Consider the following 57,291-nt stretch of genomic DNA (forward strand, 5'->3'; position numbering starts at 1 on the left):
GCATGACCACGACACACTTCGACTACCTCATCGTCGGCGGCGGGATGGTCGCCGACACCGCCGCGCGCGGCATCCGCGAGATCGACGCCGACGGATCGATCGGCATCCTGAGCGACGACATCGACGAGCCGTACACGCGCCCCGCCCTCAGCAAGAAGCTGTGGACCGACGACGAGTTCACGTGGGACAAGGTGCCGCTGGGCACCGCCGCCGACACCGGCGCCGACATCCGGCTGCGCACGCGCGCCACGGCGGTCCGCCCCGAGGAGCACGAGGTGGATGCCGACGGCGAGACCTTCTCGTACGGCAAGCTCCTTCTCGCGACGGGAGGGAAGCCCGTCGCCCTCCCCGTCGACGACGCATCGAACGGCGAGCGGGTGCTGTCGTTCCGCACCGCGGAGGACTACCGGCGCCTTCGCGCCCTGGCCGAGGACGTCGACCGCATCGCGGTCGTCGGCGGCGGGTACATCGGGTCCGAGCTCGCGGCGGCCCTCGTGCAGAACGGTGTCGACACCGTCCTCATCCACACCGGTGCGGTGCTGGGCGACGCGGTCTTCCCCGCGGCGCTCGCCGAGCGTTTCGAGACGCTGTTCCGCGATGCGGGCGTCGAGATCGTCGCGGGATCCAAGGTCGAGGGCGGATCGGCGGATGCCGACGGCGTCACGCTCGGGCTCGAGAACGGCGACGAGGTGCGCGCCGACGCCGTCGTGAGCGGTCTGGGCATCGAGGTGGCCACCGACCTCGCCGAGAAGGCCGGCCTCGCGGTCGACGACGGCGTGCACGTGGATGCGCAACTGCGCGCCTCGGTCGACGACGTCTACGCCGCCGGCGACGTGGCGAGCTACCCCGACCGCCTGCTCGGGCGTCGCCGGGTCGAGCACGTCGACAACGCCAACGAGCAGGGCAAGGCCGCAGGCCGCAACCTGGCGGGCGCCGCCGAGCCGTACACGCACACCCCCTACTACTACTCGGCGGTGTTCGGCATCCGGTACGAGGCGGTCGGAACCCTGGACTCGTCGCTCGAGACGGTGGAGGACTGGATCGACACCGACCACGGGGTCGTCTACTACCTCGACGACGACCGTGTCGTGGGCGTGCTCCTCTGGAACGTCGAAGAGGCCCGGGATGCCGCCCGCGCGGTGCTGGCGGAGGCCGACACCCTGACGCGCGACGACCTGGTGGGCCGCATCCGCTGACCCGTCTGAGCCGCGGCGGCGCCGACAGGCAGCGTCACACCGGTGCCGGCACGTGCGCGGCCACGGTGTACGTGTGCACTCCGGATCCGACCTCGAACGTCTCGCCCCCCGGCAGTGCGACGACTCCCGTCGTTCCGGTCGGGACCGCGACGTCCACGTGGAGCTCGCCCTCGTCGACGTGCCACGCGATCGAGGCCCGCCCGTAGGGCGTCTCGTGGGCTGCGCGCGCGAAGGTGAGACCGCCGCCCGGCTGGGGCCGGAAGGCGATCCGGCGGTAGCCGGGGTCGATCGGAGCCAGACCTCCGACGGTGCGGTGGATCCAGTCGGCCACCGCGCCCAGGGCGAAGTGATTGAACGACGTCATCCCGCCCGGGTTCACCGTCCCGTCGGGGAGCAGGCTGTCCCAGCGTTCCCAGGTCGTCGTTCCTCCGGAGAGGACCGTGTACATCCACGAGGGGCATTCGCGCTCGAACAGGAGGTCGTACGCGGCGTCGAGATGCCCCGAGTGCGTCAGCGCGTCGGTGATCAGCGGTGTTCCGGCGAAGCCGGTGGCGATCCGGTTCCCTCCCTGGCGCACCAACGTCGCCAACCGCTCTCCCCAACGGGCGACCTCCTCTTCGCCCTCGGCCAGGTCGAACTCGATCGCGAGCGCATAGGCGGTTTGGGCGTCGCTGGTCAGGAGGCCCGAGGCGGCCACGTACTCGCGACGGAACGCTGCCTTCACCTCGGCCGCCAGGCGCGCGTACGTGCGCGCGTCATCGACCTTGTCGAGCACCTCCGCCATCTTCGCGAGATGACGGCTCGACCACGCGAAGTAAGCGGTCGCCACGAGGTAGCGATCCGTGGTGGCGTCTGCGGGGTCGTGCGGCGGTGCCGCCGGGTCGAGCCAGTCGCCCAGCTGGAAACCGGTGTTCCACAACCGATCCGGCCCGGCGAGCCGAGCCACCAGATCCACCCACCTGCGGGCCGAGTCGTACTGCTCTCGAAGGATCTGCGCGTCGCCGAACTGGCGATAAAGGGTCCACGGCGTCAGCACCGCGACGTCGCCCCATGCCGCACCCGGGCGGATCGGCGTCCACTCGTCTCCTCCGGGGATGACGGGGACGTACCAGGGCACCGTCCCGTCGGGGAGCTGCTCGACCGCGACGTCGCGCAGCCACGACCGGAGCATTCCCGAGCAGTCGTAGAGGTATGACGCCGCGGGGGCGAACACCTGCAGGTCGCCGGTCCAGCCCAGCCGTTCGTCGCGCTGCGGACAATCCGTGGGGATGTCGACGAAGTTATCGCGCATCGACCATCGGACGTTCTCGTGCAGGCGGTTGAGGAGCGGGTCCGACGACTCGAACCAGCCCGTGCGCTCCATGTCGGTGTGGTAGACCCGCGCGACGACCGCGCCGGGCGCGATCTCGCCCGGCCACCCGTCGATCTCGGCGTAACGGAACCCGTGAATGGTGAAACGAGGTTCCCACTCGAGCGGCGAGCCGTCCGTGATCAGCACATCCGTCGCCGCCGCGCCCCGAAGGGGTCGCGTGTACAACTCGCCGTCCTGGAGGACCTCGGCATGGCGGAGTGTGATCTCCCGCCCGGACTCGGCGTGCACGCGCAGGCGCAGCCGACCGGAGATGTTCTGCCCGAAGTCGAGGATCCAGCCTCCGGACGCGCCCCGGACGACGGAGACGGGAGCGAGCTCCTCGGTGCACCGCACGGGTGCGCCCTCGGGCGCGACGAGCGTTCCATGATCGACCGGGAGCGCCCTCGCGGGCCTCCACGACGGGTCGGCGGCGCCCGCCCATTCGTCCTGCTGCAGACGGGCGTCGTACCGCTCGCCCTCGTAGAGACCGGTGGTGACGATCGGGCTCGCCGCGACCTCCCAGGCGTCATCCGTCGCGACGACGACGCGGCTGCCGTCGGCGTATTCGATCTCCAGCTGGGCGATGAGACCGATGTCGCTGCCGTAGAGGTTCGGGTATCCGCCATGGAAGCCCAGCCGGCCGCGGTACCACCCGTCGGCCAGCCACGACCCCACGGTGTTGCGCCCGGAGACGAGGTGCTCGGTCACGTCGTAGGTGTAGTACCTCAGCCGCTCGCCGTACACGGTCCACCCGGGGGACAACGCGTCGTCGCCGACGCGGACGCCGTTGATCTCGACCTCGTACAGGCCGTGCGCGCTCGCGTACAACCGCGCGCGTGCGATCGGACCGACGAGGTCGAAGGCGCGGCGGACGCGAGGCGGGCGCCGCAGGGCCTCCGCGTCCTCCGCCCAGTCGGGACCCACGACCGACGCGATCCAATCGCCTTCGCGCAGGAGCCCCGCCTCGACGGGGGCGGGTGTCGACCACTCCGACGTCGAACCGTCCTCACCGTGCACGCGCACGCTCACCTCGGCCCGCTCCCGCGACGTCAGTGGGGAGAACGGCCAGGTGACCAGCACGGAGTCGGTGTCGGCGATGAGAGCGGTGGTCTCGACTCGCCCGTCCGCGGACAGAGCGACCTCGTACGCGCGCTGGCGCCATCCGGCGGGAGCCGTGGTCTTCCACGACAGGCGGGGTGCGGCGACACCGATGCCGAGGGCGCGCGGCAGGTGCTCGAACGTGACGGGGGATACCTGGATCATGCGGGGGGATTCTCATCCTGCTGGGGGTGGACCATGGGTTTGAGGGCGGACGGATCGCGGCCCGGCAGCATGAGCGCGTTGTGCACATCGCTGAGCGGATGGACGCTGGTGACGAGCCGGCGCAGATCGATGCGTCCGCTCGCCGCCAGTGCGATCGCGTCCGGATATTGGTGCGCGTAGCGGAACGTCCCGGTGAGGGTGATCTCGCGGGACTGGATGACGTCGAGGGGAACGGACGTCTGCCCGTCGGGCGACATGCCCACGAGAACGGCGCGACCGGCGGGACCGAGGGCGGCCAGCCCCGTGCTGATCGCCGCACCGACGCCTGAGCACTCGATGAGCACCGTGAAGCCCGGGGGGAGCTCGTCGGCACTCACGTCGATGGTGTCGGTCGCGCCCGCCTGCATCGCGGCGACGAGGCGATCGCCGGCCACGTCGCTGACGCTCACGTCGGCACCCGCCGCCCGGGCGACCTGGAGGACGAGGAGTCCGATCGGGCCCGCGCCGCTGACCAGAACGCGGTCCCCCACGGTGACCGACGCCTTGCCGACCGCCCACATCGCCACGGCGAGTGGCTCGATCAGGGCCGCCTCGTCGTCGTCCAGGCTGTCGGGGACATCGTGGGCGAAGTCCGAGTGGGTCACCACATGGGTGGCGAAGGCGCCATCCACCGGTGGCGTCGCGAAGAACCGCACGTCGGGACACAGGTTGTAGCGTCCCGCTCTGCACAGGGCGCACCGCCCGCAGGGAACGCCCGGTTCGAGTGCCACGCGGCTACCGATCCGATTCCGTGGAACGCCCTCTCCCACCTCCACGATGACGCCCGACGCCTCGTGGCCGAGGATCAGGGGCGCCGATACGACGGTGCTGCCGATGCAGCCGTCGCGGTACCAGTGCACATCCGACCCGCAGACGCCGACCGATCGGACTTCGACGAGCACCTCGCTCGCCTCGAGCGGTGCGATCGTACGCGTCTCCACGACGGTCTTCTCGACCGCCGTCATGACGGCGGCGTGCACGGGCTGCGCCGCCCTCACCCCTTGACCGCCCCGCTCGCGAGGCCCGCCATGATGCGCTGGTTGAGAACGAGATAGATCGCCAGGATGCCGAAGACGTTGATGCAGATGGCGGCGAAGAGCGGACCGTACTGGGTGGCGCCGAACTGCCCCGTGAAGTTGAGCAGGCCCACCTGCACCGTTCGGAGTTGCGAGGAGTTGGTGAACGTCAGAGCGATGAGCAGGTCGTTCCAGAAGAAGAAGAACTGCACCAAGCCGACGGTCACGATCGAGTTACGCGCCATCGGCAGGGCGACCGCGCGGAACGAGCGGAAGATCGATGCGCCGTCCAGCGTCGATGCCTCGAAGACCTCGCGCGGGATGGCTCGGAAGTACGTCGCCATCATGAAGACCGTCAGGGGGAGCCCGGTGGCGGTGTAGGTGATGATGAGCGGCCACAGCGAGCCCGTGAGGCCTGCCTGGAAGTACACGGAGAACAGCGGGAGGAGGATCATCTGACCCGGGACCATGATCCCTGCGAGGAAGAGGAGCAGGATGCCGCCTCGCCCTCGGAACACCATGACCTCCAGCACGAATCCGGCGGCGACGCCCAGCACGAGCATGAGGAACAACGCGGGGAAGACCGCGAGCACGCTGTTGAGGAGGTAATGGCCGATGTTGCCGGTCACCCAGGCGTCGGCGTAATTCTGGAAGTTCAGTGCCCGAGGAAGGGCCCAGGTGGGCGCATTGAGGAACTCGTCCTGGCTCTTGAAGGAGTTCATGAGCAGCCAGAGCAGGGGCAGCACCTCGATCGCGACGAGAAGCGCGATGAGGAGCGTTCCGGGAAGACGTCGCAGTGACGCGCGGCGCACCGGCGGGCGGCGACGGTCGCGCTCGACGGAAGTCGGGGTCTTGGGCAAGGTGGCGGTGGACATGGAGATCAGCCCTTCGTGACGTCGCGTCGCGACGACCGGAAGATGAAGACGGTCACGATCAGGCAGAGCATCGTCAGCAGAAGCGCGATGGACGCGCCGTAGCCGTACTCGCCGTAGCTGAACGACGTCTGGAACATGTAGAGGGTCAGCGGCGTGGTGGCCGTGCCCGGCCCGCCGTTGGTCAGCGCGACGATCGAATCGAACACCTTGAGCGTGCCGTTGATGGAGAAGATGATCGACGACAGCAGCACGGGCAGCGACAGGGGCAAGACGATGCTGCGGACGAGACGGAATCCGGTGGCCCCGTCCAGACGGGCGGACTCCATGATGTCGTCGGGGATGTCGAGAAGGCCGGTGTACAGCAGCACCGCATAGAAGCCCATCGAGCGCCAGAGGTCCATGATCACGAGCACGACGATCGCGCTGACCGGGCTTCCGAACCAGTCGATCGACTCGACTCCGAACATGTTCAGGATGCCGTTGACGGGACCGGTCTGCGGTGCGACCTCGAACAGCTTCTGGAACATCAGCGCGACGGCCACGGTCGGGATGATCACGGGGAAGAAGACGAGCGTACGCACGACACTGCCGCGGTTGCGCAGGACGAACACGTAGAACAGCGCCAGGAGATAGCCGAGCAGCACCTGGCCGGCGGTGATGATCACGGCGTAGAGAAGGGTGAAGCGGAGCGCCTCGCCCACGCGCGGGTCGCTGAACAGGCGTGCGAGGTTCTCCACGCCCACGTACTCGAAGCCCGAGATCGCATTCCCCTCGAAGAGGGTGTAGCCCAACGACCACACCACGGGGATGAGCATGACGAGGGAGTAGACGACCAGCGCCGGGCCGAGCAGCAGCGCGATCGCCCTCTTATCGCCGAGGACCTTGTGCATAGCGGATGTTCCTTCGCATCGATGGCGGAGGCGAGGACCGTTCGCAACGGCCCTCGCCTCCCCGAGGGTCAGCCCAGGTCTGACTGGACCAGGCTCATGAAGTCCTGCGGCGAGATGGCGCCCGTGACCAGCTGAGCGGCGTTCTTCTGGCTCGTCTCCGTGGCCTTGGCGTTGAAGAGGGCCTCGAACCACAGAACCGACTCCTGCGTCGATGCGATGCGGTCCTGGACGAGCGCGGTGAGGTCGTCGACCTGCACGTCGCCATTGACCTTGAAGCCGGAGATCGTATCGGCCTCGGAGAGCGACTGCGCACCGTAGTTGTTCGCGATGCACGTCAGCCACTTGCCGGTGTCGTCGGTGTACGCCTTCGCCGACAGGGCCATCGGGAGTCCGACGTTCGCCGGGGTCTGGCTCGAGTCGCCCGCACCGCCTGCGACGTCGGGGAACGGCATGAAGCCGATGTTGTCGGAGCCGATCTGGTTCGCCGACTCGTCGGCGAAGTTCGCCAATGCCCAGCTGCCCATGTAGAAGAAGGCGGCCTTCCCGGTCAGGAAGGTGTTGAAGGCCGTGTCGTAGTCGATCGACCCCACGCCCTGACCGAAGTACCCGTTGGCGCCGAGGTCGGCGACGGCCTGAGCGGCCGCGACGTACTCGGGATCGGTGAGCTTGGCGTCACCGTCAGCGACCTTCTGCAGGGCGTCCGGGCCGAGGTCGCGGAAGATGTAGCCGCTGATCAGGCGGGTGATGGGCCACCCCTGCTCGCCGGAGGCGGAGAAAGGCTGGACGCCTGCCGCTTGCAGCTTCGCTGCGCCGGCGGAGAGCTCGTCCCAGGTGCTCGGCACATCGATGCCGTTATCGGCGAGCAGCTGCTTGTTGTACCAGACGCCCTCGATGTTGTACTGGTACGGCAGCACGTTGAATCCGCCGTAGAGCTGCTCGATGGTCGAGATGGCGGCCGGCTCGATCTGGTCGATGACCCCGAGGTCGGTCAAGGTCTTGTCGAGGTCGAGGACCTGACCGCCCTGGGCGAGCTCCTTGGTCAAGGCGGGGGCGTTGCCCGCCGCGTACTGCGCCGGAAGGGCGTTCTGGCCGGCGAGCAGCTGCAGCTTCTGGTCCAGCTGCGTCTGCGGCACCGTCTCGACCTGAAGCGGCTGGGCGTCGTTCTCGGCCTTGCACTGGTCGGTGCTCAAGCTGGTGAGCAGCTCGGGAATGGTCGTGTTCTCCTGGTTGACCAGGAACGAGAACGATGTCGCACCCGCCGACCCGCCGCCGGCGCACGCGGTGAGGGCGAGGAGCCCGGCGGCACCGAGCGAGGTGATCGCGACCATGCGGCGCGAGCGCGGGAATGCTGTGGACACTTTTCCTCCTTGAAAATGCGCCTCGATCATTGAAGCGCTTCAAGAGGATTATGCATGGGTGCAGAAGACGCGTCAACTCATTTTTGAAACGCTTCAGTCTCGGAGTGGCGTGGCCCGCTCGCGCCCGACGGTGCTTTCGCGCACGACCAACTCGGGGCGCAGCATCGTGGTGACATGTCGGTGCTCAGCAGGGTCCTCATCGATCTCGGCGAGGAGCAGGCGCAGTCCCTCGCGCCCCATGTCGAGACCCTTCATCTGAACGGATGTGAGCGGGATCATGCCGCCCCAGGCGGCGGAGTTGTGGTCGCACCCCATCACTGCCACGTCTCTCGGCACCTCGACGCCCCGGGCGCCGAAGACCTGGATGATCGCCATCGCCAACAGGTCCGTGACGGCGATGACGCCGTCGAGACTGCCGCGACGGACGTCCTCCACGAGTCCCTCGGCCGCCCGCAACCCTCCCGGCGGATCGAGGTTCTCCGTCGGGACCTCCTGCAGGGTGACGCGCCCGCCCTCCTCGGCGACGGCGCGCCTCACCCCGCGGCGCCGAAGCGCGACGGGCTGCAGATAGTCCCGACCGCCGACGAACGCCAAGCGGGTGCGTCCGTTGTCGATGAGATGTCGCGCCGCGAGGTAGCCGACCTCCTCGTTGTCGACGAGGACCTGGCAGCAGTCGTTGCGCCCCGTATCGAAGTTCAGGACCACGGTCGGCCGACCGTGGGTGCGGATGCGCGCGACGTCCTCTCCGGCGTCCTCCATCGGGGCGAGCAGGATCCCCCCCACTCGAGCTCCGTCGAAGAAGTCGAGATCCGCTCGCTGCTGGTCTGCCCTGTTGTCGCTGTTGGCCATCAGGACGTTCATGCCGAGCTCCGACGCGTACCGCTGTGCGCCGCGCGCGATGTCGACGAAGAGCGAGTTGCTGATGTCGATCACGACCAGTCCGATGCTGCGCGATCGCCCCGCGGCGAGTTGCTGGGCGTTCGTGTTGCGCACGAAACCCAGTTGCTCGATCGCCCCCTGCACCCTCTCCAATGTGGCGGGGGCGACCTTGTCGGGGTGGTTCAAGACGTTCGACACGGTGCCCAGCGCCACCCCGGCAGCGCGCGCGACATCCGACATGCTCGGCGTTCGCCTCGTGTGCTGCACCACGCCCCCTTCGACCGCCGTGACTCTGAGATGGATGCTAACCGATCGGCGCGATCGATTTGATGCGCTTCAACGCGGACCGGAGCGCTCGACGCCTCCGTGGCGATCCTCGAGGACAAGCCGCGATATCCGCGCAACCCGCTCGCGTCCCGATCCACGGAGGCCGGCCATCACGGGGCGGACGGTCCGCGGAGTATCCGCGTCGCCCCGCGACGCGCCCCGCGAGCGGCGCGCGCGGGTGATCCTCGCGAGCGATGCGGAGCCGCGGCGGTGACCGGCGCGCGGGCCGAGGTCGCACGGAGGGGCGACGCGTGCGGCGCGATGGTCCGTGAGCGGTGCATCCCGCACTCGCGCGGCCCGGCAGGGGTGTCACCCCGCACGACGGGTCTAACCTGGACGCGCGCTGTGAGTCTCGCGGCGCGTGACACCCGGGAGCACCCATGGCCACCGCCGAGCTTCGTCTCACCCTGCCCGTCGACCGTGCCCGCGACGCCGTCGCGGCGGCTCTCACCGAGCAGGGCTTCACGGTGCAGCCGACCCCGGGCGGATCGCTCGACGTCTCGCGCGGCAGCCTGGGCACGACGCTCGTCGCGGGCGCGTTCGCCGGGCAGGACATGCACGTCCGGTTCGACGTGCACCTCGCCGAGACAGCCGAGGGTGCGCTCGCGTCATTCGAGCACTCGACCGCCGGCGGGTTCCTCAAGGGTGGGGCGATCGGCGCCGCCAAGGCGGGCGACGTCGTTCGCGAAGCCGCGCATCTCGCGGGCCGGCGCCTCGCGTCTCAGGGGCTTCTCGTCGATGCTGCGGAGGCTGCCCCCACCGGATCGGGGGATGCCGCGGCTCCTTCGCCCGGTGACGCCCCGGCCGCGTGGCCCGCGCCGGTCGCTCCGGCGCCGCCGGCCGCCGAGGGAGAGCCTGCGGCCCCCGCCCCGCCCTACGTCGGAGCGCCCCCGGTACCGCCGAGCGGATATCCCGGTGCCTCCGGGTACCCCGGCTATCCGGGAGCGGCCGCGCCGTCGGATACGCCGTACGCGCCCGGAGCCTCGCCCTCCGGGGCCGGAACGTCGCCAAACGCCCCCGGCGCGGCATCCGGGACCTCCGAACGCACGAACGGCGTGGCGATCGCCGCGATCATCATGGGCTTCGTGCTGCCGATCGGCGGGATCATCGCCGGGGCCGTCGCCCTCGCCCAGATCAAGCGCACCGGCGAGAAGGGCCGTGGCCTCGCGATCGGCGGGATCATCGCGGGCGGCGTCATCACGGTGCTCTCGATCGTCGCGATCTTCGCGCTCGTGCTCCTCGCGATCTTCGGTGCCGGCGTCGCGTCCTCCTCGAGCGATCCCTTCGAGCTGCCCGCCGAACCGGGAGATGGAGGGGTGACGATCGGCCCGAGCGAGCAGGCGCCCGGTGGTGCGTACACGCTGCCCGTGGGGGCGTGCCTCGACGACATCCCCAGCGGCTTCATCTCGCCCTCCAACCTGGTCGACTGCGCCCAGCCGCACACCTACGAAGTCTTCGGCGGCTTCTTCCTCGCCGACGGCGCCTTCCCCGGTGACGACGCGATCGAGTCGTCGGCTTACGAGGGCTGCGACGCCGTCTACCCCGACTACGTCGGTGTTCCGTGGGAGCAGTCGACGCTCGCGTACACGTACGTCTCGCCGACCGCGGAGACCTGGGCCGAGGGCGACCGCGAGATCTCCTGCATGCTCTACGACCCCGAGGTGGATCAGACCACCGGATCGCTGCGGGGCTCCGCTCGCTGAACGCGTCGTCCGCGGCCCGGCCGCCGCGTCACCGAGACGGCGCGGCGGTCGAGCCGCGGTCGACCAGCTCGAACGGCAGCGTTCCGCGACCGCGGGCCGGTTCGGCGCCCTCGAGCTCGGCGAGCACGGCGTCCGCGGCGCGTTCGCCCTGGCCCCGCGCGAACTGGTCGACCGTGGTCAACCCAAACCAGCGGCCGAGCTCATGTCCGTCGACGCCGATGATCGAGACGTCCTCGGGCACGCGCAGCCCGCGTTCGCGCGCGGCGAGGATCGCGCCGATGGCCATCTCGTCGGATGCCGCGAACACCGCGGTCGGTGCATCGGCGGCCTTGAGGGCGCGCGCTGCTGCCGCCGACCCGCCCTCGATGGTGAAGTCGGCCGGCTCGACGCGGGCGTCGGTGATCCCGGCCTCGGCGAGCACCTCCTCGAAGCCGCGTCGACGCAACGACGGCACGGTGGATCCGGCGTCGATGACGGCATCCGCGCCGATGTGCGCGAGGCGGCGGTGCCCCAACTCGAGCAGGTGCGTGGTCGCGAGGCGACCGACGGCCAGGTCGTCGACGGTCAGGGTGGTCAGCAGGGGGTTGGGTCCGGCGATCGCGACGATCGGGACGCCGAGGCCGCGCAGCGACGCCGACTCCTCGGCATCCAGCTCGAGGGCGATCGTGATGACCGCGTCGATCCGGCGGCGGCGCAGGTGGTCGTCGAAGACGCGGCGGCGTTCGGCGGGGTCGGCGCTGACGCTGTAGAGCGTGATGTCGTAGCCCTGGCGCACGAGGGCGTCGGAGATGCCCGCCAGCACGGTGCTGAAGAACCACCGGTCGAGGAAGGGCACGACCACTCCGACCGCTCGCGTGCGCCCCGAGGCCAGGCTCGATGCGGCGGCCGACGCCACGTACCCGAGCCTCTCGGCCGCGGCGACCACGCGATCGCGCGCCGCGGCCGAAACGGGGCCGCGCCCGCTCAACGCGCGCGAGACCGTGGCCGTCGACACTCCCGCCGCGCGGGCGACGTCGTCGATGCCGACCACGGTCCCGTGCGTCGTCCGAAACGGTGGATGCCGCGGCTCAGGCCGCCGCGATCCAGACGGTCGTGTCGGCGGGCAGGCGGTCGCCGTCGAGGGGGCCGCTCGCGATCAGCACCTCTCCGGCGGGCAGCTCGACGGCGGCATCGCCCAGGTTCGCGACGACGAGCAGCGACCCGTTGCGGAACGCCACGACGTCGTCCCCGAGACCGTCGACCCACTCGAGGTCGCCGGCGCCGAGGTTGCGGGCGCGGCGCTCGGCGAGAAGCGAGCGGTAGAGCGTGAGCGTCGACGAGGGGTCGTCGACCTGCTGGTCGAACGCGAGGTCCGCCCACTCGGCCGGCTGGGGCAGCCACGACGCACCGGTGTCGTTGAACCCGTATGCCGGCGCATCGGCCGTCCAGGGCAGCGGCACGCGGCATCCGTCGCGGCCGTAGCGCTCGCCGTTCGTGCGGAACCAGGTGGGGTCCTGGCGGGCGTCGTCGGGCAGATCGATGACCTCGGGCAGGCCGAGCTCCTCGCCCTGGTAGAGGTAGGACGAGCCGGGCAGTGCGAGCATGAGCGACGTGGCGGCGCGGGCGCGACGCAGGCCCTTCACCGGGTCGGGCTGGCCGGGGGAGGCCGGGCCGATGCCGGCGCCCTGCGGGTTCTCGGCCGTCAGTGCCAGGCGCGAGGCGTGACGCACGACGTCGTGGTTCGACAGCACCCACGTGCTCGGGGCGCCGACGGCGCCGTACTCGTCGAGCGACTCCGTGATGACGTGGCGGAGGGCGGCGGCATCCCACTTCGTCTCGAGGTAGTGGAAGTTGAACGCCTGGTGCATCTCGTCGGGGCGCACCCACAGGGCGGTCTGCTTCACCGTCGGCAACCAGGCTTCGGCGCAGAGGGCACGGTCGCCGTCGTACTCGTCGAGCACCTCGTGCCACTCCCGCCAGACGTCGTGCACACCGGGCTGGCCCCAGTAGGGGACCTCCTCGGCGTCGCCGCCCATGGAACCCGCCTCGGGGTCGGGGCTGTAGTCGGGCAGGCCCTCGGCCTTGATGAGGCCGTGCGCCACGTCGACGCGGAAGCCGTCGACCCCGCGGTCGAGCCAGAACCGCAGCACGTCGCGGAACTCCGCGCGCACCTCCTCGTTGGTCCAGTCGAAGTCGGGCTGGCTCTCGTCGAAGATGTGCAGGTACCACTGGCCGGGCGTGCCGTCGGCCTCGGTCACGCGCTTCCACATGCCGCCGCCGAACACGCTCTCCCAGTTGTTGGGGGGCAGCTCGCCGTTCTCGCCCTTGCCGTCGCGGAAGATGTACCGCGCGCGCTCCGGGCTGCCGGGCGCAGCCTCGAGCGCCTGCTGGAACCACACGTGCTGATCGCTGGAGTGGTTGGGGACGAGGTCGACGATGACCCGGATGCCACGCTCGTGGGCCCCGGCGAGCATCGCGTCGAAGTCGGCCAGGGTGCCGAAGATCGGGTCGACATCGCGGTAGTCGGCGACGTCGTAGCCCGCGTCCTTCTGCGGTGAGGTCTGGAAGGGGCTGAGCCAGATGGCATCCACTCCCAGATCGCGCAGGTCGTCGAGGTGCGCGGTGACACCGGGCAGGTCGCCCAGGCCGTCGCCCGAGGCGTCGGCGAAGGAGCGGGGGTAGATCTGGTAGATGACGGCGGTGCGCCACCACTCGGAGCCCGGGGCCGAGACGAGATCGGCGCGCGCGCCCTCCTGCGTGAAAGTCATGCGCCCCACGTTACTGCAAGCGCTTACAGTCACGTCAACCGCTCCCTCATCGCTTCGTACGCCCGCCCCCCTCCGCCGCGTCGAGTGTCCAGAACACGCCGTGATCGCGCGGGCTGCCGCGGCGTGTTCTGGACTTTCGACGGGGGAGAGTGCGGGGGCGGCAGGGGAGAGCCGCGATTAGGCTGGGGCGGTGCCCGACGCCTCCGCCCTCTCCCGCGCTGAATCGCTGATCACCAGCATCCCCGACTACCCGAAGCCGGGCATCGTCTTCCGCGACATCACCCCGCTGCTGACGGATGCCGCCGCCCTGCGGACCGTCGTCGAGGCGCTCATCGAGCCCTTCTCGGGCCGCTTCGACGCTGTCGCGGGGGTCGAGGCGCGCGGGTTCCTGCTCGCCGGCGCCGCCGCGATCGCCGCGAACGTGGGTCTCATGCCTATCCGCAAGGCGGGCAAGCTGCCGCGCCCCGCGGCGACGATGTCGTACGACCTCGAGTACGGCTCGGCGCAGATCGAGATGCACGACGACAACGCCGCGGGCGCGCGCGTCCTGCTTCTCGACGACGTGCTGGCGACCGGCGGAACCCTGCGCGCCGGGCGCGACCTGCTCGAGGCGGTGGGCAGCGAGGTCGTCGGGATCGCGACGTTGCTCGAGATCGACGGCCTCGGTGGCCGCGACGTGCTCGGCGACGACGTGCACGCGGTCTTCCGCGTCTGAACGGCTGCGTTCTCCGCGTCTGAGACGCGGCACGGAGATCCGGCTCACCGCGGCGTCCGACGGTGCCCGCCGACGTGGCGAGGTCACCACGGGTCGACTCCTGGCGCGCCTGCCCGCGGCGCCACCGTCATTCGTGCGCGGCACTCCGCGTGAGAAGGTCGGGGAGCGGCTGCTCGGCATCGGCGACCTCCGTGAACGTCGCGGTCACGTGCGACAGGGGCGGCGCGGTCATGACCTTGGTGATCACGGCGCGCGCGGCCAGACCGAACCGGGTGCGCGGGTAGGCGAAGCGCAGCATCCCGCGGGGGATGCCCTGGATGCGGTCGACGAGCGGTCGCATCCAGGCGTCCATCTGCTCCAGCGCGTCGTCGAGGGCGTCGCGGCCCGGTCGCCCCTCGATCTGCGAGAGGAATGCCGCGAGCACGTAACCGCCGGTCAGCGCGAGCGACGCGCCCCCGCCGCCCATCGGTGTGACGCACCATGCCGCGTCGCCGATGACGCACACACGCCCGCGGTGCCATCCCGGCATGCGGATCTGCGTCAGCTCGTCGATGTAGACGTCGTCGGAGACGTCGAAGCCGTCGAGCACGCGCGGAGCCTGCCAGCCCGCGTCGGCGTACCGCTCGCGCAGTATGCGCAGGGCCTCCTCTCGGTCGCAGGAGGCGAGGTGATCGTCGCCGGCGTAGGCGAGGATCGCCCGGGTGGTGCCGTGGGGGTCGGGACGCAGGTGCACCTGCCGGCCCTCGACGGCGTTGTACCAGCGCCAGCGGTCGTCGTCGTCGGGCGTGCGGGGGATCGTGCCGAACGCCATCGTCACCCCGAGGGGGCGGGCGTCGATCTCGGTCGACGCGAAGAGGAGGTCGCGAGTGCTCGAGCGCACCCCCTCGGCGACCACGAGGAGGTCGGCCTCGAGCCGCCGCCCGTCGTCGATGGTCACGACCACCCGATGCTCGTCGGTCTCATCGACCTCGGCGATCGACGCTCCATAGACGACGGGCGTGCCGACGGGGAGGGCGTCGAGGATCGTGCGCGCGAAGTCGCCGCGCAGCACCTCGAGTTCGGCCGTCGCCCCGTCGGCTCCGTCCGAGGGGAGCTCACCGATGACCTCGCCTCTCGCGTCGACGATCACCGTCCCCGTCTCGGTCGTGTTCTTCGCGCGGATGGCGTCGGTGAGTCCCATGCGCTCGAGCACGTCTCTCGCGACCCCGCGGACGTCGACGTTCTGGCCTCCGTCGCGGAACGACGTCGACTTCTCGATCAGCGTCACCTTCCACCCGATGCGGCGCAGCCACCAGGTTGCGGACAGGCCGGCGATGCTCGCGCCGGAGACAAGGGCATGCGGGGCGGTCATGGGAACTCCTCGAGGTCAGTAAAGAAAGCTTTACGGCAAAGTCACTTGACTGTAAAGTCATTGCGTGACCGGATCCGATGCGCTCTCCACCTCGTGGTCGACAGACGAGGTCGCCGTCATGCACGGCCTGCGTGACTGGTCGCTGGCCTCCGAGGAGCTGCACCGCCACCTCTCGGCGTGGATGGCGCTGCCTGTGACGGATGCCGACGCACTCGGCCGCATCGTGTGGGCTGAGCAGTCGGGGCACCCGCTGTCGCCCGCTGAGCTGGCGCGGCAGATCGGGATGACCTCCGGGGCCGTGTCGGTGCTGATCGACCGCCTCGAACGGGCCGGGCACGTCGAGAGGCACCGTGGGGACGCCGACCGTCGGCGCGTGAACCTGCGTCCGACGTCGGCGGCGAGGGCGGGGACGGCGGATTTCCTGGACGCGGCCGGAACGGAGATCGCCGCCGCCGTGCGTGACACCCCTGCCGAGGAACTGCGTGTGGTGCGCGCGTTCCTGGGCCGCATGACCTCGGCGTCGGGGGCCGCGAACACACGATTGCGCGCGGGCTGAGCGCGGCCGTCTCTGCTGCGCCGACCCGCGAGGCTCCGGAGGTGGTTCCGCTCAGCGGCGCAGCACGCCCTCGACGGAGTCGCCGAGGCGCAGGCCGTCGCGATCGACCCAGTACCGGCGTTCGAGCCGCAGGCCCGCGACCGACTGCACCGATCTGACGCCGGCGAGGGTGCCGAGGTCGTCGCGCACGAAGCGGGCGAGATCGACGGGCCCGGCGAAGACGCCCGCGAGGCTGACCGGCGCCGAGCCGGTGACGGTCGACAGCAGGCGCACGCTGGGGTGCGCGGCGAGGGTGTCGAGCGCGCCGCGGATGTCGCGCGGCCGGACGTCGATGGTGACGACCGCGTTGAGGGGGAAGCCCATGAGGTCGGGCTGGATCTCGATGCGGGGGGAGATGGCCCCGGAGTGGATGAGGAGCCGCATCGCGCGGGCGGCGGTCGTGGGCGAGACGCCGAGCGTGCGCCCCACCTCGGCGGCGGTGACGCGGCCGTTCGCGCCGAGCATCCGCATGGTCTCGAACTCGAGGTCCGACAGCTGTTCGAGGTCGCGGAGCGGTTCGCCGTCGGCCACGGAGGAGTGCTTCTCGAGCTCCGCGGTGCGCGCGGCGTCGAGTCGGCGGTACCGCCACGATTGTCCGACCTTCGCGGGCTCCAGGATCATCCGGCTGTCGATGGCGCGCACCCCGGGGATGGAGGGGATCGTCGAGGTCAGCAGGTCGTGGGGGTCCGACCCGCGCAGCGGGAACAGGTTGGCGTAGATGTCGGCCGCGCCGCTGGTGCGGAGCACGAACTGCACGTCCGGAATGCGCAAGAGCTCGCTCACGACGGCCTCGGAGTGCCCGGGGGTGGAGGTGACCCACAGCTCGAACGGGTTGCTCGAGGTGATCAGCTCCCAGGCGAACCGACCGACGACCCGGAGAAGGCGTTCGTCCTGCAGGCGCGCGAGGCGCCGGGAGGCGGTACTGGTGGGGATGCCGAGGATGTCGGCCAGTGCGGCCGTGGGGACGCGGGGGGCGATGTGCAGGGCCGCCACGAGGTCGAGATCGGTCTCGTCGAGCTGGGGTCGGACCGCGCGCGGGTCTGATCGGTGCACGGTCTCAACCTATCTCAGCCGCCTCTCGCTGGCCGGAACGCGAATATCCCATTCGAGGAAACACGAACGACACATTTGCCCATCATGCTTGCCTCCAAGTTTGTTTATTCCTACAGTTGCCTGCATCGATGACGCAGGTGTCGTCGAAGGCCAGGAGGATCGCATGGACGAGCAGCAACCGTGGCAGTGGGACGAGAGCGTGTGGCGCGGCCACGTGGAGCACGTCCGGGCGGGGCGCCGGCTCGTGCACGACGACCCCGCACAGCGATGGCCGTCGGGCGCGCGGGTCGCCGTGCTGCTGTCGTTCGACTCCGACCACGAGTCGATCCCCCTCCGCGACGGGGAGACGTCACCGGGTCGGATGGCGCAGGGCGAGTTCGGCGCACGGTTCGCGGTGCCCCGGATCCTCGACCTGCTCGCCCGGTACGAGGCGCCCTCGTCGTTCTACATGCCCGCGGTCTGCGCTCTGCTGCGGCCGGACGAGGCGCCGTCCTACGTCGCGGGCGGTCACGAAGTCGCCGTGCACGGCTGGATCCACGAGCGCAACACCGCACTCGGCCACGACGACGAGCTCGAGCTCGTCAGCCGGTGCCTCGATGTCTTCGAGCGGCAGATCGGACATCGCCCGACCGGCATCCGGACCCCGTCGTGGGACTTCTCGGGGTCGACGCTCGCCGTCATCCGCGAGCTCGGGTTCGTGTACGACTCCTCGCTGATGGCGGATGCCGACCCCTACGAGCTGCTGGAGCACGGCGAGCGCACCGGGGTCGTCGAGATCCCGGTCGAGTGGATCCGTGACGACGCCCCGTACTTGATGATGGACCGCTTCGGCGGCCTCCGTCCCCACATGCCGCCCCGCAGCCTCCTGCAGATCTGGATCGACGAGTTCGACGCGGCGCGCGAGGAGGGCGGGGTCTTCCAGCTGACCATGCACCCGCACATCATCGGGCACCGCTCGCGCCTGCGGATCCTCGATGAGCTGCTCCGTCACATCCGCTCGTTCGACGACGTGTGGATCGGCACCCACGCCGACCTTGCCGCCCACGTGCGCCCCCTCCTCTGACCCGCACCGCCTCGAGAGAGAATGCAGATGACCTCCACCGCACCCGAGACCGTCCACGCGACGAAGCTCAGCAAGAAGGGCAAGAAGGCGATCGTCGCCGGCTCGATCGGCAACGCCGTCGAGTTCGTCGACTGGGCCGTCTACTCGACGTTCTCGTCGATCTTCGCCCACCACTTCTTCCCCGCGGGCAACGACGTCGCGGCCCTGCTGTCGACGCTCGCCATCTTCGCCGTCGGCTTCATCATGCGTCCCATCGGCGCCGCGGTCATGGGCACGTACGCCGACCGTTTCGGCCGCAAGAAGGGCCTGCTCTTCACCATCACCCTGATGGCGGTCGCCACCCTCGTGATCGGCCTCGCTCCGACCTACGAACAGGTCGGCATCTTCGCGCCGCTGCTGCTCGTGCTCGCCCGCCTCGCCCAGGGCTTCGCCGCGGGCGGGGAGTTCGGCTCGGCGTCGGCGTTCCTCGTCGAATCCGCTGCTCCCCAACGGCGTGGATTCGCCGGATCGTGGCAGCAGGTCTCGGTCGCCGCGGGCGTACTCATCGCGTCGGCGCTCGGTTTCACGATCACGACCGCGCTGCCGCCGGAAGCGGTCGACAGCTGGGGCTGGCGCGCCGCCTTCATCTTCGCCGCCTCGCTCGGATTCGTCGGTCTGTGGCTGCGGCGGGGCATCGAGGAGACGCAGTCGTTCGCGACCGGCCGGGAGCGCGTCGACGGCTCCGCGAAGCCCGCCCGCCACAACGCCTTCGTGCGCATGTTCCGCGACCACCCCAAGGCCACGCTGCGCGTCTTCGGCATCACCATCGCCGGCACCCTGCTCTACTACATGTGGGTCAACTTCATGCCCACCTACGCGGCGGTCACCACGGGCATCCCGCTGAACCAGGCACTGCTGGCGAACGTCATCGCGATGATCATCTTCATCGTGCTGCTGCCCTTCGGGGGTCTGCTCTCCGACAAGATCGGTCGCAAGCCCACCATGGCGGCCTTCGCGGGCGGCTTCCTCATCTTCGCGTGGCCCGCCTTCCAGCTGATCGGCGGCGGATTCTGGGCGCTGCTGGCCGTGGAGATCATCGGCATCGTGCTGCTGGTCGGCTACTCGGCGAACTGCGCGGTGATCATGGCGGAGCAGTTCCCGCCCGAGGTGCGCGCGACGGGCATCGGCCTCCCGTACGCCCTCGCGGTCGCCTGCTTCGGCGGCACCGCGCCGTACATCACCACGTGGATGAACACGAACGGCTACGGCGGATGGGTCTGGCTCTACGCGTCCATCGCCGCGGCCATCGGCCTCGCGGTGTACCTCACCATGCCCGAGACCAAGGGCAAGGAGCTGGACTGATGCGTCACGTCCTCGTGACCGGGGCGGGGTCGGGGATCGGCCGCGAGATCGCCCTCGCCTTCGCACGACGCGGCGAGGCGCTCACCGTCGCCGACCTGCACGCCGAGCCCCTCGCCGAAACGGCCGCCCTGGCCCTCGACGCGGGCGCGCCGAGCTGCGCCACGACGACGGTCGACCTCCGCGAGGCCGACGCCCCCGCCGACCTGATGCGCACGGCGTGGTCGACCGCGCCCGTCGACGTGCTCGTCTCCAGCGCGGGCGTGTACCCCGCGACGCCCTTCCTCGACCTCGACGCGCACACCTGGGACCGCGTGCTCGATGTGAACACGCGCGCGCCCGTGCTGCTCACCGTGGCTCTCGCGCGCCGCGCCATCGAGGCCGGGCGTCCGGCATCCGTCGTCAACATCTCTTCCGGAGCGGCGCTGCGCGCTCGACCGGGCGCGGCGCCGTACTCGACGTCGAAGGCGGCGCTGGAGGCCGCGACCCGGGCCTCGGCCCTCGAACTCGGGCCCCATGGCATCCGGGTCAACGCCGTCTCGCCGGGGTTCGTCACCGTCGATTCGCGCGTGAATCCCGTCACAGACGAGTACGCCGCCGCTGTCGGCGACACGCCTCTCGGTCGCCGGGGGACCCCCGCCGACATCGCCCGCGCCGTCGTCTGGCTCGCGGGTGGAGAAGCCGAATGGATCACCGGGGAGGTGCTGCGCGTCGACGGCGGATCGTCGACCGGCGCGTGGCACCTCCCGCAACACTGGGCCGCCACCGGCCAGGGAGAGCACGAATGACCTCGAATTACACGATCATCGGCGCGGGAGCCATCGGCGGCACCCTCGCGGTGCACCTGCATCGGGCCGGGGCGGAGGTACGCCTGATCGACACGGATGCCGAGCACATCGCCGCCGTGCGCGAGCGCGGCCTGCGCATCGAGCACCCCGGTGGGGCGTTCACGGCGCGCCTGCCGATCTCGACCCCCGAGGAGGCTCCCGACGAGCTCGGCGCGGTGCTCCTCGCCGTCAAGGCGCAGGCCACCGACGCCGTCGCCGAGTGGATCGCGCCGCGTCTCGCCCCCGACGGGTGGGTCGCGTCGATGCAGAACGGTTTGAACGAGGCCACCATCGCCCGGCACATCGGCGTCGACCGCACGGTCGCCGCCTTCGTCGACCTGTTCGCCGACGTCGTCGAGCCCGGTGTGGTGCGCGACGGCGGCATCGGCGACATCGCGCTGGGCGAGCACGCCGGCGGGTCCAGTGACCGCGTCCGCGCACTCGCCCACGATCTGCGCGAGTGGGGCACGCCGATCGTCTCCGACAACGTGCCCGGATTCCTGTGGTCGAAGCTGGGATTCGGCGCGATGCTCGTGGCATCCGCCCTCGCCGACGACGACATGGGCGACCTGATCGACCGCCACCGCGCGGGCCTGCACGCCCTCGTGCGGGAAGTGCTGGAGGTCGCGGTCGCCGAGGGGATCCACCTCGAGGGGTTCGACGCCTTCGTCCCCTACGACTACCTCGGCGAGGCGAGCGCCGCCGACGCCGCGACCGACGGGCTCGTGGCCTGGCTCGCCCGCCAGACGAAGAAGCGCTCGGGGATCTGGCGCGACATCGCCGTGCGCGGTCGACGCACCGAGGTTCCGACGCAGTACGCGCCGGTGCGGGAAGCGGCCGAACGCCGGGGGATCCCGGCCCCGCTCACGCGGTGGCTGGTGTCGCGCATCGAGCAGCTCGAGACGCACGCCATCGCGATGGACGAGGCGCACCTCGACGAGCTCGACCGGATGGTGACGGCATGAGCGCGCTGGTCACGGCCGCCGAGGCCGCGCGCGAGGCGCTCATCGCCGACCTGACGGCGTACACGCAGCAGGAGACCCCCTCGGACGACCTCGACGCCCTCGCGGAGGGACTCGCGTGGGTGCGCGCCTTCGTGACGCGTCACCTCGGCGCCCCCGACGCGGAGCGCGTGATCGACGCCGCTCCCCACGGCGATGTCGCCGTGCTCGACTGGGCGGCGACGGGCGGCGGCGCGGGGTCCGTCGCGATCCTCTGCCACTACGACACCGTGTGGCCCCTCGGCACCCTCGCCGAGTGGCCCGTCACGGTCGACGGCGACCGGCTCACCGGCCCCGGCGTCTTCGACATGAAGGCGGGTCTCGTCCAGGCGACGCACGCGATCGCCATCGCCCGCGCTCAGGGACTGCCGCTGCCTGCCATCCGTCTCGTGCTCAACGGCGACGAGGAGATCGGTTCGCTCGGCTCCCGCCCGCACATCGAGGAGGCCGTCACGGGCCGCGACGCCGTGCTGGTCTTCGAGGCGAGCGCCCGCGGCGCGCTCAAGACGGCGCGCAAGGGCGTGGGGATCTTCCGCGTCACGACGCACGGCGTCGAGGGCCACGCGGGGCTCGACCCGGAGCGGGGGGTCAGCGCCATCGACGAGATGGCCCGCGTCGTGCTCGCCCTGCACGCGCTCGCGGACCTCGGTGCCGGGACGAGCGTCAATGTCGGCACCGTCGCGGGTGGGTCCCGCTCCAACGTCACCGCCGGTCGCGCCGACGCCCTCGTCGATGTGCGCGTGACCGACGTGGCCGAGAGCGAAAGGATCGACGCCGCGCTCGCCGCCCTCGAGCCCCACCGCGCGGAGGCGACGTTGGACATCGCCGGCGGGTGGAACCGACCGGTCATGCCGCGGAGCGCATCGACGGTGGCGCTGTTCCGCATCGCAGAGGCGGTCTCGGCGGAGCAGGGATGGGCGGTCGAGGAGATCTCGGTCGGCGGCGCCAGCGACGGCAACTTCGCCGCCGCTCTGGGGCTGCCGGTGCTCGATGGCCTCGGCGCCGTGGGCGACGGCGCGCACGCGCGTCACGAGTGGATCTCCATCGACGGCATGGTGCAGCGCACGGCGCTCGCGGCCGGCATCCTCGTGCGCCTGGGCGGAGGGGATGCCGCGTGACCGGCATCGTCGAGCCGATGAGGCTGCGCGAGCTGACGCTGCGCAACCGCATCTGGATCGCCCCGATGTGCCAGTACTCGGTCGATGCGTACGACGGCATCCCCACCGATTGGCACCGGGTGCACTACGGCGCGCTCGCCGCGGGCGGCACCGGTCTGCTCGTGGTCGAAGCGACGGCGGTCGTCCCCGAGGGGCGCATCACCCGCCAGGACACCGGGCTGTGGAACGAGGCGCAGGTCGAGGCGTGGCGCGGCATCGTCGCGTTCGCCCACGCGCAGGGCGCGGCGATCGGCGTGCAGCTGAACCACGCCGGCGCCAAGGCGAGCACCTTCGCAGGCTTCGGCCGCGACGGCGACGAGCGGGGCTCCGTCCCCGTCGAGCAGGGTGGCTGGCAGACGGTGTCGGCATCGGACGCGCCGGTCATGGGTCTGGCGGCGCCGCGCCCGGCCACGACCGCCGAGCTCGAAGCCGTCGCCGAGGCGTTCGTGGCCGCCGCGCGCCGTGCGGACGACGCGGGCTTCGACGTGGTCGAGGTGCACGCGGCCCACGGCTATCTGCTTCACCAGCTGCTGTCGCCGCTGTCGAACCGCCGCGACGATCGCTACGGAGGCGACCTCGCCGGCCGGGCGACCCTGTTGCTCGACATCGTCCGTCGCATCCGAGCGGAGCTGCCGACGGTGCCGATCATCGTGCGGTTGTCGGCGACCGACTGGGTCGAGGGGGGTCTCACCCCCGACGATGCCGCCACCGTCGCGGGGTGGGCGGTCGAGGCGGGAGCGGATGCCGTGGACGCCTCATCCGGAGGGCTCGTGCTCGCCGACATCCCCGTCGGGCCGGGCTATCAGGCGCACCTCGCCGAGCGCATCACCCGGGAGGGTGTCGTCGCCTCGGCCGTCGGTCTGATCGAGACGGCGCAGCAGGCGGAGGAGGTCGTGCAGCGCGGCGTCGACGCGGTGCGTATCGGGCGCGCGGCCCTGCGCGACCCGAGCACGCCTCTGCGCTGGGCGCGTGAACTCGGCGCGACCGTCGATTGGATCCCGCCGCAGCGCCTTCGGGCGTACTGAACGCGGGCAGGCGCGGCCGCGACGGTCGTCCGGTATCGGCGCCCTCAGCCCAGGACGCTCGCGCCCAGCTCCACCGGGCTGCCCTCGATGTTGCCGACGATCCCCCGGATGACACCCGTCCCGTCCTCGCGGCGCAGGCCCTCGTACCAGGCCTGCGTCGCATCGACGTCGAAGGCGTGCGTCTCGAACGCCCGCTTCCGGGCGCGCAGCACGAGGTCGCCCGCGCGCTCGGTGCGGATGCGCTCATAGCGCTTCAGCGAGTCCTCGACGCCCAGGGTCGAGGTGGCGAAGACGATGCCGAGGGCGAAGCTGTCCTCCAGGGCCGAGCAGGCGCCCTGGCCGATGTCGGGCGCGGTGTTGTGCGCGGCGTCGCCGAGGATCGCGACCCTCCCGCGCACCCAGGTGTCGAAGGGGTCGATGTCCCAGATCTCCACGCGGTTGAGCGACTCGTCGGGGTCGATGCCGTCGAGCAGGGCCCGCACACCGGGGGCGCCCCACGCGCCGAACGCCTCCTCGAGCGCGGCCATGCGGTCCTCGAGCACCCCCGAGGGCCCCGGCACGTCGACGAAGAAGTAGAAGCGGTCGCCCGCGACGGGCATCACCGCGCACCGTTTTCCGTCGCCCACGTACGTCGTCCACTGGTCGAGCGGTCCGATGCGCTCGTCCGCGGCCACCAGACCGTTGTAGTTGACGTATCCGGAGTAGGACCGCTCGGGACGGATGCCGGTGGGCTCCGTCACGTAGTCCCGCACGATCGAGCGCGCCCCGTCGGCGCCGATGAGCAGGTCGGCGGTGTCGGTCGACCCGTCGGCGAAGGTCGCGGTGACGGTCTCGCCGTCGTCGGCCACGGCGACCAGCTGCATCCCGAGGCGGATGTTCGCCGGGCCGACGGCATCCATCATCAGGGCCTGCAGGTCGGCGCGGGCGACGGGATAGGGGCGCTGGCCCGTCTGCGCGGTCACGGGGGCGAGGCTGAAGCGGCAGAGCTCGGCGCCGGTGTGGCCGTCGTAGTAGGCCATGTCGTCCATCCGCCCACCGAGGGCGGCGACCTGCGGACCGAGGCCGAGCCAGTTGAGCACCTTCACGCCGTTCGACCACAGCGACAGGGCGGCTCCCACCGGGCGTTTCTCGCGCATGCGGTCGTAGACCACGACCTCGTGGCCGAGCTTCTGCAGGGCGAGGGCGGCCGAGGTTCCGCCGACACCCGCGCCGATGACGATGACCTTCATGACTCTCCTCAGCTGCCGCGGTAGGTCGAGTAGGCGAACGGGCTCAGCAGCAACGGCACGTGCAGATGAGCCTCGCCGGCGACGGTGAACGCGACCACCGCCACGGGGTGGAACGACGCGACGCCGCGCCCGCGGAAGTAGGCCCCCGTACCGAAGGTGAGGGCGTAGTCGCCGTCGCCGAGCACGTCGGGGCCGAGGGCGAGGCGACCGTCGGCGTCGGTGGTCGCGGAGTCGATCGTCGCGCCGTCGAGGTGGGCCAGCGTGACGGTGACGCCGGCTGCGGGGGTGCCGGCCGTGGCATCCAGGATGTGGGTGGTCAGGTGCGTCATCGCAAGACTCCTCGGGCGGCTCGTGCGGGGGTGAGGGCGCTGCGGGTCACTCCGCGTCCTCCGGTTCGGCGGGCGCGTCGTCGGCGAACGTGGTTCGCAGGCGCAGCAGGGCGATCTCGGCGAGCTGTCGCGTCGCCTCGATCGTCTCGGCCGCCGGGTCGTTCGTCAGCCGACGCTCGAGCTCGGCCCGCATCTCGCCCGGCGTGCGTCCGGCGGCGCGGATGAGGAAGACACGGCCGAAACGCCCCTCGTACGCGGCGTTCCCGGCGGCGATGGCCGCCACGTCGTCGTCGGCGGCGGATGCCATGGATCCCTGCTCGCGACGGGATGCCGTGGCCTGGGCCCCCTCGCCCGACACCTTCGCGCCGATGCGGGGGTGCGCGTGCAGGGCGGTGGCGAGGTCGTCGGGCGACCACGCCGACGCGAGGTCCGCGGCGTAGGCCGCGAGGGCGTCGACGTCGGCGTACGGCCGGGCGTCGACGATGGCGTCGACCCATCCGGGGACGTCGGCCCACACGCGGACCACGGCCGAGGCCTCCGCGTCGTCGAGGGCGTGGAAGTGGCGCAGGAGCATGCGGGCCAGGCTAGGCGGGCCGCGTTACGGGGCTGTGGCGCGATGTGTCGGCGATGTTGCTGTGGGGAACATTCCGGGCGTGTGCGGCGTCACGAGAACAGGGGATGCCGCCGGAACAGGCCCATTCGGCGAATTCCGGCCTGTTCTCGTGCCGGCGCCTGTTCTCATGACGTGGCGGGTGCGCGGCGGGAACCGCCGGTGACGATCCCGCGCGTCAGGCGTGCACGATCAGCCAGTGCGCCACGGCATCCGTCCCACCGGTGTTGTGCAGACGGTGGGGGACCGAACAGGGATAGCTGATCGCGTCGCCGGCGCGCAGGATGACGCGCTCGGCCTCGAAGTCGATGGTGAGCTCGCCTGCGACGACGGTGCCGACCTCGTATCCCTCGTGGTGGAAGAGGCCGTCGGCGCCGTGCGCGGAGGCCCCGGGCGGGTAGATCGACTCGAAGTAGTCGACGCCGGGGGAGGAGCCCGGGGTCAGGCGACGGAACGAGACGCCGCTGTCGAGCACGATGTCGGGCGATTGCCCCGCGCGCTGCAGAGTGAAGCCCGAGGGCCCGACGGGATCGACGGGACGATCGGATGCCGGATCGAACGCCGCGACGAGCGGCACGCCGAGGGCGTCGGTGATGGCGATGAGCCGCGAGACGCTCGGCTGCATCACTCCGCGCTCGATCTGCGAGACGGCGCTGGGGGAGATGCCGAGGGTCGCGGCCAGCGCGCGTGCGGAGATGCCGCGGGCCTGACGGAGGTCGCGGATGCGCGCCCCGACGGATGCCGACGGCTCGGCCGCCACGGCCGCGTCGTGTTCGACGGCGTCGGCGAGGGGCGGCTGCGTCATGCCCCCGAGTCTAGGCAGCCGCCGAGTGTGAAGGAGCGACTTCACATGCTCGTTACATGAGCGAAACCGTCACGGTCGTGTGAACCCATAACTTCACATCAGAGCTCCACTCCGGCCGCGGACTCCACGTCGTGGCATCCATCCGTCCTGAGAGGAATGACATGACATCCACCCCGCTCACCGGCCCCCACGATCTCGTGGAGGCCGCCGGCCACCCCCACGGGGGCGGCAACATGAAGCCGCACTACGACGACCGGCTCGCCAACGAAGACCTCGCTCCACTGCGGAAGCAGAAGTGGTCGAGCTACAACATCTTCGCGTTCTGGATGAGCGACGTGCACTCCGTCGGCGGCTACGTCACCGCCGGCTCGCTCTTCGCCCTCGGCCTGCAGTCGTGGCAGGTGCTCGTGGCGCTGATCGCCGGAATCGTCATCGTGCAGGTGTTCGCGAACCTCGTCGCCAAGCCGAGCCAGAAGACCGGCGTCCCCTACCCGGTGATCAACCGCGTCGTGTTCGGCATCCGGGGTGCGAACATCCCCGCGATCATCCGCGGTCTCATCGCGATCGCCTGGTACGGGGTGCAGACGTTCCTCGCGGCCGAGTCGCTGAACATCGTGTTCCTGAAGTTCATCCCGGGTTCGGCGGCCCTGCTCGACGTGTCGTTCGCGGGCCTGTCGGCGCTCGGCTGGATCTCGTACGCGATCCTGTGGACCGCGCAGTTCCTGCTGTTCTGGAACGGCATGGAGGTCATCCGCCGCTTCATCGACTGGGCGGGTCCGGCGGTCTACCTGGTGATGATCGTGCTCGCCGTCTACCTCGTGTCGCAGGCCGGCATCGAGAACATCTCGTTCACCCTCTCGACCACCCAGCTCGACTTCTGGGCCTCGATCCCGGTGATGTTCGCCGCGATCGCGCTGGTCGTGTCGTACTTCTCGGGCCCGATGCTCAACTTCGGTGACTTCGCCCGCTACGGCAAGAGCTTCGCTGCGGTGAAGAAGGGCAACTTCTGGGGTCTGCCGATCAACTTCCTCTTCTTCTCTCTGCTGACCGTCATCACGGCGTCGGCCACGGTGCCGGTGTTCGGCGACCTCATCACCGACCCGATCGCTACCGTCGAACGCATCGACACCCCGTTCGCGATCCTGCTGGGCGGACTCACCTTCGTCACCGCCACGGTCGGCATCAACATCGTCGCCAACTTCATCTCCCCCGCGTTCGATTTCTCCAACGTCGCCCCGAAGAAGATCTCGTGGCGCGCGGGCGGCATGATCGCGGCGGTCGGCTCCACGTTCCTCATGCCCTGGAACTGGTACTCCAACAGTGACGCCATCCACTACTCGCTCGGCGTGCTGGGTGCGCTGATCGGCCCGCTCTTCGGCATCCTGATCGCCGGCTACTACTTCGCGGCGCGTCAGCGCGTGAACGTCGACGCGATGTTCACGATGGATGCCGCGGGCCCCTACTGGTACCGCAACGGATTCAACCCGAACGCGGTGAAGGCCGTCATCGCCGCGGGCGTGCCGACGGTGGCGATCGCGATCTTCCCGAAGCTCTTCGCCGACCTGGGGATGTTCGACGTCTCGGCGGTCAGCGACTACAGCTGGTTCATCGGTTGCGCGTTGGGCCTGGTGCTCTTCCTCCTCTTCGAGCGGCTCGATCCCCGCGTCCCGACCTTCGACGGCGAGACCGAGGGGATCTCCGACGGGACGACGGATGCCGTCGAGGCCCCCGCCGAGGCCGAGGCCCTCGTGCTCGCGCGGACGGCTGCGGATGCCACCGACGCCCCCTCGGGCGCGCCGTCACCGCTGCGGGCGCCGGGTGTCGCCGGTGGGCGTGAGGCGCTCGCGTGAGGATCCTGCTCCTGAACCCCAACACCTCCCGGGCGATGACCGCGAAGATCGCGGATGCCGCTCGGGGGGTGGCGGGGCCCGACGTGGTCATCGACGCCGTGTGCCCGGCGACCGGAGCGCCGGCCATCGAGAGCCACGTCGACGAGATCGCGGCGGCGGCGGCGGTCGTGGAGCTGATCGTGGCCGATCGCGACGGCGTCGACCCGGCGGACGCCTATGTGATCGCGTGCTTCGGCGACCCGGGGCTCGACGCGGCGCGCGAGCTGGTCGAGGTACCCGTGATCGGGATCGCCGAAGCAGCCATGCATCTGGCTGCGGTGTCGGGGCGGCACTTCGGCGTCGTGACGACGCTGAGCCGCACCCTCGGCCGGGCTCGCGACCTCGTCGCGCGGTACGGCATGGATCGTGCCTGTGCGTCGCTCGCGGCCACCGGCATCCCGGTGCTCGATCTCGAGGACACGGGCTCCGTGGCGGTGGAGACCATCGCCCGCTACAGCGCGGATGCCGCGGCCTCCGGCGCCGACGTGATCGTGCTCGGCTGCGCGGGAATGGCGGATCTGTGCGCCGAGCTCACGGCCCGCGTCGGGGTACCGGTCGTCGACGGGGTGGCGGCGGCGGTGGGGATGGCATCCGGGATGGTGCGGATGGGCTTGGGGACGAGCAAGCGCGACGAGTATGCGGCGCCGCCGGTTCGCGAGCCGGTGCGCGCGGGGAGCGGCTTCGCGGCGACGGTGGGGCCGGAGCGTCGGGAGGCGGCGTTCGCGGGTGGCCCCGGGGCGTCGGTCGTGCCCGGTGTCGGGGGTGCGGCGTGCGCGGGTGGCCCCGGGGCCACTGCGCACGCCCCGGGGCCACCGGCGGCATCCGGCTGCGAGGTCCCGCGCGGGGGCTCCGGACGCCGGCGCGACTCCTCCCCAGGTGGCGCAATTCCGAGTGTTCCCACAGATGTTGATGACGGTTACATTCGTGAAACGCAGGGCGCTTAGCGTGAACGGCATGAGCACACGGATCGCCGCGCGTCGGGTCTTCCTCGACGGCGCCTTCGCGCCCGCCACCCTCGTGATCGACGACGGTCACATCGCGGCGATCGAGTCCTTCGACGCCACCGCCGACACGGTCCTTCCGCAGGACGCGACGCTGCTGCCGGGCCTGGTCGACTCGCACGTGCACTTCGACGAGCCCGGCCGCACCGAGTGGGAGGGCTTCGCGACGGGAACGGCGGCCGCGGCAGCGGGCGGGGTCACGACGGTGGTCGACATGCCGCTGAACAGCGTCCCCGTGACGACCTCGGTGGAGGCGCTGGATGCCAAGCGAGCGGCCGCGCGCGGCAAGCTCGCCGTCGACGTGGCCTACTGGGGCGGCGCGGTGCCCGAGAACCTCGGGTCGTTGCGCGCCCTGTCCGACGCCGGCGTCGTCGGTTTCAAGTGCTTCCTCTCGCCCAGCGGCATCGACGAGTTCGGCCACCTCGACGCTGTTCAGCTCGAGCAGTGCCTCGCGGAGCTCGCGGTCTTCGACGGCCTCCTCATCGTGCACGCCGAAGACCCCGCTCATCTGCCCGCGCACGGCGCGCTCGGACCCCGGTACCGCGACTTCGAGGTCAGCCGCCCGCCTCTGAGCGAGCGCGCGGCGATCGAGCGCGTGATCGGTGCCGCCCGCCGAACGGGCGCCCGCGCGCACATCGTCCACGTCTCCGACGGCGGCGCGCTCGACGCGGTGCGGGCGGCCAAGGCCGAGGGCGTGCGCCTCACGGTCGAGACGTGCCCGCACTACCTCACGCTCGATGCCGAGGAGGTGCCCGACGGCGCGGGGGCGTTCAAGTGCTGCCCGCCCATCCGCGGCGCGGGCAACCGCGATCTCCTGTGGGCCGGAGTCGTCGACGGGACGATCGACGCCATCGTGAGCGATCACTCGCCCGCGACGGTCGAGCTGAAGAGCAACCCCGACTTCGGCCTCGCCTGGGGCGGCATCGCGGGCCTGCAGACCGGTCTCTCGGCCATCCACACGACCGCGCGCGAGCGGGGACTCGCGTTCGAGACCCTCCTGCCGCTCATGACCACGGGGCCCGCGCGCATCGCCGGTCTCGCAGGCCTCGGAGTGATCGAGCCCGGCGCTCCGGCGCACCTCGTGGCCTTCGCCCCCGACGAGCAGGTCGTGGTCGACGCGGCGAGTCTCGAGTACCGCAATCCGGTGTCGCCGTGGCACGGCAAGACGCTGACCGGCGTCGTGCGCGAGACCTGGGTGCGCGGTTCGTCGGTCTATCGCCGAGGGGCGCCCGTCAGCGAGCGGGAGGGGCGCGAGCTCCTGCGCGAGGCCGCGGCGGTGCAGGCGTGACTTCCGCGCCCGAGGCCCACGAGCCCGTCGCCTCCGCCGGAACGGAGGTCCCTGAGCCCGTCGAAGGGACCGGCTCTCACGCCCGCACGTCGACACCCGTCCCCATCCTCCAGCCGGGCGTCGGGTTCGTCCCCGGCGACCACTACCTTCCCGCCACACCCGCCACCGTGATGTGGGGGCGCCTTCCGTGCGCGGCCGATGCGCCCGCGCTCGAGATCGGCTCGGGCGAGAGCGTGACGTTCGACACCGTCAGTCACGAGGGCATCCTCGACGACCAGGGCAAAGACCCCCTCGCCTTCTTCGCGGCCCACGGCGTGCCCGCCGATCACGTGCTCGACGACGCGATCGAGATAGCGGCATCCGTCGCTCGGGATCCCTTCGCCGACGGACCGCACGTCGTGGTGGGGCCCGTGCACGTGCGCGGGGCCCGCCCCGGCGATCTGTTGAAGATCACCGTCGAGACCCTGACCCCGCGCGTCCCGTACGGCGTGATCTCGAACCGCCACGGCAAGGGGGCGCTGGTGGGCGAGCTGCCGCGCGGCGAGCACAACGTCAGCGTCTTCGCCGCCGTCGCCGAGCGCGAGGGCGTGCTGCACGGAACCCTGCCGATCGTCGAGGGCGGCGACCCGATCGTCGCTTTCCCGCTCGCCCCGTTCCTCGGCACGATGGGCGTGGCCGTCGCGGCCGACGAGCGACCGCACTCGGTGCCGCCGGGCACGCACGGCGGCAACATCGACATCAACCTCCTCGTCGAGGGCACCACGCTGTTCCTGCCGGTGCAGGTCGACGGGGCCCTCGCGTATGTCGGCGATCCCCACTTCGCCCAGGGCGACGGCGAGGTCGCGCTCACCGCGCTCGAGGCCTCGTTGCGCGCGACGCTGCGCTTCGAGGTGATCCCCGCGGATGCCGCCCGCGCGGCGTTCGGCGAGGTGACCGGCCCGCTCGTGCGAACGCCCGAATACCTCGTTCCCGCCGGCATGGACCCCGACCTCGACGCCGCGATGCGCGCGTGCGTCCGTGCATCGCTGGCGCTCATCGGGGGACGGTGGGGCATGGACGAGCACCTCGCCTACGCCTATCTGAGCGCCGCCACCGACTTCGACATCTCGCAGGTGGTCGACATCGTCTCGGGCGTGCACGCGCGGATCCGCGAGGCGGATTTCGCCGAGATCCCGTCCGTGGAGCCCGTGCCGCTCGCATCCGATCACGAGGAAGGCTTCGCGTGAGCCCGATCCTGGCTGCAGCCCTGGCCCGCGCCGAAGCGGCTGACGTGTGCGTCGAGTCGGCGACCGACGTCGCCGCGCCGCTGCCGCCCGCGAATCGCGTGTCCGGGAGTCCCGGACGAAACCCCCGGCTGCCGGTCTTTCACGGACACCCGACGCAGCAGAAAGGCGGGCGACGCTCGTGACGGATGCCGAACAGGGACCGGCCGTGGCCGTTCCCGCAGACGACGCGGCGATGCCGGACGACCTGCGCGCAGCCTTCGACGCCTACGAGAGCGCGATCGTCGCGAACGACCTCGACGCTCTCGACGCCTTCTTCGCGCCCGGGACGCAGACCCTCCGAGGCGATACCGCGGGTCTGCTGGTCGGGCACGACGCGATCAGCGGTTTCCGGGCTCTGCGCGGCGGCGTTCCGCCGCGCGAGATCGCCGAGATCCACTACCGCCCTCTCTCCTCGGGACGCCGGGCCGCACCCGTCGCCTCGGACGACGTCCGTGACGATGCCGGCGCCCCGGGCACCCCGGCAGGCGGCGGCGACGGCGATGTGGCCCTTCTCGTCTCGGTCTCGGCGTTCCGAGGCGGTGGGCGCGGTCTGCAGACGCAGATCTGGCAGCGCATCGACGGGCGATGGCTCATCACGGCCGCCCACGTCACCCCGCGGACTCCCGCGCTCGACCGCACGATCTGGCGCAGCGTCGGCGACCCGTTCCTGCAGGGCGCGTGGGAGGGACCGCTCGCGGGCCTCACGGTCGCGGTGAAAGACCTGTTCGCGATCGCGGGCTTCCGCATCGGGGCCGGCAATCCCGCCTATCTCGAAGAGGCACGCCCCGAGAAGGCCACGGCCCCCGCCGTCGCGGATCTGCTGAGAGGGGGTGCCTCACTGCGCGGCATCGCGCGCACCGACGAGTTCGCCTACTCGATCGCGGGCGACAACGTGCACTACGGCACCCCGCCCAACGGTGCCGTCGTCGGAGCCCTCCCCGGCGGGTCCTCGAGTGGACCGGCGTCGGCCGTCGCCCTGGGCCACGCCGACATCGGCCTCGCGACCGACACGGCCGGTTCCATCCGCGTGCCCGCGTCGTACCAGGGTCTGTGGGGGCTGAGAACGACCCACGACCTCGTTCCGCGCCAGGGCATGCTGCCCCTCGCGCAGTCGTTCGACACGATCGGCTGGCTCACCCGCGACGGCGACACGCTGCAGCGCGTGGCCGACTGGTGCCTCAGCTACGACGGCTCGGCCTCGACCGAGAGCGTCTACGGAGCCTCGGGCGATGACCTGCCGTGGCGCTTCCTCGTGCCGGAGGAGATCCTCGACTGCGCCGACCCCGACACGCGCGAGGCCTTCTCGCGGTTGCTGGCGTCGCTCGCGGCATCCGACGATCCGCCGTCGTTCCGCGCCGTGCACACGGGCGAGGTGGATGCCGCCTTCACCGCGTTCCGCACCGTGCAAGGCGCCGAGGCCTGGCGCAACGACGGCGAGTGGCTGCGCGCGCACCCCGGGGCCGTGGGGGAGGCGGTGGCCGAGCGCTTCCGCGCCGCGTCGCAGATCACCGCCGCCGAGGAGTCCCGCGCCCGCGCCGACCTCGAACCGATCGCCGCGCACCTGGCGGAGCTCGTCGACGGCGCCGTGCTGATCTTCCCGACCGTCCCCGGCCCCGCGCCGTTGCGCACCGCCGACGTGGATGCCGTCCGCGCGGCGACCCTGCGCATGACCGCCCCCGCGGCGGCGGCGGGCCTGCCCGCGATCTCGGTGCCGCTCCTGACGGTCGGGGGTGCGCCGGTGGGCGTGTGCCTGGTGTCGCGCGCCGGCACCGACATCGCGCTCGTCCGCCTCGCCCGTCGGCTGGCTGCGCTGATCGGGGCGGGGGACGGGCGATGAGCCGCCGGCCGGCCCCGACTCGGTCGGCGGCCCGCTCCGTTCCAACGGCGCCTCGCTCTGCGCCGACACAACCCCTGCAGTTGCGCCGTTCGGCGGCATCCGACGCCTCGATCGCCCGGATTGCCGAAGTCGTGCCGACCCGCGGCACCGCTCGCCCCGTGCCGATCCGCGTCGCAGCCCGCCCCGCGTCGCTCCACCCCGCCTCCCGCCCCACCCGCACCATGGAGTCCCGATGACCCACCTCCCCGGCCCGATCGACCCGCCCGCCCGCCTGCTCATGGGCCCTGGCCCCATCTCGGCGTACCCGAGCGTGCTGCGCGCGATGGGCGCCCCGCTCGTCGGCCAGTACGACCCGTTCATGACGGCGACGATGACCGAGACGCAGGAGCTCTATCGGCGGGTCTGGGGCACCGACAACGACGCCACGCTGCTCATCGACGGCACGAGCCGTGCCGGTATCGAGGCGGCCATGGTCTCGCTCATCCGCCCCGGGGACCGCGTGCTGGTGCCCGTCTTCGGGCGGTTCGGCCACCTGCTCGCCGAGATCGCCGAGCGGGCCCTCGCCGAGGTGCACACGATCGAGGTGCCGTGGGGGCAGGTGTTCCCGGTGTCGACGATCCGCGAGGCGATCGAGCGGGTGCAGCCGCACCTCGTGGCGTGCGTGCAGGGCGACACCTCCACCACGATGCTCCAGCCGCTCGACGAGATCGGCGAGATCTGCCGTGCGCACGGCGCGCTGTTCTACACCGACGCCACGGCCTCGCTCGGCGGCAACCCCTTCGAGATGGATGCCTGGGGCCTGGATGCCGCGACCGCGGGACTGCAGAAATGCCTCGGCGGCCCCTCCGGATCGGCGCCGATCAGCCTGTCCGCGCGCGCGGTCGAGATCGTCCGCTCGCGTGCCCGCGTCGAGGCCGGCATCCGCGAGGAGGGCGATGCCGTGGCATCCGACTTCATCCGCTCGAACTACTTCGACCTCGCGATGATCCTCGACTACTGGGGACCGCGCCGCCTCAACCACCACACCGAGGCGACCACCATGCTCTACGGCGCGCGGGAGTGCGCGCGCGTGCTGCTGCTCGAGGGCCGCGACGAGGTCATCGCGCGGCACCGGCTGCACGGCGACGCCATGCTCGCAGGTGTCGAGGGGCTCGGGCTCACCGTCTTCGGCGACGTCGCGCACAAGATGACGAACGTCGTCGCGGTCGAGATCCCGGATGCCGTGGTCGGAGACGCCGTGCGGAGCGAGCTGCTGAGCGACTTCGGCATCGAGATCGGCACCTCGTTCGGTCCGTTGCACGGACGCGTCTGGCGTATCGGGACGATGGGGTACAACGCTCGGAAGGACGCCGTGCTGACGACGCTCGCCGCCCTCGAGGCGGTGCTGCGCCGTCACGGGGCGACGGTGTCGGCAGGTGGAGGTGTCGAGGCGGCGCAGGGCGTGTACGCGGGGGCGGGCGCGTGATGCGCAGCGTCGCCCACCGAGAGACGTCGACGGGACGCCGCGCATGACCGCCGCCACACGCCTGCAGGTCGCCCCCGAACGCATCGCGGCGGCATCGCGCCGTGTCATGGGCCGCTGCGAGGAGCTCGCGCGGGTCACGGCGACGCCCGGGAGCATCACGCGCGTCTACCTCTCGCCCGAGCACGCACGCGTCAACCGCCTCGCGGCGGAGTGGATGCGCGAGCTCGGCATGACGACTCGCCAGGACGCCGCCGGCAATCAGGTGGGGCGCCTCGCCCCCGCGGGATCCCCCGACGCCCCCGCTCTCCTGCTCGGGTCGCACCTGGACACCGTCCCGGACGCCGGACGCTTCGACGGCATCGTCGGGGTGCTGATGGCGCTCGAGGTCGTGCGGCTTCTGCGCCGTGTCGACGATGACGGCGCGGCATCCAGTCCCTTCCCCTTCGCCCTCGAGGTCATCGCTTTCAGCGACGAAGAGGGGACGCGCTTCGGCAAGGCCCTGCTGGGCTCGTCAGCGGTCGCCGGGCGATGGGATGCCGCGTGGTGGGACCTCGCCGACGCCGATGGCATCACGCTGCGCGAAGCGTTCCGCGACTTCGGGCTCGACCCGGGCCGCGTGGGCGAGGCCGCGCGGCGACCCGACGAGCTCGTCGCCTACCTCGAGGCGCACATCGAACAGGGACCCGAGCTGCACCGCAGCGGGCAGGCGCTCGCCGCGGTGTCGTCGATCGCCTCGGCCCGGAGGTTCCAGCTCGTCGTCGAGGGCGAGGCCCGGCACGCCGGCGGCACGCCCTACGACATGCGGCGCGACGCTCTGCTCGGGGCGAGCGAGGCCGCCCTCGCGGTCGAACGCATCTGCCGGGGCGAGCATCACATCATCGGGACGGTCGGGCAGCTCGAGGCCTTCCCGGGCGCCGTGAACGTCGTGCCCGGGGAGGCGCACTTCTCCCTCGACCTGCGCGGGGAGTTCGACGACACGCGCGATCACACGTGGGCGGAGATCTCGAGCGAGCTCGACGCGATCATGGGACGTCGGGGCCTGCGGTGGCGCGCCCGAGAGGTGCACAGCGCTCCCGCGGTGTTCTGCGCACCGCTGCTGCAAGACGTCGTCCGCGCGGGTATCGGGGCCGACGCCCCGACCCTCTTCAGTCGCGCCGGTCACGACGCCATGTCGATCGGCGCGATCACCGGGGTCGGAATGCTGTTCCTGCGCAACCCCGACGGCATCAGCCACCACCCCGATGAGGCGGTCACCGGGGCCGACGTCGCGGCCGGACTCCGGGCGCTCGCCGAGGCGGTGCTGCACCTGGGAGCGGAGCCGCGGTGACGAGCGCCCTCGCCGACCCTGCTCGTTCGACGACGAACGGAGGTGGGCGACGGAGCGCCGTCAAGACGGTCTGCCCTGCGATGTGACACCGGTGCAGTCAGTGGGTGGTCTTCATCAAACGCGACCGCTCGGCGCCTTCGGCCTGGTGGCTGGTGCCGGTCGGCGTGCTCGTGCTCGAGGTGGGCCTGCTGCTACTGACGGTCGACGGCTACCAGGCGGACCGATGGAGATTCGCTTGCCTCATCATGGGGCCGGGCCTCATGGTCTGGGGCGTGATCGCCGGACTGCGTGGTCAGCATCTCGAGAAGTGAACCCCGGCGCGGCTCGAGGGTTCGATCGGCGCGGTAGCCCGCCCGGAACCCGAACCTCGAACGGCGGCGCGCCCAGCGGTCCACGCACCATCGACCGGCCACCGGAGCCGCGCGTTGACCTGAGCGAGAATCGCTGCATGACCGCGACTCCCGGCATCCTGCAGCTGCTCGCCTTCGCCGCCGAACCCGGCGGCGGCAACCCGGCGGGGGTCGTGCTGGATGCCACGGCCCTCGACGACGCGCGCATGCAGCGCATCGCGACCGACCTCGGCCACCCCGAGACGGCCTTCGTCGTCGGCCGTGAGGGGCGCCGCGTATCCGTGCGCTATTTCTCGCCCGGGGCCGAGGTGCCGTTCTGCGGACACGCCACGATCGCCACGGCGGTCGCTCTCGCCGACGCGGAGGGCACCGGCCCCTTCGTCTTCGACACCCCCGCGGGGGCGATCGAGGTGGACACGCGTGTCGACCACGGTCGCACGGTCGCGGGTTTCCGGAGCGTGGAACCGTCCGTCGGCGAGCTGGAGCCCGCGGTCGCCGACCGCCTGATCGCGCTCCTGGGCCTCACCCGCGCCGACCTCGACGAACGGATGCCCCTCGCCCAGGCCTTCGCCGGCAACCTGCACCCGGTGGTCGCGGTCGCCGCGCGCGAGAGATTCGACGCTTTCGCGTTCCACCCCGCTTCTGTGCGCGAGCTCATGGACGAGCGGGGCTGGAAGGGCACCGTGATCGTCGTGCACGTCGACGGCGAGCTCGCCGACGGACTCGTCGTCGAGGCCCGCAACCTCTTCCCGGTCGGCGAGATCACCGAAGACCCCGCCACCGGCTCCGCCGCCGCCTCGCTCGGCGCCTACCTGCGCGAGCGGGTCGGTCTGCCCGCACCGTTCGCCTTCACCGTCCGGCAGGGGCGACACATCGGCCGGCCGAGCGTGATCGAGGTCGAGGTGCCGGCATCCGGTGGCATCCAGGTGTCGGGAACGGCGGTGCCGCTGGAGCGCTGAGCCTGTCGCCGGGAGCATGTCCCACTTCTGGCCGGTCGAGCGGTCGCGGAGTGGCCATTTGTGGGACATGCACCAGCCATGAGTGGGACGAGCGTTCTTGCCTCGCCTTTCGCCTCTCGCGCCTGGCACATCAGCCCCATGCCCCACCTGTGGTGGGTTCAGCCCTTGCGGAGTGGCCATTTTTGGGACATGCACCAGCCGTGTGTGGGACGAGCGTTCCCGCCTTCACGGAGAGCGCGGTCAGTCGGCCCCGCCCGCCAGCCGCCACACCCGATCGCGCGAGAACGGCAGCTCGTAGCCGCGACGACCGAGTGCGCGCGAGACGGCGTTGCCGATCGCCGCGCCCACCGGGTTGTACGGCGATTCGCTCATCGACTTCGCGCCGAAGGGGCCGAGGCTGTCGTCGGTCTCGGCGAAGTACACCTCGGTGTCGGGCACGTCGGCGAACTGCGGAACCCGGTAGGTGCGGAACACCGGGTTCTGCACCACGCCGTCCTCGAGGAGCACCTCCTCGTACAGTGCTCCGCCGAGCGCCTGCGCGGCCCCGCCCTCGATCTGCCCGCGGCACTGCGCAGGGTTGATGACGACCCCGGCGTCGGCCGACTGGATCGACTGCAGCACCTTCACGGTCCCCGTCTCGGGGTCCACCGCGACCCGGACCGCGTGCACGTTGAAGGCGAGAGAGCGCAGGTCGCCGAACTCCGCGCCGTCCGCGGTGAGCTCGTCCCCGCCCCCGGCCGCGACGATCCGTCCCCACGAGACGACCTCTCGGCCCACCCGGATCCCGGATGCCGTGAACTCCATGTCGTCCCTCCCGGATGCCGAGTCCGCGAGGGGCGCCTCATCCCCGTATGCCGCCGCGGGGCGTCCGATCGGTGTCCTCGACCCGACGGCGGATGGCGCGACAGCGAGTTCAGCGGCATCTCCGGTCGCGAGTTCCCGGGCGATGTCGACCATCCGCCGCCGCAGCGCCGTGCAGGCGCCGAAGAGGGCCTTGCCCGCGACCACCGTGCCGGCCGAGGCGAAGGCCCCGGTGTCGTGGCGGACGGCGTCGGTGTCGGCGGCCCACAGCTCGAGGCGCTCGGGAGCGGCGTCGAGCACGGTCGCGGCGATCTGCCGGTGCACGGTCGAGGTGCCGTTGCCGAACTCGGCCGTGCCCACGCGCAGCAGGTACGTGCCGTCGCCGCGCAGCGTGGCGGTGGTGTGGGCGATGTGGCCGCGCGGTGCCATCGTGGCGATCATCGCCGTCGCCATGCCCTCGCCGACGAGCCATCCCTCGGGGGCCTCGACGCCGTTGCGGCGGCGCAGCGCGTCCTGCGCCAGGTCGAGGCACTGGTCGAGGCCGTAACTGCCCCAGATCAGGTCTTCCTCGTGCGTCTCGCCGTCGTCGGGGTGCAGCGGATCGCCCTCGCGCACGGCGTTGATGCGGCGCAGGTCGAAGGGGTCGATGTCGAGTTCCTGGGCGAGGGCGTCCATCGCCGATTCGACGGCGAACACCACCTGTCCGAGGCCGTAGCCGCGGAACGCCCCCGACGGCGGGTTGTTGGTATAGACCGCTTCGGCGTCGATCCACTTCGCCGGAACCCGGTAGAGGGTCGTCGACTCCGCGCACGAGTGGAACAGCACACCGATCGCGTGGTTGCCGTAGGCGCCGGTGTCGCTCAGCACGTCGATCTTCATCGCGGTCAGCCGCCCCGCGGCATCCGCCCCCAGCGTCGCGCGCACGCGCATCGGATGCCGCAGCGACGCCCGCACGAACTGGTCGGTGCGCGAGAACTCGTACGCCACCGGGCGCCCGAGCTTCAGCACGGCCAGGGCCGTGAGGTCTTCGGTGAAGAGCTCCTGCTTGCCGCCGAAGCCGCCGCCGACCCGCGTGGCGTAGACGCGCACGCGGTCGCGCTCGAGGCCGAAGACGTGCGCGAGCTCGTTGCGGGCGAGGAACGGCACCTGCGTCGATGAGCGGATGACGAGGCGCCCGTCGTCGTCGAGCCATCCCACGGCCGCATGCGTCTCGAGCGCCGCGTGCGTGACGCGCGAGGAGCGCCATTCGCCGGTCACCGTCGCGTGACTGGTCGCGAGGGCGGCGTCGATGTCGCCGCCGTGCCCGGTGTGGAACCCGGCCACGACGTTGCGTCCGGCATCCATCACGCGGTCCGCGGGGGTGCGGTCGGGGTGCAGGAGGGGCGCCCCGGGGCGCCGAGCCTGCTCGGGATCGAAGACGGCGGGCAGAACGTCGTAGTCGATGCGCACCGCGCGGCAGCCGGCATCCGCCGCCTCCGCCGTCTCGGCGACGACAGCGACCACGCGCTGGCCGACGTGTCGCACGACGTCGTCGAGCATGCGGGTGTCGTCGGGGTCGTCAGTGCGGTGCTCGTGCCGGCCCGTGGAGTAGCGCACGTCGGGCACGTCGGCGTGGGTGAACACGGCGACGACCCCCGGTACCGCAAGCGCCTCGGACGTGTCGATCGCGCGCACGCGGGCGTGGGCGTGCGGGGAGGTCACGACCCGCAGCACGAGGGCGGGGCCGCCGGGCACGGGCTCGTCGAGGGTGAACGGTTCGCGTCCCTGCACGATGCGGCGCGCCGCCTCGGGGATGACCGAGGTGCCGACGCCCGCGGTGGGGGAGGCGGCGGGCGCGGACGACTCCTGCAGATCGGTTCCTGCGGGGGCGGACGAAGGTCGGTCGAACCGCTCCGCAGGAGGAGTGCGCGCGATCAGGGCGGGCCCCGCGTCGCCCGGAGTGCGGTGATGGCCGCCGCAGCCGGCGCCGCACGCGGCAGTGTCGGTGTCCGCGCCGCCCGCGTCCGCCCCGCTTCCGGTCTCGCGCACCGGACCGAGCACCGAGGCCCGGATCGCTTCACGGATCGGTCGGTACCCGGTGCACCGGCACAGGTTGCCCTTCATGCGGCGGTCGAGGTCGTCGAGGTCGTCGGCGGTGAGGGTGGATGCCGTGACGCTCATGCCGGGGGAGCAGAAGCCGCACTGGAACCCGAAGCCGCTCGCGAGCGCCTCTTGCACGGGGTGCAGGTCGTCGCCGGGGGCGAGGCCCGCGGCCGTGGTGACCGCACGCCCCTCGAGGCGGACGGCGGGCACGATGCACGAGTGGGTGGGCGTGCCGTCGAGCAGCACGGAACAGGCGCCGCAGTCTCCGGCGTCGCACCCCTTCTTCACCTCGACGTGCCCCGTCTCGCGCAGCAGCGTTCGGGCGCACTGACCGGCCCGCGGCTCCACCTCGACGGGGGAGCCGTTGACGTGGAACTTCATCCGGCTGCCTCCCCGGCGGTCGTCGCCCGGCCCCTCGGGGCGGCGGACGGGTGCGCTCCCCCTCGGCCCGGGAGGGATGCCGCCGTCATGCCGCACCCCGCTGCGGCTCGCGCTGGAACTCCGCGCGCAGGCGCTCGGCGAGCACGATGCTCACTCCGCGGCGCCAGTCGGCGCTGCCGAGCGGGTCGGTGTAGAAGTCGGTGGCGCCGGCCACGGCATCCCGCAGTTCCCCGGCTCCCGGCACCCGTGCGAAGCGCAGCACGCGCGGGCGGCGCACCGCCGCCGTCACGACGAACACGCTCGATCCGTCGGGGTCGACGCGCGCGGTGACCACTGCGCCGGAGCGGCCGAGCTCGGCGAGGGCGATCTTGCGCAGGCCGACCTGGGCGGTGAGGGCACGCAGCGGGATGTCGAGCGCGCGCACGACCTCTCCCGGCGCGAGAGAGGTCGCGGCGTTGTCGACGACGAGGTCGGCCACCGCGATGCGGCGCTTGCCGCCGTCGGGCGTCCACACCAGTGCCGTGGCATCCAGGGTCGACAGCAGCGCGATCATCGCGCCGGCCGCGAACGCCTGGCAGACGTTGCCGCCGACGGTCGCGGTGTTCCAGATCTTGAACGACGCCAGCAGGGCGTCGGCGGCGGGGCGGGCGAGAGCGAGGGAGGTCCACGCGAGCGGGGCCTCGTGCTCGACCCACGCCAGCAGGCGCGCGATGGTGCAGGTCGCACCGATCCGCAGGCCCTCGTCGGTCACTTCGAGGACGGGCCAGTCGAGGCCGGTCAGGTCGACGAAGCCGGTCGTGCCCGGCTGCGGCTCGCTCATGAGCCAGGTTCCGCCGGCGATGACGACCTCGCCGTCGCGCAGCGCGAGGTCGGCGCGCGTCCGGGCGACGCGGTACGAGGTGACGCTGGTGATGTCCATGCTCAGCCCGCCAGGATCCGGCCGGTCCAGCGCCCGTCCGCGAGCGAGTAATGCTGACGCGTGCTCTGGCCGAGGGCGTCGCCCCGCCAGAACGTGAGCGTCACGGGGCGCACGCGGAAGCCCACCCATCGCTCCGGCGGGTCGAGCTCGGGATGCGCGGCGTCGAACTCCGCCCACAGGTGCCGGCGTTCGAGCACGTGCAGGTGGGCGTTCTCGTCGGTGTTCAGCCACGCGAGCAGCTGCAGGTAGCGCGAGCGCCGGCGGTACACCTCGGCGGCGTCGGCGGTGCCGACCCGCTCGACGATCCCCCGCACGACGAGCTGGCGCCCCACGTCAGGCCAGGCGACCGACATGGCCGCGACGGGGTTCGCCGCGATCTGCGCCACCTTCGCGCTCGCGGCATCGGTGTGGAAGTACAGCCCGGTGAGGTCGCGATCGCTGACCAGCACGTGCCGCAGCGAGGGCAGGCCGTCGCGGCCCATCGTCGCCAGCGCGGCGAGGGGGCGGAGCTCGCTGTCGTGCGGCGGCAGCCAGCGCACGAGCAGCGTCAGCGGATCGTCGACGAGCGTGTCGACGTCGTCGACGTCGGAACCGAACGTGGTGCCGGCCGTGATCATGGCGACCTCCGAGGATGCTGCGGGTATCGACGAGCGTAGGCAGCGCGCGTTTCGGCGATGTTGCCGCCATGAACATTCGTCGAAACACGGCGTTCGTACACTCCCCGCATGAGCGTGCTGCCCCTCATCGACTCGTGTCCCAAGCGCATGGAGTACGGCCCGTGCGGCGGGGTCGGCTTCGACGGCTCCTGCGAGGTCGACGCGGCGCACCGGTGCGCGTTCGTCCACCGTCCGACCGTGCCGTGGACGGGTCTGGACCGCACTACGGCGGTACGGCCCGCACCGCGCACCGCCGCCGCGACCGCGACCCTCGACGCGCTCGGCTCGCGTCCGTGGATCGTGGCCGATCTGCCGGCGCGGGCGCTGAGCGTGGCATCCATCGACGCGTGCGCCGGAATCCTCACGGGAGAAGTGGATGCCGTCCTGGCCGGCGACGCGGGAAGCGCCCGGGTGCAGTTCCCTCCCGCGTACCGCGCGCACCTGCTGCAGCGGCGCGGCCTGCGCGTGTGGACGGGGCTCAACATGCGCGACCGCAACCGGGTGGCGATCGAGGGCGAGCTCGCCGCCCTCGCGGTCGAGGGCGTCGCCGGGGTGCACTGCGTGACAGGCGATCACACGCAGACGGGGCACCGCCCCGACGCCGCACCCGTGTTCGACCTCGACTCCACCGAGGCCGCCGCCCTGGCCCGCTCCGCCGGGCACGTCGTGTCGGTCGCCGCCTCTCCGGCCGCCCCTCCCGTCGACCGGCGCGCGGCGCGGCTGCGCGAGAAGCTCCGCGCCGGCGCCGACGTGTGCTTCGTCAATCACGCCGGTGGGGCGGAACCCGTGCGCCGTTTCATCGACGAGGTCGGGGACGGCATCCGATTCCTCCCCTGCGTGCCGGTGGTGGTCGACCACGCGTCGGCCGATCTGCTGGAGTCGTTCACGACGCTCGTGCTGCCCGAGGACTTCCTCGCGCGCGTGCGGCGTGCTCGCGACCCCCGCGCCGAGGGGATCGCCCTCGCGGTGGCGATGGCGCAGGAGATGCTCGCGCTCCCCGGCGTCGTCGGCGTCAACCTGTCGGGCGGACGCGAGGGCGCGGAGGAGTCGTTCGCCGAGGCTCTCGCCGAGATCGGGCGGCGCCTGCGCTGAGCGCGCGGGGGCGGCCGCGGCCCCCGGCGGGTGTCCGGGGGCGCCGCGCGCGTCGCGGGGATGCGACGTGTCCGGGGCGCTCGACGACTGGGCGGAGCCGGGGCTGCGGCGCCGCTGGCGATGCGGGTGGGGCGATGTCGCGGGGCGCGGTGTCCGGCGACGCGGGGCAGCGCCGTGTCAGCGCGTGACGGCGGGGGAGAGGTCGGCCGCCACCGCGACGAGATGGCCGCCCTTGCGCTCGAGGCGCGCGACGCCGCGGGAGTCCGCGGCGTCGCGCTCGAGCAGCCGCCACGGGTGCGCGTCGATGTCGGCGCCCCCGGTCGCGCACGCCAGCAGGGCGAGGGGCTCGAGCACGCGCCAGCGGCCCCGCGGGCGCTGCATGTCGACGATGCCCGCGCGACCGCCCGGGCGCACCGCGGCGCACGCGCGGCGCCAGGCCTCGTCGCGCGCGGGGATCACGCTCAGCGCGTAGGTCGAGAACACGGCATCCGCCGCGCGCCCCCCGTTCGCCGCGACGATCGTGGAGGGGTCGAGGGTCGCGGCATCCGCCGACACCAGGGTCACCGAATCGTTCCACCCCGACGCGGCGACCCGACGACGGGCCACGGCGAGCATGTCGGAGCTGCGGTCGACACCGATCACGAGTCCCGTCGGTCCCACGGCCGCGACGAGCCCGGCGAAGTTCAGCCCGGTGCCGCAGCCGAGGTCGATCACGGTGTCGCCGGGTCTCGGGTCGAGAAGGCGGATGCCGGCCTCCCGGCCCGCCCGGTACACCCAGCGTTCGCCCGAGAGCACGTCGTACCAGCGTGCGCCGACGCCGTAGCGGCGCATCGGTGTCGTCATCGCGCCACCCCCCTCTTCCGACCACCCTAGGCTTCGGGGATGACCTCCGTCTCGCGTCGCCGCGCCCGTCCGCTGACCGCCGTCGAAGCAGGTCGGGCGGAGTGGGACCTCGTCGTGGTCGGGGCCGGGAGCGCGGGACTGGTCGGAGCCCGCACCGCGGCCGTGCTCGGGGCGAGGGTGCTGCTCGTCGAGGCGAACGGGTTCGGCGGGGAGTGCCTGTTCACCGGCTGCGTCCCGTCGAAAGCGCTCATCGCCGCGGCCGACGCCGCGCACGACGCACGCGTCGCGGCGCGGATGGGCATCCACGTCGACGGGGTGCGGGTGGACTTCGCCGCCGTGATGGCCCACGTGAAGGGCGCGATCGCCGCGATCGAACCCGTCGATTCGCCCGAGACGCTCGCTGAGACCGGCGTGTACACGCTGCGCGGCCGTGCGCGGTTCGACGGTCCCCGCTCGCTGGTCGTCGAGGGAGTCGGCATCCGCTTCCGCGATGCCCTCGTCGCGACCGGCAGCACGCCGATCGTGCCGGAGGGCGTCGACGTGCTCACGAACGAGACGCTGTGGGACCTCGACGAGCTGCCCGCGACCCTGCTCGTGCTGGGCGGGGGAGCGATCGGATGCGAGATGGCCCAGGCCTTCGTCCGCCTCGGCTCGCGCGTGACCCTCGTGCACCGCGGTGACCGGCTGTTGCCGAAGGAGGATCCCGCCGCGAGCGCCCTGGTGCTGTCGGCCCTGCGCGCCGACGGCGTCGACGTGCGCCTGGGGATGACGCTCGCCGAGGCCTCCCGCGGCGTGGGGGGCACGACCGCGCGGCTCGCTGACGGCACGACGGTGGTCGTCGACCGCGTGCTCGCTGCCCTCGGCCGCCGTGTCGACACGACGGGACTGGGGGTGGAGGCCGCGGGCGTCGACCTCGACCGCTCGGGCGCGATCGCGGTGGACCGCACCCTCGCCACGAGCAACCCGCGCATCCGCGCCGCCGGCGACGCGACGCCGCTGCCGCGTTTCACCCACACCGCGGGGATGTTCGGCAGCATCGCCGCCACCAACGCGGTGCTCGGCCTGTCGCGTCGCGTACGTCTCGACGACGTTCCGCGCGTGACGTTCACCTCTCCCGAGGTGGCGGCGGTGGGGACGTCGACGGTGGATGCCGCGGACTCGGACGTGCGCATCGTCGAGACCGCGCACCACGACCTCGACCGCGCGATCGCCGAGGGCCGCACCGCGGGGTTCACGCGGCTCGCGGTCGACCGGAAGGGACGTGTGGTGGGCGCGACGATCGTGGGTCCGCGCGCCGGGGAGTCGCTCGGGGAGCTCTCGACGGCGGTGTCGCGCGGGCTCTCGGTGCGCGACCTGGCCGGCGTGCTGCACGCCTACCCGACGTACTCGGATGCCGGCTGGAACGCCGCCGTGCGCGACGCCCAGGGCGCCCTGCGCACGGGCGCGGTCGCGGCGGTGATCCGGCTGCTGCGGCGCGTGCGGCGGCGCCGGGGCTGACTCGCGGCCCGGACCCGCGCGGCGCCTCCCGGGGTCGCCGCTCCCCGGCGGTCACCGCAGCAGGCGGTACCCGACCACGACGCGCTGCACGGCGCTCACCCCGACGAAGAGCGCCCACGCCAGCGCGATCCACCCCGCCCAGAACGGCAGCAGCAGCCAGAGCGCGTGCACGATGATCGTCTCGGTGCCCTCGGCGATGCGCCCCAGGAACGACAGCGATCGCCCGTCGTCGAGGCGGCGCCCGGTGCGTTCGGCGATCGACGAGAACGCCAGGAAGGCCGTGCCGTTGACGTAATAGGTCAGCAGCACGAGCAGGAAGGGCCACCACGGGATGCCGAACGCCGCCGTCGCGCCCCACGCGACGCCGAAGACGCCGGCGCCGTAGGCGATGAAGTCGGCCGCGATGTCGAGGAAGCCGCCCGCCTCGCTCTCCCCGCCGTCGCCTTCCGCCCGGCGCCGCCGCGCGAGCGTGCCGTCGAGCCCGTCGGCCACCCGCGACAGCAGCCACAGCACGGCGGCGGCGACCCACCATTGCGCAGCGGCCGCACCGGCCGAGGCCAGGGCGAGCACGAGGCCGGCGACGGTGAGCCGGTCGGGCGTGATCCCGGGACGGTCGAGGGCCGCGGCCGCGGCATCCAGGGGGCCCGAGAGCGCTGCGCGCATCGTGCGGTCAAGCACCGGGGGCTCCCCGCTGATCCCGGCGACGGCGCACGATCGCCCCGGCGACGAGTCCGCCGATCACGAGCACGCCGATCGCGGCCAACGCGGTCCAGAAGCCGGGGCCCAGCTCCCACCCGAACGCGCCGAGGGCCACGTACGCGGCCGACCCCGGGAGGATGCCCACCGCGGTGCCGATGGCGTAGTCGCGGCGCCGCACCGAGGTCAGGCCGGCGCCGTAGTTGATCAGCGTGAACGGGATGACGGGGATGAGCCGGCCGCTCAGCACCGCGAGGAGACCGCGGCGTCCGAGCGCGGCATCCAGGCGGGCCACCCGCGCCCCCGTGAAGCGTTCGACGGCCTCGCGGCCGAGGGCGCGACCGATCAGGAAGGATGCCGCGGCCCCGAGCAGGGCGCCGACGTAGACCATCGCGAACGCCACCGGAAAGCCCCACACCAGACCGGCGGCGATCCCCAGCACGTTCTTGGGGGCGGGGCTCAACGTCAGCGCCGCGTACAGCAGCGTGAAGAGCACGACGCCCGTCCAGCCGACCTGGGTCGACCACGCGCGGATCTGTTCGACGTCGTGCGGGACGAAGACGAAACCAACCGTTGCGACGACGGCGACGAAGACACCGAGAAGCACCAGGCGGAGAAGGGGTCGGCGCATCGCACCGCCCGCGGGTGCGTCGGTTCGGTTCGGTTCCATCGATCACCCTCCGCTTCCCCATACCCTAAGTCCGCACGCGACCTGCGGTCGCCGGTCCCGACCGAGGAGCCCCATGACCCCCCTTCGACACCGACGTCGTCTCGCCGCGATCACCGTGGCCGCGGCATCCGCCCTGTTCGCCCTCACCGGCTGCGCCGCGCCCGCGGCCCCCGACACGGCGGAGTTCGCCGACTGGGATGCCGTGCTGTCGGCCGCGAAGGGTCAGACCGTGCAGCTGTGGATGTACGGCGGCGACGACCAGGGCAACGCCTACATCGACGACGTGCTCGCGCCCGCGGTCGCGGAGTACGGCGTGACGCTCGAGCGCGTTCCCGTCACCGACACCCGTGACGCGCTGAACCGCGTCTTCACCGAGCTGCAGGCCGGCCGCGACGACGGCAGCGTCGACCTGGTGTGGGTCAACGGCGACAACTTCCGCACGGGCAAGGATGCCGGGGCGTGGCGCTGCGGCTGGACGGGGATGCTGCCCTCGATGGCGAACACCTCGGCCGACGACCCGCTGCTGCAGTCCGACTTCGGCACCCCCGTCGACGGCTGCGAGGCGCCGTGGCACAAGGCGCAGTTCACCCTGGCGTACAACGCCGAGGCGATCCCCGACCCGCCGACCACCCTCGCCGGGGTGCTCGACTGGGCCGACGCCCACCCCGGCCGGTTCACGTATCCCGCGCCGCCGGATTTCACCGGCTCGGTGTTCGTGCGCGAAGCCCTGGCGAGCGTGTCGGGCGGAGCCGACGAGGTGCCCACGGCCTTCTCCGAGGACGCCTTCGACGAGCTCGCACCGGCCCTGTGGAGCCGGCTCGATACGCTCGCGCCGAACCTCTGGCGCGGCGGCGACACGTACCCCGCCAACGAGACCGAGCTCGGCCGGCTGTTCGCCGACCGTCAGGTCGACATGACCATGACCTACGGCCCGGCGACGCTCACGGGCCTCGTGGCTGACGGCACCTACCCCGCGCAGACGAAGGTGCTGACGCTCGAGGACGGAACGGTCGGCAACGCCAGCTTCCTCGGCCTGCCCGTCAACTCCGACGCCGCAGCGGGCGCGATGGTCGTCGCGAACGTGGCCCTCTCGGCCGAGCAGCAGGCGAAGAAGGCCGAGCCCGACGTGTGGGGGCAGTTCCCCGTGCTCGACCTGCACGCCCTGTCGGCCGAGGACCGCGCCCTCTTCGACGCCCTACCGGTCTCTCCCGTGGTGCCGCCGTACGACGAGATCTCGCGCAACGCGCACGGCGAGCTCGCCGCCGAATGGGTCCCCGCGCTCGACGACGGCTGGCGGCAGAACGTGCTGTCGCGGTGACCTGGGCGCCCGTCGCCCGGCGCGCCGGCTCGCCCCGCGAGAAGCTGCGCGGGGCGCTGCTGGTGCTGCCCGCCGCCGTGCTCTCGCTCGTGGTGCTGGGCGGCGGCATCGGGGCGACGGCGCTGCAGGCGTCCGGGCTGCTGCCGGTGGTGGGGCGGCCCACCCCGGGGGTCGCGGCCTTCACCGCGCGTCCGGGCGAGCTGTTCGCCGCCGTCGGCGTCTCGCTCAGCGTGGCCGCGGTCAGCACCGTGCTGGCGGTGATCATCGGCACGCTCGCGGCGATCGTGATCGTCTCGCGCACGCGCAGCAGCCGCGCGGTGGCCGCCCTCGGCACCCTCACCGTCACCATCCCGCACCTCATCGCCGCGGCCACCGTGGGGCTGCTGCTGTCGGACGCCGGCGTGCTGCCACGCCTGCTCGGCATCCCTCCCGAATCGTGGGCGCCGTGGGTCGGCGGCCCGCTGTGGGGCGCCGCGATCGTCGAACTGGCGTGGAAGGAGTCGGCGTTCATCGCCCTCATCGTCACGGGCACGCTTGCGACCCGCATCCAGACCTACGACGAGACCGCGGCGCTGCTCGGCGCGGGTCGCGCGCAGCGCTTCCGCCACGTGCTGCTGCCGTTGACGGCGCCGACGATCCTCATCGGAGCGGCGATCAGTTTCGTCTACGCTCTCGGCTCCTACGAGGTGCTGTGGTTGCTGGGACGCACCTCGCCCGAGCCGCTGCCCGTGCTCGCGGTGCGCCTGTTCCAGGGCGTGTCGCTCGACTCGCGACCCGAGGCGGCCGCAGTGGCGCTGGTGACGAGCGCGCTCGCCCTGGCCGCGGTGGCCCTGACCTTCGCCGCGCTCCGGCGGACGGCGGCGTGGCGATGACCGCCGTCGACAGCCCCCTCACCCGCTCGCGCGGCGCCGGCAAGGCTCTGCGGCGACTGCTCGCCGTCGTCCTCGCGGTGTGGTTCGCTCTGCCCTTGCTGCCGCTCGTGCTGTGGTCGTTCGCCGACCGCTGGAGCTTCCCGTCCGTGCTCCCCACCGCCCTCGGCATCCGCTCGATCGACCAGGCGATCGCGTTCGGCGCGGTGCCGGCGCTGGGCCGCTCGCTCGTGCTCGGGATCCTCGTCGCGATCACGGCGACGCTGTTGGGTGCGCTCGCCGCCCGCGCGCTCACCTTCGGGGCCGTGCCCGGGGCGCGGTTCGTCTCGGTGCTGCTGCTCGCGCCGATCGCGCTCCCGCCCTTCGCCGCGGTGCTCGGCGTCAACGTCGTGCTGCTGCGCGCGCACGTGCCCTCGCTCGTCGGGGTGGCGATGGTGCTGACGGTCATGGCGCTCCCCTACACGGCGTTCGTGATGCGCACCGCCTACGGCGCCTACGACCGCTCGTACGAAGAGGAGGCGCGTCTGCTCGGTGCCGGGCGCCTGCAGGTGCTGCGGCGCGTGCAGCTGCCGCTGATCGCGCCGGCGCTCGCGCGCGCCGCGTTCCTCGCCTTCCTCGTGGCGTGGAGCGACTACATCGTCACGCTCATCGTCGGCGGGGGAGAGGTGGTCACCCTGCCTCTCGTCGTGGCGTCGGCGGCCGCGGGCCTCGGTAACGACGCCGCCGTGGCGCTGATGTCGCTGATGTCGATCGTGCCCCCCGTGATCCTGCTCGTCGGCGTCCTCGCTCTGGGGCATCGTCGGCACCCCCGCACCCGGAAAGAGGTGGTCGCGTGAGCGCCGACCTGGTCCTGACGGGCCTGACCAAGACCTTCCCCGCCTCGACGGCCCCCGCTCTCGACGACCTGTCGCTGACGGTCGCCGCGGGAAGCTGCACCGCGGTGCTCGGACCCAGCGGCTCGGGTAAATCGACCCTGCTGCGCGTGGTCGCCGGCCTCGAGACCCCGGATCGAGGGACGGTCGCCATCGCCGATCGGGACGTCGCCCCCATCCCCGCCGAGCAGCGCGGCGTCGGCATGGTCTTCCAACGGTCGCTGCTGTTCCCGCACCTGTCGGTGCTCGACAACGTCGCATTCTCGGACCGGGTGTCCGGGATGCCGCGTGCCCGCGCCCGCGAGCGCGCAGAGCGGTACCTCGACACCGTGCGCCTCGCCGGCTACGGCCGACGCCGGGTCGGGGAGCTGTCGGGCGGGCAGGAGCAGCGCGTCGCGATCGCGCGCGCCCTCGCCGCCGAGCCCGCCGTGCTGCTGCTGGACGAACCGTTCAGCGCGCTCGACTCGGCGCTGCGGGCCGACATGCACGACCTGCTCGAAGCGGTGCGCGCCGACGTCGCCCCGACGATCCTGCTCGTCACGCACGACCGCGACGAAGCCGCACGGGTCGCCGACCGCATCGCGCTCGTCGAGCACGGCCGGCTGCTGCACGAGGGCACGGTCGTCGAGGCCTACCGCCGCCCGGGGAGTCTGCGCGCGGCCGAGCTCATGGGCACGCGCAACGCCGTCCCCGGCGAGGTGCGCCGCGGCATCCATCGCAGTGCGCTCGGTGAGCTCGCCGCGACGGGTCTCGCCGACGGAGCGGCGACGCTCGTCTTCCGCCAGGAGGACGTGCGGGTGGGCGACCGACCGGATGCCGCCTCCCTCGGCGTCGTCGGAACGGTCGGGGCGCGGCGGCCGGTGGGTGCGCGCAGTGAGGTGACGGTGCGCGCGGGCGCGCTGACGCTGCACGCGGAGGTGCCATCGGTGTCGGGCCTGCGGCCCGGCGATGAGGTCGCCGTGTCGATCGCGGCCGAGCTCGCGCACGTCGTCGCGGGCTGACGTCGAGCGGGGCGGCCCGGCCGACGGGGCGCGCAGAGCGCACCCGATCAGCCCGTACCGGCAGCATGCGCCGCGAGCCGGGATCCTCCGACCCGCGGCTTCCCGCACGCGGCTCAGGCCGTACGCGCGCCCGTCTCGCGCACCGCGGTCAGACCCGAGGGGCGCGCGGTCACCGTGGCGCCCGGACGCACCGTCGGCAACGGCAGGATGCGGCGGAGCTCCTCGTTCTCTCCCGGGTCGAGCACGGAGTGCTGCACGCACGCGGGCACCAGACGGCCGTCCTCGGGGTGCGCCATCGCGTACATGCACGCGCCCAGGCGCTCCTGCGTCTCGCGCAGCAGCGGGTCGTCGGCGACGACGCCCTCTTCCATGAGCTTCCACGCGGGCGCGACCTGCTCGGCATCCATGAAGTTGTGGATCACGAAGGTCTTGAACGACACCTTGCCGCGGCGGGCCGCCGACACGACCTGTCGCAGACCACCCGCGCGGCGCAGCACGCGCGCCATCAGGCCGATCAGCGGAGGGATGTCGCGCGGATGCGACGCGAGGGCGCGCACGACCTTGACGGCCAACACGTGACGGGGGATGCCGCCGAAGATCATGCCGCCGAAGTGCGACAGGAACCTGTCGCGGGCCGCGATGTCCTTCGGGTCCTCGGGGTCGAGCACGGGGGCGAAGGTCTTTCCGACGCGCACACCCACGGTCGAGCGGTTGCAGCGCGGGTCGCCGAACTGCGTCGCCTGCCACGGCAGCTTCTGCCCCGCGCCGGCCTCGATCTTCTCCCACACCGCGTCGATCGTGACCTCGCCGAAGTCCTCGCGCCAGCGGCGGTCGTCGCCGATGAACGCCGCCGGCTGGAACGACATCATGTCGAACGGCATCTCGAGCACGTCGCGCGTGACCTGCTCGACCTCCGCGACGTTCGAGGGGGTGACCGTCATGTTGTGCGCGAGGTAGCTGCTCACGCCGTGGTCGCGCTTGAGGTCGACGAACATGCGGGCGAACTTCTCGCGGAACGGGTTGAGCTCCGCCTCGCCGCGGGGGCGCACGGCACCGCGACGGCCGCGCATGAGCGAGTCGAAGTGCGCCGCGAACGACACCTTGTCGAAGCGCGGCTTGCCGTCCTCGTCGAGGACGACGTCGAGCAGGTAGTCGTAGTCGAAGTCGCCGTGCGTCATCGACATGGGCTCACGGCCGACGGCGCGCATGGCGAGCAGGGAGCGGGCGTGGTCCTCGGCGCTGAGCAGGCTCACCTCGCCGCCGATGAGCTGGGCGTGGGCGCGTGGTCCGCGCACCTCGCGCAGATAGTCCATCTGGCGGGTGACGTTGTCGACGGTGTGGTCGCCGTCGATGCGTACCTTGTTGGCGTCCGCCGAGTGGTAGCAGGGCGAACACGTGAGGTTGCACTTGGGGAAGACGCCGTGCGTCCCCTCGCACCCGACGGCGCTGCGCCCGAGCAATTGACTCGGGGTCTTGGCGTGTTCAGGCAGTTCCGCCCACCGCCGGTCGAGGGCGCGGCGCGTCTCGGGGTGGATGGGGCGGGTGTCGAGTTCGAACCGCCGGAGGGTCGTCGCCAGTCGCATGTCGTCCTTTCGTGGCGTCGTCGCACTACGAGAAGTCTTCGCCGCGCGCCCGGGTTCGGATTGCGCAGGGCTCCATCCTGCCTCCACGCGGCGTCGATGCGGCGCGCCGGGGCTGATCGGCGCCGAAGAATCCCGTGGATGCGGTCCTGCCGGAGGTCGGGACGCACAGTGGCCTCCGGGCCTCCGCGCGGGTTCCCGATCGGATCAGCGGATGCCGGCGACCCGACGTGTCGTGACGGCGGCCATGACCGCCCCCGCGACGCGGTCGGTGTGGCGGAGCGAAAGGGCGTTGGAGTTCGGTCGGGTGAAGGCCCCGGCCTCGAGCCCCGCGGTGAAAGGACCCAGCGCGAAGAGCGTCTCCTGCGCGATGCCGTCGCGCGAGACCACCCGCCCGTCGGGGTCGACGTCGATGCGGCCGAGGGAGCCGGCGAACTGCTCGTCGGCCACGTGCACCTCCCGCCCGTGCCGGGTCGCGAGCTCGCGCAGGGCCGGGTTGTCGCTCGCTGCCGCGGCGGGTGCGGGCAGCCACGCGTCGACGAGAGCGGCGGCGACGACCTCGCCCGCGCGGCGGGGGGAGGTCGCGACGAAGCCCCGGGGCGGGTCGAGGTGCACCGTCAGGTCAGGGCCGAGGAAGCGCACGACGCCCGCGTCGGCGAGCGCGAGCAGCTCCTCCAACCGGTGCGGCGGCGGTCCCGACGCGACGTAGCTGAAGAAGGTGTGCCAGGTGACGGGCAGGTCGACCGCGCGCGAGCGTGCGCTCCATCGATCGACCGGGATGTCGCCGAGCGCGAGGAAGGACCCGAGGATCGTGAGGAAGAGTGCCTGCGTCGTGCTGTGCTCCGCCGAGGTGCGCAGCAGCAGATCGTCGGCGATGTGCCGGCGGACACGCGCGTGCACCGCCCGCTCATCGAGGAAGGTCTCCTCGCCCAGCGGGACGTCGAGGGTGCGCACGTCGAAACGGTCGAGGGGATCCGGCACCACCTCGGCGACGGCGCGACGCAGCGCCGCTGTGTCGCCGTCGACGGCCCGCAGCGTCGCGCGGAACGCCTCCCACGTGGTGCCGACCCGTTCGGGATGCCCGGTGAAGAGCTCGCGATAGTGCGCCCACACGAGCTCCCGCGCGATGAGCGGCCACACGTCGTCGACGAAGTCGATGCTGCCCGGTCGATCCAGCAGCTCGGCGATGGCCGCGGGCGTGAGCACTTCGCGCTCGGGTGCATCGCCCTGCACCTGGGACGCCACCTTCGACCGGTACGGCACACCGCGCCGCGACCCGAGGTGCAGACGCGGCTCGCGCCCCGAGGCGGTGTAGGCGAGCTTGCCGTCGGCGCGGCGCGAGAAGCGGCCCCCGCGTCCCTGGGTCAGGAGCACGACGGCATCCACCGACGCCAGTCCCATCCCCCGCACGATGACGTCGGCGCCGGGTGCGAGGCGCGACAGGTCGGCGTCGGCGGTGAAGGCCGGCTCGAGGTAGACGAAACCCGCGGCGGCGGCTGCGGCGCTCACGTCGAGGGCGGTGCCCTCGGGCTCGCGTCCGTTGTGTCCGACCGCGTAGACGACGACGTCGCCGCTCAGGCGCGTGCCGTCGGCGAGTGCGACCTCCCACCCTTCGGGGGTGTCGTCGACCCACTGCACGCTGCCCGGATGCCATCGCACCTCGACGCCGGGCGGGGCGATGGCGACCGTGCGACGCCAGAACCAGTCGAGGTACAGGCTCTGCAGGCGGCGCGTCGGAAAGCTGTCGCCGCGCAGACCGTGCACCTCGTCGGTCAGCGCGGGATCGTCGATCCGCACATCGGGCAGGCGCCCGTCGCGCACGCGCTCCGCCCACTCGATGAGGGAGGGGCCCGAGCGCACCGGACCGGAGATCACACAGCTGTCGTCGGTGAAGACCGTCACGTCGCGCGCCATGGAGTTGAGTTTCAGCAGCGGTGACTGTTCGTACCGCCAGATGCGGCCGCCCCCGGGCGGGAACGGGTCGACGAGCGTGATGCGCAGGGGCGCGGCCGTGGCGCGCGTGCGCCGTGCGAGCAGGCGCTCCACGAGCATCACCGCCCGCGGTCCCGCCCCCACGATCACGACGTCGCTCACGGCGCGGTGACCCGTTCGCGAACCGCCGGCAGCCCCAGCAGGTCGTGCAGCGTCGCACCCTCGTCGTACGAGCGGCGGTACGAGCCCCGCTCCTGCAGCAGCGGCACGACCCGGTCGGCGAACTCGTCGAGACCGTGCGGGGTGACGTGCCCGACCACGGTGAACCCGTCGGTCGCCCGCTCCTGCACGTAGCGGTCGATCTCGGATGCCACGTGCTCCGGCGTCCCGACGAAGGTGTGGTTCGCCGTCAGGCGGATGACGAGTTCGCGGATGCTGAGGTTCTCGGCCGCGGCCTGGTCGCGCAGCTGCCCGACCCGGGCGCGGATCGCGGCGTGCCGGCCCGCGAAGCCCTGTGCGGTCTCGACGCCCGTGTCGGGCTCGACGTCGGGGAGAGGCCCGTCGGCGTCGTAGTCGCTGAGGTCGCGGTTCCAGATCTGCTCGAGATACGTGACCGCCGTCTGCGGGCGCACCTGGGCGAGGGCGATCTCGCGCGAGCGCTCGCGGGCTTCCGCGGCGGTGTCGCCGAGCACGAAGGTCGCGGCGGGCAGGATCTTCAGGGAGTCCTCGTCGCGGCCGTGCGCGGTCAGCCGCCCCTTCACGTCTCGGTAGAACTGCTGCGCGTCGGCGAACTCCGTGTGCAGCGAGAAGATCACGTCCGCGTGCGCGGTGGCGAAGTCGCGACCGTCGGCCGAGTCGCCCGCCTGCACGATGACCGGCCGCCCCTGCGGCGAGCGGGGCACGTCGAGAACGGCGTCCACGTCGAACAGGCGCGACGCGTGCCGCACCCGCGCGATCGCCCCGGCCCGCAGGAACGTTCCGGTCTCGGCATCCGCCTCGATCGCGTCGTCGCGCCACGAAGACCACAGCGCCTTCGACAGCTCGGCGAACTCCGAGGCCCGCACGTAGCGGTCGGCGTGGTCGAGGTAGCCGCCGCGGCGGAAGTTGGCGCCGTGGAAGGCGTCGGAGCTGGTCACGGCGTTCCATCCGGCACGGCCGTTCGACAACAGGTCGAGGGTGCCGAGCTGACGCGCGAGCTCGTACGGTTCGTTGAAGGTGGTGTTGAGCGTGCCGACGAGCCCGATGTGCTCGGTGACCGCGGCCAGCGCCGTGAGGATCGCGAGGGTGTTCGGGCGCCCGGCGACGTCGAGGTCGTGCAGCTGCCCGCGGTGCTCGCGCAGGCGGAGCCCCTCGGCGAGGAAGAGATAGTCGAACAGGCCGCGCTCGGCGGTGCGGGCGAAGTACTCGAACGACGAGAAATCGATCTGGCTGCCCGCGGCCGGGTCGGTCCACACCGTGGTGTTGTTCACACCGGGGAAATGGGCGGCGAGGTGGATCTGCCGACGGGTCATGCGCCGACCTCCTGACGGGCGTAGCGACTGGCGGGGCGGGGGAGTCCGAGACGTTCGCGCAGCGTCGCCGCTGCGTCGTCGGGCCGCAGGATGCCGGCCTCCGCCGCCCGCGGGACGACGCTCGCGGCGATGGCCTCGAGGTCGGCGGGCAGGCGGGCCGGACGCAGGCGGATGCCGTCGACCCCGGCCGCGGCCAGGGCCCGCAGCTCGTCCACGACATCGTCGGCGGTGCCGACGACCACGCGGGCGTCGGTGGTGAGCGTCGCCCGATCCTGCAGGCGGTCCCACACGGCGGAGGCGGCCTCGCGCGTCTCCTCGACGAGCACGAGCACATCGGCGAACACGCGCAGCGGCTCGTCGAGCGTGCGCACCGCGTCCGCGGCATCCCGCAGCTCATTGAGGATGCCGGTCACCGACGCCGCGTCGGAGGGGGTGATGAACACCAGGT

49 protein-coding genes (1 of these 49 only partly in view) are annotated in these 57,291 nt (G+C 72.1%); 25 read left to right on the forward strand and 24 right to left on the reverse strand.

Translation table 11 applies throughout. The annotated features are described in order from the left end of the window. The first annotated feature begins 2 nt into the window (after positions 1–2). The gene (locus tag AB0230_RS16590) at positions 3–1,196 is read left to right on the forward strand and encodes an FAD-dependent oxidoreductase (RefSeq protein ID WP_366376921.1); all 1,194 of its coding nucleotides are present in this window, start codon (positions 3–5) and stop codon (positions 1,194–1,196) included. Positions 1,197–1,230: 34 nt separating this feature from the next. Here the strand turns inward: AB0230_RS16590 and AB0230_RS16595 are convergent, their stop codons facing one another. The 6 genes from AB0230_RS16595 to AB0230_RS16620 form a co-directional block, all read right to left on the reverse strand. Continuing rightward, positions 1,231–3,810, reverse strand: a complete 2,580-nt coding sequence (locus tag AB0230_RS16595) for a glycoside hydrolase family 78 protein (RefSeq protein WP_366376923.1) — start codon at positions 3,808–3,810, stop codon at positions 1,231–1,233. After that, entirely contained in the window at positions 3,807–4,847 is a 1,041-nt protein-coding gene (locus tag AB0230_RS16600) for an NAD(P)-dependent alcohol dehydrogenase (protein ID WP_366376925.1), read from the reverse strand. Before AB0230_RS16600 ends, AB0230_RS16595 begins: the two co-directional genes overlap by 4 nt. Next, positions 4,844–5,740, reverse strand: a complete 897-nt coding sequence (locus AB0230_RS16605; RefSeq protein WP_366376927.1) for a carbohydrate ABC transporter permease — start codon at positions 5,738–5,740, stop codon at positions 4,844–4,846. Before AB0230_RS16605 ends, AB0230_RS16600 begins: the two co-directional genes overlap by 4 nt. Before the next feature lie 5 nt (positions 5,741–5,745). Beyond that, entirely contained in the window at positions 5,746–6,630 is an 885-nt protein-coding gene (locus AB0230_RS16610) for a sugar ABC transporter permease (protein WP_315993934.1), read from the reverse strand. 68 nt (positions 6,631–6,698) lie between these two features. Beyond that, on the reverse strand, positions 6,699–7,988 hold the full coding sequence (locus tag AB0230_RS16615; protein WP_366376929.1) for an extracellular solute-binding protein: 1,290 nt from the start codon (positions 7,986–7,988) through the stop codon (positions 6,699–6,701). Positions 7,989–8,081: 93 nt separating this feature from the next. Next, positions 8,082–9,107 (reverse strand): LacI family DNA-binding transcriptional regulator, encoded by a 1,026-nt coding sequence (locus tag AB0230_RS16620; RefSeq protein WP_315993932.1) that lies wholly within the window; start codon positions 9,105–9,107, stop codon positions 8,082–8,084. Between the two features lie 467 nt (positions 9,108–9,574). On the opposite strand from AB0230_RS16620, the gene AB0230_RS16625 reads away from it, so the two are divergent. Next, on the forward strand, positions 9,575–10,897 hold the full coding sequence (locus AB0230_RS16625) for a septum formation family protein (protein ID WP_366376930.1): 1,323 nt from the start codon (positions 9,575–9,577) through the stop codon (positions 10,895–10,897). Between the two features lie 28 nt (positions 10,898–10,925). Here AB0230_RS16625 and AB0230_RS16630 read toward each other — a convergent pair whose 3' ends face one another. Together AB0230_RS16630 and AB0230_RS16635 are read right to left on the reverse strand one after the other, a co-directional pair. After that, positions 10,926–11,927, reverse strand: coding sequence for a LacI family DNA-binding transcriptional regulator (locus AB0230_RS16630; protein ID WP_366376931.1), 1,002 nt, complete (start codon positions 11,925–11,927; stop codon positions 10,926–10,928). Between the two features lie 37 nt (positions 11,928–11,964). Next, a complete protein-coding gene (locus tag AB0230_RS16635) occupies positions 11,965–13,644 on the reverse strand; it encodes a glycoside hydrolase family 13 protein (protein WP_366376933.1) in 1,680 nt (559 codons plus the stop codon). Positions 13,645–13,834: 190 nt separating this feature from the next. Between AB0230_RS16635 and AB0230_RS16640 the strand changes: the two genes are divergently transcribed. After that, complete coding sequence (locus AB0230_RS16640; protein ID WP_366376935.1) at positions 13,835–14,359, forward strand: adenine phosphoribosyltransferase; 525 nt, start codon at positions 13,835–13,837, stop codon at positions 14,357–14,359. A 127-nt stretch (positions 14,360–14,486) separates the two neighbouring features. Here AB0230_RS16640 and AB0230_RS16645 read toward each other — a convergent pair whose 3' ends face one another. Then, the gene (locus tag AB0230_RS16645; RefSeq protein ID WP_366376937.1) at positions 14,487–15,710 is read right to left on the reverse strand and encodes an FAD-dependent monooxygenase; all 1,224 of its coding nucleotides are present in this window, start codon (positions 15,708–15,710) and stop codon (positions 14,487–14,489) included. Positions 15,711–15,774: 64 nt separating this feature from the next. Here AB0230_RS16645 and AB0230_RS16650 point away from each other — a divergent pair, with 64 nt between their 5' ends. Next, positions 15,775–16,266, forward strand: a complete 492-nt coding sequence (locus tag AB0230_RS16650; RefSeq protein ID WP_366376939.1) for a MarR family transcriptional regulator — start codon at positions 15,775–15,777, stop codon at positions 16,264–16,266. A gap of 51 nt (positions 16,267–16,317) precedes the next feature. On the opposite strand, the gene AB0230_RS16655 is transcribed toward AB0230_RS16650, so the two are convergent. After that, a complete protein-coding gene (locus AB0230_RS16655) occupies positions 16,318–17,358 on the reverse strand; it encodes an Lrp/AsnC family transcriptional regulator (RefSeq protein WP_366376941.1) in 1,041 nt (346 codons plus the stop codon). Between the two features lie 163 nt (positions 17,359–17,521). Between AB0230_RS16655 and AB0230_RS16660 the strand changes: the two genes are divergently transcribed. Genes AB0230_RS16660 through AB0230_RS16685 form a run of 6 tightly spaced genes read left to right on the forward strand, consistent with a single transcriptional unit; the run spans position 17,522 to position 23,769 of the window. Next, the gene (locus AB0230_RS16660) at positions 17,522–18,421 is read left to right on the forward strand and encodes a polysaccharide deacetylase (protein ID WP_315993924.1); all 900 of its coding nucleotides are present in this window, start codon (positions 17,522–17,524) and stop codon (positions 18,419–18,421) included. A gap of 27 nt (positions 18,422–18,448) precedes the next feature. Beyond that, complete coding sequence (locus AB0230_RS16665; RefSeq protein WP_315993923.1) at positions 18,449–19,762, forward strand: MFS transporter; 1,314 nt, start codon at positions 18,449–18,451, stop codon at positions 19,760–19,762. After that, positions 19,762–20,547: an SDR family oxidoreductase gene (locus tag AB0230_RS16670; protein ID WP_315993922.1), complete on the forward strand. Its 786-nt coding sequence runs from the start codon at positions 19,762–19,764 to the stop codon at positions 20,545–20,547. Before AB0230_RS16665 ends, AB0230_RS16670 begins: the two co-directional genes overlap by 1 nt. Next, on the forward strand, positions 20,544–21,551 hold the full coding sequence (locus AB0230_RS16675) for a 2-dehydropantoate 2-reductase (protein ID WP_366376943.1): 1,008 nt from the start codon (positions 20,544–20,546) through the stop codon (positions 21,549–21,551). Before AB0230_RS16670 ends, AB0230_RS16675 begins: the two co-directional genes overlap by 4 nt. Further along, complete coding sequence (locus AB0230_RS16680; protein ID WP_363577559.1) at positions 21,548–22,705, forward strand: M20 family metallopeptidase; 1,158 nt, start codon at positions 21,548–21,550, stop codon at positions 22,703–22,705. Before AB0230_RS16675 ends, AB0230_RS16680 begins: the two co-directional genes overlap by 4 nt. Further along, positions 22,702–23,769 (forward strand): oxidoreductase, encoded by a 1,068-nt coding sequence (locus AB0230_RS16685; RefSeq protein WP_315993919.1) that lies wholly within the window; start codon positions 22,702–22,704, stop codon positions 23,767–23,769. Before AB0230_RS16680 ends, AB0230_RS16685 begins: the two co-directional genes overlap by 4 nt. Positions 23,770–23,813: 44 nt before the next feature. Here the strand turns inward: AB0230_RS16685 and hpxO are convergent, their stop codons facing one another. From hpxO to AB0230_RS16705, 4 genes are all read right to left on the reverse strand, one after another. After that, the gene (gene hpxO / locus AB0230_RS16690) at positions 23,814–24,998 is read right to left on the reverse strand and encodes an FAD-dependent urate hydroxylase HpxO (RefSeq protein WP_366376945.1); all 1,185 of its coding nucleotides are present in this window, start codon (positions 24,996–24,998) and stop codon (positions 23,814–23,816) included. 8 nt (positions 24,999–25,006) lie between these two features. Next, on the reverse strand, positions 25,007–25,327 hold the full coding sequence (gene uraH / locus AB0230_RS16695; RefSeq protein WP_315993917.1) for a hydroxyisourate hydrolase: 321 nt from the start codon (positions 25,325–25,327) through the stop codon (positions 25,007–25,009). A 46-nt stretch (positions 25,328–25,373) separates the two neighbouring features. Next, positions 25,374–25,901: a 2-oxo-4-hydroxy-4-carboxy-5-ureidoimidazoline decarboxylase gene (gene uraD / locus AB0230_RS16700; RefSeq protein WP_366376947.1), complete on the reverse strand. Its 528-nt coding sequence runs from the start codon at positions 25,899–25,901 to the stop codon at positions 25,374–25,376. A 214-nt stretch (positions 25,902–26,115) separates the two neighbouring features. Continuing rightward, complete coding sequence (locus tag AB0230_RS16705; protein WP_315993915.1) at positions 26,116–26,742, reverse strand: XRE family transcriptional regulator; 627 nt, start codon at positions 26,740–26,742, stop codon at positions 26,116–26,118. Between the two features lie 161 nt (positions 26,743–26,903). On the opposite strand from AB0230_RS16705, the gene AB0230_RS16710 reads away from it, so the two are divergent. The 9 genes from AB0230_RS16710 (at position 26,904) to AB0230_RS16750 (ending at position 38,123) form a co-directional block, all read left to right on the forward strand. After that, the gene (locus AB0230_RS16710; RefSeq protein ID WP_366376949.1) at positions 26,904–28,592 is read left to right on the forward strand and encodes an NCS1 family nucleobase:cation symporter-1; all 1,689 of its coding nucleotides are present in this window, start codon (positions 26,904–26,906) and stop codon (positions 28,590–28,592) included. After that, positions 28,589–29,575 carry an aspartate/glutamate racemase family protein gene (locus AB0230_RS16715; protein WP_366376951.1) on the forward strand — a complete coding sequence of 329 codons (987 nt, stop codon included), beginning with the start codon at positions 28,589–28,591 and terminating at the stop codon, positions 29,573–29,575. The genes AB0230_RS16710 and AB0230_RS16715 overlap by 4 nt, the downstream gene beginning before the upstream one ends. A 10-nt stretch (positions 29,576–29,585) precedes the next feature. Then, positions 29,586–30,920, forward strand: coding sequence for an allantoinase AllB (allB, locus tag AB0230_RS16720; RefSeq protein ID WP_366376953.1), 1,335 nt, complete (start codon positions 29,586–29,588; stop codon positions 30,918–30,920). 104 nt (positions 30,921–31,024) lie between these two features. Continuing rightward, a complete protein-coding gene (locus AB0230_RS16725; protein WP_366377045.1) occupies positions 31,025–32,146 on the forward strand; it encodes an acetamidase/formamidase family protein in 1,122 nt (373 codons plus the stop codon). Positions 32,147–32,351: 205 nt separating this feature from the next. Next, on the forward strand, positions 32,352–34,022 hold the full coding sequence (locus AB0230_RS16730) for an AtzH-like domain-containing protein (protein ID WP_366376955.1): 1,671 nt from the start codon (positions 32,352–32,354) through the stop codon (positions 34,020–34,022). A 232-nt stretch (positions 34,023–34,254) separates the two neighbouring features. Then, positions 34,255–35,487: an alanine--glyoxylate aminotransferase family protein gene (locus AB0230_RS16735; RefSeq protein WP_366376957.1), complete on the forward strand. Its 1,233-nt coding sequence runs from the start codon at positions 34,255–34,257 to the stop codon at positions 35,485–35,487. Positions 35,488–35,530: 43 nt separating this feature from the next. After that, on the forward strand, positions 35,531–36,814 hold the full coding sequence (locus AB0230_RS16740; RefSeq protein ID WP_363387834.1) for an allantoate amidohydrolase: 1,284 nt from the start codon (positions 35,531–35,533) through the stop codon (positions 36,812–36,814). Positions 36,815–36,918: 104 nt separating this feature from the next. Then, complete coding sequence (locus AB0230_RS16745) at positions 36,919–37,125, forward strand: hypothetical protein (RefSeq protein WP_366376959.1); 207 nt, start codon at positions 36,919–36,921, stop codon at positions 37,123–37,125. A gap of 137 nt (positions 37,126–37,262) precedes the next feature. Next, positions 37,263–38,123, forward strand: a complete 861-nt coding sequence (locus AB0230_RS16750) for a PhzF family phenazine biosynthesis isomerase (protein ID WP_366376961.1) — start codon at positions 37,263–37,265, stop codon at positions 38,121–38,123. 240 nt (positions 38,124–38,363) lie between these two features. On the opposite strand, the gene AB0230_RS16755 is transcribed toward AB0230_RS16750, so the two are convergent. The 3 genes from AB0230_RS16755 to AB0230_RS16765 form a co-directional block, all read right to left on the reverse strand. Continuing rightward, entirely contained in the window at positions 38,364–41,387 is a 3,024-nt protein-coding gene (locus AB0230_RS16755; protein ID WP_366376963.1) for a molybdopterin cofactor-binding domain-containing protein, read from the reverse strand. Between the two features lie 85 nt (positions 41,388–41,472). After that, positions 41,473–42,306, reverse strand: coding sequence for an FAD binding domain-containing protein (locus AB0230_RS16760; protein ID WP_366376965.1), 834 nt, complete (start codon positions 42,304–42,306; stop codon positions 41,473–41,475). A 2-nt stretch (positions 42,307–42,308) separates the two neighbouring features. Beyond that, on the reverse strand, positions 42,309–42,923 hold the full coding sequence (locus tag AB0230_RS16765) for a pyridoxamine 5'-phosphate oxidase family protein (RefSeq protein WP_366376967.1): 615 nt from the start codon (positions 42,921–42,923) through the stop codon (positions 42,309–42,311). A gap of 108 nt (positions 42,924–43,031) precedes the next feature. Between AB0230_RS16765 and AB0230_RS16770 the strand changes: the two genes are divergently transcribed. Next, positions 43,032–44,054, forward strand: coding sequence for a methylenetetrahydrofolate reductase C-terminal domain-containing protein (locus AB0230_RS16770; RefSeq protein ID WP_366376969.1), 1,023 nt, complete (start codon positions 43,032–43,034; stop codon positions 44,052–44,054). A gap of 177 nt (positions 44,055–44,231) precedes the next feature. Here the strand turns inward: AB0230_RS16770 and AB0230_RS16775 are convergent, their stop codons facing one another. After that, positions 44,232–44,897, reverse strand: a complete 666-nt coding sequence (locus AB0230_RS16775; RefSeq protein WP_366376971.1) for a methyltransferase domain-containing protein — start codon at positions 44,895–44,897, stop codon at positions 44,232–44,234. 39 nt (positions 44,898–44,936) lie between these two features. Here AB0230_RS16775 and AB0230_RS16780 point away from each other — a divergent pair, with 39 nt between their 5' ends. Further along, positions 44,937–46,394, forward strand: a complete 1,458-nt coding sequence (locus AB0230_RS16780) for an FAD-dependent oxidoreductase (protein WP_366376973.1) — start codon at positions 44,937–44,939, stop codon at positions 46,392–46,394. A gap of 51 nt (positions 46,395–46,445) precedes the next feature. Here the strand turns inward: AB0230_RS16780 and AB0230_RS16785 are convergent, their stop codons facing one another. Together AB0230_RS16785 and AB0230_RS16790 are read right to left on the reverse strand one after the other, a co-directional pair. Then, complete coding sequence (locus AB0230_RS16785) at positions 46,446–47,072, reverse strand: CDP-alcohol phosphatidyltransferase family protein (RefSeq protein ID WP_366376975.1); 627 nt, start codon at positions 47,070–47,072, stop codon at positions 46,446–46,448. Then, positions 47,065–47,760, reverse strand: a complete 696-nt coding sequence (locus AB0230_RS16790) for a TVP38/TMEM64 family protein (protein ID WP_366376977.1) — start codon at positions 47,758–47,760, stop codon at positions 47,065–47,067. The genes AB0230_RS16785 and AB0230_RS16790 overlap by 8 nt, the downstream gene beginning before the upstream one ends. A gap of 73 nt (positions 47,761–47,833) precedes the next feature. Here AB0230_RS16790 and AB0230_RS16795 point away from each other — a divergent pair, with 73 nt between their 5' ends. Genes AB0230_RS16795 through AB0230_RS16810 form a run of 4 tightly spaced genes read left to right on the forward strand, consistent with a single transcriptional unit; the run spans position 47,834 to position 51,820 of the window. After that, positions 47,834–49,078 carry an ABC transporter substrate-binding protein gene (locus AB0230_RS16795; RefSeq protein WP_366376979.1) on the forward strand — a complete coding sequence of 415 codons (1,245 nt, stop codon included), beginning with the start codon at positions 47,834–47,836 and terminating at the stop codon, positions 49,076–49,078. After that, on the forward strand, positions 49,075–49,950 hold the full coding sequence (locus AB0230_RS16800; protein ID WP_366376981.1) for an ABC transporter permease subunit: 876 nt from the start codon (positions 49,075–49,077) through the stop codon (positions 49,948–49,950). The genes AB0230_RS16795 and AB0230_RS16800 overlap by 4 nt, the downstream gene beginning before the upstream one ends. Further along, on the forward strand, positions 49,947–50,783 hold the full coding sequence (locus tag AB0230_RS16805) for an ABC transporter permease subunit (protein WP_366377047.1): 837 nt from the start codon (positions 49,947–49,949) through the stop codon (positions 50,781–50,783). The genes AB0230_RS16800 and AB0230_RS16805 overlap by 4 nt, the downstream gene beginning before the upstream one ends. Continuing rightward, positions 50,780–51,820: an ABC transporter ATP-binding protein gene (locus tag AB0230_RS16810; protein ID WP_366376983.1), complete on the forward strand. Its 1,041-nt coding sequence runs from the start codon at positions 50,780–50,782 to the stop codon at positions 51,818–51,820. The genes AB0230_RS16805 and AB0230_RS16810 overlap by 4 nt, the downstream gene beginning before the upstream one ends. 113 nt (positions 51,821–51,933) lie before the next feature. On the opposite strand, the gene AB0230_RS16815 is transcribed toward AB0230_RS16810, so the two are convergent. The 4 genes from AB0230_RS16815 to AB0230_RS16830 form a co-directional block, all read right to left on the reverse strand. Then, complete coding sequence (locus AB0230_RS16815) at positions 51,934–53,403, reverse strand: hypothetical protein (RefSeq protein WP_315993896.1); 1,470 nt, start codon at positions 53,401–53,403, stop codon at positions 51,934–51,936. 204 nt (positions 53,404–53,607) lie between these two features. Then, positions 53,608–55,494 carry an FAD/NAD(P)-binding protein gene (locus AB0230_RS16820; RefSeq protein WP_366376985.1) on the reverse strand — a complete coding sequence of 629 codons (1,887 nt, stop codon included), beginning with the start codon at positions 55,492–55,494 and terminating at the stop codon, positions 53,608–53,610. Continuing rightward, on the reverse strand, positions 55,491–56,843 hold the full coding sequence (locus AB0230_RS16825) for an NtaA/DmoA family FMN-dependent monooxygenase (protein ID WP_363577592.1): 1,353 nt from the start codon (positions 56,841–56,843) through the stop codon (positions 55,491–55,493). The genes AB0230_RS16820 and AB0230_RS16825 overlap by 4 nt, the downstream gene beginning before the upstream one ends. After that, positions 56,840–57,291 carry the 3' end of an LLM class flavin-dependent oxidoreductase gene (locus AB0230_RS16830; protein ID WP_366376987.1) on the reverse strand. The gene runs 754 nt beyond the window's last position, so the window shows 452 of its 1,206 coding nt (coding positions 755–1,206); its start codon lies off the right edge, out of view — the gene reads right to left on this strand; it ends in the stop codon at positions 56,840–56,842. The genes AB0230_RS16825 and AB0230_RS16830 overlap by 4 nt, the downstream gene beginning before the upstream one ends.

The sequence above is a fragment of the Microbacterium sp. NPDC089190 genome (genome assembly GCF_040701795.1).
Taxonomy (GTDB): Bacteria; Actinomycetota; Actinomycetes; order Actinomycetales; family Microbacteriaceae; genus Microbacterium; species Microbacterium galbum.

What these genes read in the sequence shown, in the direction of transcription:
- AB0230_RS16590 (WP_366376921.1), top strand. Translation starts at nt 3, where the DNA reads ATGACCACGACACACTTCGACTACCTCATCGTCGGCGGCGGGATGGTC.
- AB0230_RS16595 (WP_366376923.1), bottom strand. Translation starts at nt 3,810, where the DNA reads ATGATCCAGGTATCCCCCGTCACGTTCGAGCACCTGCCGCGCGCCCTC.
- AB0230_RS16605 (WP_366376927.1), bottom strand. Translation starts at nt 5,740, where the DNA reads ATGTCCACCGCCACCTTGCCCAAGACCCCGACTTCCGTCGAGCGCGAC.
- AB0230_RS16610 (WP_315993934.1), bottom strand. Translation starts at nt 6,630, where the DNA reads ATGCACAAGGTCCTCGGCGATAAGAGGGCGATCGCGCTGCTGCTCGGC.
- AB0230_RS16620 (WP_315993932.1), bottom strand. Translation starts at nt 9,107, where the DNA reads ATGTCGGATGTCGCGCGCGCTGCCGGGGTGGCGCTGGGCACCGTGTCG.
- AB0230_RS16625 (WP_366376930.1), top strand. Translation starts at nt 9,575, where the DNA reads ATGGCCACCGCCGAGCTTCGTCTCACCCTGCCCGTCGACCGTGCCCGC.
- AB0230_RS16635 (WP_366376933.1), bottom strand. Translation starts at nt 13,644, where the DNA reads ATGACTTTCACGCAGGAGGGCGCGCGCGCCGATCTCGTCTCGGCCCCG.
- AB0230_RS16645 (WP_366376937.1), bottom strand. Translation starts at nt 15,710, where the DNA reads ATGACCGCCCCGCATGCCCTTGTCTCCGGCGCGAGCATCGCCGGCCTG.
- AB0230_RS16660 (WP_315993924.1), top strand. Translation starts at nt 17,522, where the DNA reads ATGGACGAGCAGCAACCGTGGCAGTGGGACGAGAGCGTGTGGCGCGGC.
- AB0230_RS16665 (WP_315993923.1), top strand. Translation starts at nt 18,449, where the DNA reads ATGACCTCCACCGCACCCGAGACCGTCCACGCGACGAAGCTCAGCAAG.
- AB0230_RS16670 (WP_315993922.1), top strand. Translation starts at nt 19,762, where the DNA reads ATGCGTCACGTCCTCGTGACCGGGGCGGGGTCGGGGATCGGCCGCGAG.
- AB0230_RS16675 (WP_366376943.1), top strand. Translation starts at nt 20,544, where the DNA reads ATGACCTCGAATTACACGATCATCGGCGCGGGAGCCATCGGCGGCACC.
- AB0230_RS16680 (WP_363577559.1), top strand. Translation starts at nt 21,548, where the DNA reads ATGAGCGCGCTGGTCACGGCCGCCGAGGCCGCGCGCGAGGCGCTCATC.
- hpxO (WP_366376945.1), bottom strand. Translation starts at nt 24,998, where the DNA reads ATGAAGGTCATCGTCATCGGCGCGGGTGTCGGCGGAACCTCGGCCGCC.
- uraH (WP_315993917.1), bottom strand. Translation starts at nt 25,327, where the DNA reads ATGACGCACCTGACCACCCACATCCTGGATGCCACGGCCGGCACCCCC.
- uraD (WP_366376947.1), bottom strand. Translation starts at nt 25,901, where the DNA reads ATGCTCCTGCGCCACTTCCACGCCCTCGACGACGCGGAGGCCTCGGCC.
- AB0230_RS16705 (WP_315993915.1), bottom strand. Translation starts at nt 26,742, where the DNA reads ATGACGCAGCCGCCCCTCGCCGACGCCGTCGAACACGACGCGGCCGTG.
- AB0230_RS16710 (WP_366376949.1), top strand. Translation starts at nt 26,904, where the DNA reads ATGACATCCACCCCGCTCACCGGCCCCCACGATCTCGTGGAGGCCGCC.
- allB (WP_366376953.1), top strand. Translation starts at nt 29,586, where the DNA reads ATGAGCACACGGATCGCCGCGCGTCGGGTCTTCCTCGACGGCGCCTTC.
- AB0230_RS16735 (WP_366376957.1), top strand. Translation starts at nt 34,255, where the DNA reads ATGACCCACCTCCCCGGCCCGATCGACCCGCCCGCCCGCCTGCTCATG.
- AB0230_RS16740 (WP_363387834.1), top strand. Translation starts at nt 35,531, where the DNA reads ATGACCGCCGCCACACGCCTGCAGGTCGCCCCCGAACGCATCGCGGCG.
- AB0230_RS16750 (WP_366376961.1), top strand. Translation starts at nt 37,263, where the DNA reads ATGACCGCGACTCCCGGCATCCTGCAGCTGCTCGCCTTCGCCGCCGAA.
- AB0230_RS16755 (WP_366376963.1), bottom strand. Translation starts at nt 41,387, where the DNA reads ATGAAGTTCCACGTCAACGGCTCCCCCGTCGAGGTGGAGCCGCGGGCC.
- AB0230_RS16760 (WP_366376965.1), bottom strand. Translation starts at nt 42,306, where the DNA reads ATGGACATCACCAGCGTCACCTCGTACCGCGTCGCCCGGACGCGCGCC.
- AB0230_RS16765 (WP_366376967.1), bottom strand. Translation starts at nt 42,923, where the DNA reads ATGATCACGGCCGGCACCACGTTCGGTTCCGACGTCGACGACGTCGAC.
- AB0230_RS16770 (WP_366376969.1), top strand. Translation starts at nt 43,032, where the DNA reads ATGAGCGTGCTGCCCCTCATCGACTCGTGTCCCAAGCGCATGGAGTAC.
- AB0230_RS16775 (WP_366376971.1), bottom strand. Translation starts at nt 44,897, where the DNA reads ATGACGACACCGATGCGCCGCTACGGCGTCGGCGCACGCTGGTACGAC.
- AB0230_RS16780 (WP_366376973.1), top strand. Translation starts at nt 44,937, where the DNA reads ATGACCTCCGTCTCGCGTCGCCGCGCCCGTCCGCTGACCGCCGTCGAA.
- AB0230_RS16790 (WP_366376977.1), bottom strand. Translation starts at nt 47,760, where the DNA reads ATGGAACCGAACCGAACCGACGCACCCGCGGGCGGTGCGATGCGCCGA.
- AB0230_RS16795 (WP_366376979.1), top strand. Translation starts at nt 47,834, where the DNA reads ATGACCCCCCTTCGACACCGACGTCGTCTCGCCGCGATCACCGTGGCC.
- AB0230_RS16805 (WP_366377047.1), top strand. Translation starts at nt 49,947, where the DNA reads ATGACCGCCGTCGACAGCCCCCTCACCCGCTCGCGCGGCGCCGGCAAG.
- AB0230_RS16815 (WP_315993896.1), bottom strand. Translation starts at nt 53,403, where the DNA reads ATGCGACTGGCGACGACCCTCCGGCGGTTCGAACTCGACACCCGCCCC.
- AB0230_RS16825 (WP_363577592.1), bottom strand. Translation starts at nt 56,843, where the DNA reads ATGACCCGTCGGCAGATCCACCTCGCCGCCCATTTCCCCGGTGTGAAC.